The 43,142-nt window shown below is 72.3% G+C and carries 40 protein-coding genes and 2 pseudogenes; 16 read left to right on the top strand and 26 right to left on the bottom strand.

Annotated features, from left to right (window positions below):
- Window positions 1–134 precede the first annotated feature (134 nt).
- Genes ACIRF9_RS49345 through ACIRF9_RS49335 form a run of 3 tightly spaced genes read right to left on the bottom strand, consistent with a single transcriptional unit; the run spans window position 135 to window position 2,348 of the window.
- Window positions 135–458, bottom strand: coding sequence for an antibiotic biosynthesis monooxygenase family protein (locus tag ACIRF9_RS49345; RefSeq protein WP_403836931.1), 324 nt, complete (start codon window positions 456–458; stop codon window positions 135–137).
- 59 nt (window positions 459–517) lie between these two features.
- Window positions 518–1,483, bottom strand: coding sequence for a hypothetical protein (locus ACIRF9_RS49340; protein ID WP_403836929.1), 966 nt, complete (start codon window positions 1,481–1,483; stop codon window positions 518–520).
- Between the two features lie 55 nt (window positions 1,484–1,538).
- Window positions 1,539–2,348, bottom strand: coding sequence for a PaaX family transcriptional regulator C-terminal domain-containing protein (locus tag ACIRF9_RS49335; protein WP_403836927.1), 810 nt, complete (start codon window positions 2,346–2,348; stop codon window positions 1,539–1,541).
- Window positions 2,349–2,531: 183 nt separating this feature from the next.
- On the opposite strand from ACIRF9_RS49335, the gene ACIRF9_RS49330 reads away from it, so the two are divergent.
- From ACIRF9_RS49330 to ACIRF9_RS49315, 4 genes are read left to right on the top strand one after another with little or no spacing between them, the layout of a single operon-like run.
- Window positions 2,532–4,049, top strand: coding sequence for an FAD-dependent monooxygenase (locus ACIRF9_RS49330; RefSeq protein ID WP_403836925.1), 1,518 nt, complete (start codon window positions 2,532–2,534; stop codon window positions 4,047–4,049).
- Window positions 4,046–6,109 carry an acetate--CoA ligase family protein gene (locus ACIRF9_RS49325; protein ID WP_403836923.1) on the top strand — a complete coding sequence of 688 codons (2,064 nt, stop codon included), beginning with the start codon at window positions 4,046–4,048 and terminating at the stop codon, window positions 6,107–6,109. Before ACIRF9_RS49330 ends, ACIRF9_RS49325 begins: the two co-directional genes overlap by 4 nt.
- A gap of 11 nt (window positions 6,110–6,120) precedes the next feature.
- On the top strand, window positions 6,121–7,791 hold the full coding sequence (locus tag ACIRF9_RS49320; protein WP_403836921.1) for a (2,3-dihydroxybenzoyl)adenylate synthase: 1,671 nt from the start codon (window positions 6,121–6,123) through the stop codon (window positions 7,789–7,791).
- A gap of 22 nt (window positions 7,792–7,813) precedes the next feature.
- Window positions 7,814–8,542 carry an alpha/beta fold hydrolase gene (locus tag ACIRF9_RS49315; RefSeq protein ID WP_403836919.1) on the top strand — a complete coding sequence of 243 codons (729 nt, stop codon included), beginning with the start codon at window positions 7,814–7,816 and terminating at the stop codon, window positions 8,540–8,542.
- Here the strand turns inward: ACIRF9_RS49315 and ACIRF9_RS49310 are convergent.
- The 4 genes from ACIRF9_RS49310 to ACIRF9_RS49295 all read right to left on the bottom strand — a co-directional run bounded on the left by ACIRF9_RS49310 (window position 8,520) and on the right by ACIRF9_RS49295 (window position 12,179).
- The gene (locus ACIRF9_RS49310; protein WP_403836917.1) at window positions 8,520–9,179 is read right to left on the bottom strand and encodes a DUF6629 family protein; all 660 of its coding nucleotides are present in this window, start codon (window positions 9,177–9,179) and stop codon (window positions 8,520–8,522) included. The genes ACIRF9_RS49315 and ACIRF9_RS49310 overlap by 23 nt on opposite strands.
- An 83-nt stretch (window positions 9,180–9,262) precedes the next feature.
- Complete coding sequence (locus ACIRF9_RS49305; protein WP_403836915.1) at window positions 9,263–10,312, bottom strand: amidohydrolase family protein; 1,050 nt, start codon at window positions 10,310–10,312, stop codon at window positions 9,263–9,265.
- Between the two features lie 449 nt (window positions 10,313–10,761).
- Entirely contained in the window at window positions 10,762–11,550 is a 789-nt protein-coding gene (locus tag ACIRF9_RS49300) for a 2-keto-4-pentenoate hydratase (RefSeq protein ID WP_403836913.1), read from the bottom strand.
- Window positions 11,547–12,179 (bottom strand): TetR/AcrR family transcriptional regulator, encoded by a 633-nt coding sequence (locus ACIRF9_RS49295; RefSeq protein ID WP_403836912.1) that lies wholly within the window; start codon window positions 12,177–12,179, stop codon window positions 11,547–11,549. The genes ACIRF9_RS49300 and ACIRF9_RS49295 overlap by 4 nt, the downstream gene beginning before the upstream one ends.
- Window positions 12,180–12,312: 133 nt before the next feature.
- Between ACIRF9_RS49295 and ACIRF9_RS49290 the strand changes: the two genes are divergently transcribed.
- The 6 genes from ACIRF9_RS49290 (at window position 12,313) to ACIRF9_RS49265 (ending at window position 18,203) form a co-directional block, all read left to right on the top strand.
- Entirely contained in the window at window positions 12,313–13,914 is a 1,602-nt protein-coding gene (locus ACIRF9_RS49290) for a bifunctional 3-(3-hydroxy-phenyl)propionate/3-hydroxycinnamic acid hydroxylase (protein WP_403836910.1), read from the top strand.
- An 8-nt stretch (window positions 13,915–13,922) separates the two neighbouring features.
- Window positions 13,923–14,795 (top strand): alpha/beta fold hydrolase, encoded by an 873-nt coding sequence (locus ACIRF9_RS49285; protein ID WP_403836908.1) that lies wholly within the window; start codon window positions 13,923–13,925, stop codon window positions 14,793–14,795.
- Window positions 14,792–15,805, top strand: coding sequence for a VOC family protein (locus tag ACIRF9_RS49280; protein WP_403836906.1), 1,014 nt, complete (start codon window positions 14,792–14,794; stop codon window positions 15,803–15,805). Before ACIRF9_RS49285 ends, ACIRF9_RS49280 begins: the two co-directional genes overlap by 4 nt.
- A 239-nt stretch (window positions 15,806–16,044) precedes the next feature.
- Complete coding sequence (locus tag ACIRF9_RS49275) at window positions 16,045–16,254, top strand: putative quinol monooxygenase (protein ID WP_403836904.1); 210 nt, start codon at window positions 16,045–16,047, stop codon at window positions 16,252–16,254.
- Between the two features lie 187 nt (window positions 16,255–16,441).
- Window positions 16,442–17,743 (top strand): RNA-guided endonuclease InsQ/TnpB family protein, encoded by a 1,302-nt coding sequence (locus tag ACIRF9_RS49270; RefSeq protein WP_403836902.1) that lies wholly within the window; start codon window positions 16,442–16,444, stop codon window positions 17,741–17,743.
- A 37-nt stretch (window positions 17,744–17,780) separates the two neighbouring features.
- Complete coding sequence (locus ACIRF9_RS49265) at window positions 17,781–18,203, top strand: cupin domain-containing protein (protein WP_403836900.1); 423 nt, start codon at window positions 17,781–17,783, stop codon at window positions 18,201–18,203.
- 42 nt (window positions 18,204–18,245) lie between these two features.
- Here the strand turns inward: ACIRF9_RS49265 and ACIRF9_RS49260 are convergent, their stop codons facing one another.
- From ACIRF9_RS49260 to ACIRF9_RS49245, 4 genes are read right to left on the bottom strand one after another with little or no spacing between them, the layout of a single operon-like run.
- Entirely contained in the window at window positions 18,246–18,914 is a 669-nt protein-coding gene (locus ACIRF9_RS49260) for a response regulator (RefSeq protein ID WP_403836898.1), read from the bottom strand.
- A complete protein-coding gene (locus ACIRF9_RS49255) occupies window positions 18,911–20,272 on the bottom strand; it encodes a sensor histidine kinase (RefSeq protein WP_403836896.1) in 1,362 nt (453 codons plus the stop codon). The genes ACIRF9_RS49260 and ACIRF9_RS49255 overlap by 4 nt, the downstream gene beginning before the upstream one ends.
- A gap of 25 nt (window positions 20,273–20,297) precedes the next feature.
- Window positions 20,298–21,131 (bottom strand): ABC transporter permease, encoded by an 834-nt coding sequence (locus ACIRF9_RS49250; protein ID WP_403836894.1) that lies wholly within the window; start codon window positions 21,129–21,131, stop codon window positions 20,298–20,300.
- Window positions 21,131–22,060: an ABC transporter ATP-binding protein gene (locus tag ACIRF9_RS49245; RefSeq protein ID WP_403836892.1), complete on the bottom strand. Its 930-nt coding sequence runs from the start codon at window positions 22,058–22,060 to the stop codon at window positions 21,131–21,133. Before ACIRF9_RS49245 ends, ACIRF9_RS49250 begins: the two co-directional genes overlap by 1 nt.
- A 182-nt stretch (window positions 22,061–22,242) precedes the next feature.
- Between ACIRF9_RS49245 and bla the strand changes: the two genes are divergently transcribed.
- Window positions 22,243–23,184, top strand: a complete 942-nt coding sequence (gene bla / locus ACIRF9_RS49240) for a class A beta-lactamase (RefSeq protein WP_403836890.1) — start codon at window positions 22,243–22,245, stop codon at window positions 23,182–23,184.
- Window positions 23,185–23,205: 21 nt separating this feature from the next.
- Here bla and ACIRF9_RS49235 read toward each other — a convergent pair whose 3' ends face one another.
- The 3 genes from ACIRF9_RS49235 to ACIRF9_RS49225 form a co-directional block, all read right to left on the bottom strand.
- Window positions 23,206–23,793, bottom strand: coding sequence for a hypothetical protein (locus tag ACIRF9_RS49235; RefSeq protein WP_403836888.1), 588 nt, complete (start codon window positions 23,791–23,793; stop codon window positions 23,206–23,208).
- Complete coding sequence (locus ACIRF9_RS49230) at window positions 23,790–25,226, bottom strand: ATP-binding protein (protein ID WP_403836933.1); 1,437 nt, start codon at window positions 25,224–25,226, stop codon at window positions 23,790–23,792. The genes ACIRF9_RS49235 and ACIRF9_RS49230 overlap by 4 nt, the downstream gene beginning before the upstream one ends.
- A gap of 92 nt (window positions 25,227–25,318) precedes the next feature.
- Window positions 25,319–26,011, bottom strand: a complete 693-nt coding sequence (locus tag ACIRF9_RS49225; protein WP_403836886.1) for a response regulator — start codon at window positions 26,009–26,011, stop codon at window positions 25,319–25,321.
- Window positions 26,012–26,148: 137 nt separating this feature from the next.
- Here ACIRF9_RS49225 and ACIRF9_RS49220 point away from each other — a divergent pair, with 137 nt between their 5' ends.
- Complete coding sequence (locus ACIRF9_RS49220; RefSeq protein WP_403836884.1) at window positions 26,149–27,093, top strand: DUF3152 domain-containing protein; 945 nt, start codon at window positions 26,149–26,151, stop codon at window positions 27,091–27,093.
- Between the two features lie 120 nt (window positions 27,094–27,213).
- On the opposite strand, the pseudogene ACIRF9_RS49215 reads toward ACIRF9_RS49220, so the two are convergent.
- Window positions 27,214–27,339, bottom strand: a pseudogene (locus ACIRF9_RS49215) (TetR/AcrR family transcriptional regulator); the annotation flags it as partial.
- Window positions 27,340–27,701: 362 nt separating this feature from the next.
- On the opposite strand from ACIRF9_RS49215, the gene ACIRF9_RS49210 reads away from it, so the two are divergent.
- Window positions 27,702–28,703, top strand: coding sequence for a LacI family DNA-binding transcriptional regulator (locus tag ACIRF9_RS49210; protein ID WP_403836883.1), 1,002 nt, complete (start codon window positions 27,702–27,704; stop codon window positions 28,701–28,703).
- 121 nt (window positions 28,704–28,824) lie between these two features.
- Here the strand turns inward: ACIRF9_RS49210 and ACIRF9_RS49205 are convergent, their stop codons facing one another.
- The gene (locus tag ACIRF9_RS49205; RefSeq protein WP_403836881.1) at window positions 28,825–29,829 is read right to left on the bottom strand and encodes a sugar ABC transporter substrate-binding protein; all 1,005 of its coding nucleotides are present in this window, start codon (window positions 29,827–29,829) and stop codon (window positions 28,825–28,827) included.
- A 131-nt stretch (window positions 29,830–29,960) separates the two neighbouring features.
- Entirely contained in the window at window positions 29,961–30,719 is a 759-nt protein-coding gene (locus tag ACIRF9_RS49200) for an IclR family transcriptional regulator (RefSeq protein WP_403836880.1), read from the bottom strand.
- 68 nt (window positions 30,720–30,787) lie between these two features.
- Here ACIRF9_RS49200 and ACIRF9_RS49195 point away from each other — a divergent pair, with 68 nt between their 5' ends.
- Genes ACIRF9_RS49195 through ACIRF9_RS49185 form a run of 3 tightly spaced genes read left to right on the top strand, consistent with a single transcriptional unit; the run spans window position 30,788 to window position 33,506 of the window.
- Window positions 30,788–31,960 (top strand): cupin domain-containing protein, encoded by a 1,173-nt coding sequence (locus ACIRF9_RS49195; protein ID WP_403836879.1) that lies wholly within the window; start codon window positions 30,788–30,790, stop codon window positions 31,958–31,960.
- On the top strand, window positions 31,957–32,799 hold the full coding sequence (locus tag ACIRF9_RS49190) for a fumarylacetoacetate hydrolase family protein (protein WP_403836878.1): 843 nt from the start codon (window positions 31,957–31,959) through the stop codon (window positions 32,797–32,799). Before ACIRF9_RS49195 ends, ACIRF9_RS49190 begins: the two co-directional genes overlap by 4 nt.
- On the top strand, window positions 32,796–33,506 hold the full coding sequence (locus tag ACIRF9_RS49185; protein ID WP_403836876.1) for a maleylpyruvate isomerase family mycothiol-dependent enzyme: 711 nt from the start codon (window positions 32,796–32,798) through the stop codon (window positions 33,504–33,506). The genes ACIRF9_RS49190 and ACIRF9_RS49185 overlap by 4 nt, the downstream gene beginning before the upstream one ends.
- A gap of 60 nt (window positions 33,507–33,566) precedes the next feature.
- On the opposite strand, the gene ACIRF9_RS49180 is transcribed toward ACIRF9_RS49185, so the two are convergent.
- From ACIRF9_RS49180 to ACIRF9_RS49140, 9 genes and pseudogenes are all read right to left on the bottom strand, one after another.
- Window positions 33,567–34,565 carry a sugar phosphate isomerase/epimerase family protein gene (locus tag ACIRF9_RS49180; RefSeq protein WP_403836874.1) on the bottom strand — a complete coding sequence of 333 codons (999 nt, stop codon included), beginning with the start codon at window positions 34,563–34,565 and terminating at the stop codon, window positions 33,567–33,569.
- Window positions 34,566–34,614: 49 nt separating this feature from the next.
- Window positions 34,615–35,811, bottom strand: coding sequence for a Gfo/Idh/MocA family protein (locus tag ACIRF9_RS49175; protein ID WP_403836872.1), 1,197 nt, complete (start codon window positions 35,809–35,811; stop codon window positions 34,615–34,617).
- Between the two features lie 36 nt (window positions 35,812–35,847).
- Entirely contained in the window at window positions 35,848–37,338 is a 1,491-nt protein-coding gene (locus ACIRF9_RS49170; protein ID WP_403836870.1) for a CoA-acylating methylmalonate-semialdehyde dehydrogenase, read from the bottom strand.
- Window positions 37,339–37,351: 13 nt separating this feature from the next.
- Entirely contained in the window at window positions 37,352–39,229 is a 1,878-nt protein-coding gene (gene iolD, locus ACIRF9_RS49165) for a 3D-(3,5/4)-trihydroxycyclohexane-1,2-dione acylhydrolase (decyclizing) (protein ID WP_403836868.1), read from the bottom strand.
- Window positions 39,226–40,101 (bottom strand): 5-deoxy-glucuronate isomerase, encoded by an 876-nt coding sequence (gene iolB / locus ACIRF9_RS49160; RefSeq protein ID WP_403836866.1) that lies wholly within the window; start codon window positions 40,099–40,101, stop codon window positions 39,226–39,228. The genes iolD and iolB overlap by 4 nt, the downstream gene beginning before the upstream one ends.
- On the bottom strand, window positions 40,098–40,970 hold the full coding sequence (locus ACIRF9_RS49155; protein ID WP_403836864.1) for an aldolase: 873 nt from the start codon (window positions 40,968–40,970) through the stop codon (window positions 40,098–40,100). The genes iolB and ACIRF9_RS49155 overlap by 4 nt, the downstream gene beginning before the upstream one ends.
- Before the next feature lies 1 nt (window position 40,971).
- Window positions 40,972–41,955: a 5-dehydro-2-deoxygluconokinase gene (gene iolC, locus ACIRF9_RS49150; protein ID WP_403836862.1), complete on the bottom strand. Its 984-nt coding sequence runs from the start codon at window positions 41,953–41,955 to the stop codon at window positions 40,972–40,974.
- Between the two features lie 144 nt (window positions 41,956–42,099).
- Complete coding sequence (locus ACIRF9_RS49145; protein WP_403836860.1) at window positions 42,100–42,951, bottom strand: sugar phosphate isomerase/epimerase family protein; 852 nt, start codon at window positions 42,949–42,951, stop codon at window positions 42,100–42,102.
- Window positions 42,948–43,142, bottom strand: a pseudogene (locus tag ACIRF9_RS49140) (sugar ABC transporter ATP-binding protein); the annotation flags it as partial. The pseudogene ACIRF9_RS49140 and the gene ACIRF9_RS49145, both read right to left, overlap by 4 nt.

The following is a 43,142-nucleotide window of genomic DNA, read 5'->3' as shown; positions in this document are numbered from 1 at the left end:
GGGGTGCGGGGGGGCGCTCCGGGTTAATATCGCGCCGGAGATTTACACCCCGACGCGCCCCGATTGCGCCGCCCCCCACTTGGGCCGGCCCCGGGGGGGTGCACGCCCCCGGGCCCCCCCGCCACCACGGCGGACTACTCGCCCTTCGGCGCCGCCTGCTGCACCACCTCGAAGGACCAGAGGGTGGAGGCCGAGGCCGCGGGCTGGGGCCGCTCGCCCTCCGCGCCGCCCCGGTGCGCCGCCTTCATCGGGCCCTCCATCCACGCCTGGAACGACTCCTCGTCCCGCCACCGGGTGTAGACGAGGTAGGTGTCGGTGCCCTCGACCGGGCGGAGGAGCTCGAACCACTCGAACCCGTCGGAGTTCTCCACGGCGTGCGCCCGCGCGGCGAACCGCTTCTCGAGGGTCTCCCGCTGCTCCGCCGGGACGGTCAGTACGTTGATCTTGACTACGCTCATGCCTCCATCCTGCCTCCCACGGCGCCCGGGGCCGCGCACGACCCCCCTGCACCGATCGCCTACCTCCCGCGCGGCCGTTCCAGCCGCTCCACCTCCCGAGCGGCCTGCCGCGCCTCCCGCTCCGCGCGGGCCAGCGCGTCGCCGGTGCCGTGGTGCCGGTCCTCGGCCCGCCGCTCCTCCTCGGACGCGTCCCGGAGTGCCTCGCGTGCCCGCCGCAGACGCTCGCGTGCCTCCTGCGCCTGCTGCTCGGCCTCATCCACGTCCTGCTGCGCCCGGCCGCGGCCGTCCCGGGCCCGCTGCGCGGACGCCTCCGCGTCGGCGTGTTCCGCGCGACGGGCGTCGAGCTCCCGTGTGGCGGTCTCGGCCGTGCGTCGGGCCTGCGCGAGTCGTTCCCGGCGTTCCTGCCGCCGACGGGAGAGTTCGTCCTCACGGGAGGGGTGTGCGGGCGGCGAGGAAGGGGCCGGTGGGCGCCGTGGCTCGTGCCGGGTGGCGCTCACGGTCCGCGGTGGGGCGCCGGACGGGAAGCCCGACGGCGGGGTGAGGGCACCGTCCAGGCGGCCGGTGGCCCACTGCTCGGCCGCGTCCGGGTCGGCGAGCACGGCCTGCAGGGTGCCCGTCACGTCGTTCTGCACGGTGCCCGACAGCCGCTGCCCGGCGTCGCGCGCGAGCTCCGCGGCCTGGCGGGACAGCGCGGCGACGATACGGCGCCGCTGTGTGGACAGCTCCCGGACGGCGGCCGGGTCCAGGTCGTGGTGGGCCTTGCGCAGCGCCTGCCCGAGCTCCAGGAACTGCCGGCTCTCGCGGGGCCGCGACCGCAGGAGCAGGTTCGCGGCCCAGGCCGCGAGGGTGGGGCGGCGGGCGGAGTGGATCCGGCGGGCGTCCTCGGTCCGGCCCGCTGTCCTGGCCTCGGCCGCCAGTACCTCGCGGCGCGTGACGAACTCGGCCGGCGGGGTGGTGTAGAGCCCGTCGAGGACCGCCTCCACGTCGTACGTCCCCCCGCCCCCGCGCGCACCCTTACGCTGCATGGTCCACAGCTTCCACCGGACCGCGGCGCCGCGCACGCCGAGCCGGCGTGGTGCCCTACCCGGCCGGACGAGCGCCCGCCACCTCGTCGTAGTAGGACTCGGCCGACGGGCCGAGGAGCTCGTGGGCCTCCAGGAACATCTCGTGCGCCTCGTGGCCCACCCAGCCCGCCGGGAGGAGCTCGGTGGGCAGGTCCGGGTCGCGGAAGGGGAACTTGCGGTAGTCGTAGGTCAGCCGCATGCGCTCGACCAGCGCCTCCTCGGGGCTGAGATGCCCGGCCCGGTACGACGGCATCCGGCTGCGGTAGGTGCGCAGCAGCTCCCGGTAGTCCTCGTTGAGGGCGGCCAGGTCCCAGCAGCGCGCCGCCATCCCGCGGTCGACGGGCAGCCCGCCCGACTGACAGCGCAGCGTGTCCAGGCGTACGGCAGGCTCGTCCGCGAACTTCTCCCTGACCTGCTGGAGCCGGTCGTGCGGGGAGACATAGGTGGACGGGGCGAGGGGGCCGAAGCCCAGCCAGGCCAGCTCCTTGCGGATGCGGTCACGCGTCCCGCGCTCGGTCTCCGGGACCGAGTAGATGACCATGTACCAGTGCCGGTCCCAGTCGGACGGCTCCCGGTCGAAGATGCGTGCACGGCCCTCGTCGAGAAGCCGGAGGCTGCGCTTGTTGAGCGCGTAGATCGTCTCGCGGCCCTCGCGCCGGACGTCGAACCAGTCCTCCTTGCGCAGGCGCGCGAGGACCACCCGCACAGTGCTCTCGCCGACACCGAAGCAGCCCATCAGCGAGCTGAGGGTGCGCAGCCGGGCGGCGCCGCCGCGGTAGCGGACGTAGTCGCCGAACAGGTCGAAGACGATCGATCGAGGCTTCACGGAACCGACTATGTCACACGGACGACCGTCGCGAGGATGAGCCACCGGACCGGTAGGACCCCCGCTTTCACACGGTGAACGACCTCAAAGAAGCGCGACAAATTATTGACGCCCGTGTATCCATTGACACAGGATGCGTTCGGGCCCGAGTCTGGGCCTGTACTCGACGCGGAGGCGGGAGCCATGGTTTTCCGGATCGCTTGTGTGGGAGGCGGCCCCGGCGGGCTGTTCTTCGCGACGCTCGTCAAGCAGGCCGATCCGTCGGTCGAGGTGACGGTCTTCGAGCGGAACCGCCCCGAGGACACCTTCGGCTTCGGCGTGGTGTTCTCCGACGCGACGCTGGCCGCCATCCACGCGGCGGACCCCGTGCTGCGCACCGCCCTCGCGGACCACGGACGCCACTGGGACGACATCGAGGTGCGGCTGAAGGGCCGACGGATCCGCTGCGGCGGCAACGGCATGGCCGCCATCACCCGCAGGACCCTGCTCCAGCTGCTGCACGAGCGGGCCGCCGAGGTCGGCGTCGACCTCCGCTTCCGCCACGAGGTGCCCGCCGATCCGGAGCAGTTGTCCGACTACGACCTGATCGTGGCCGCCGACGGGGCCAACTCCCGGTTCCGCGACCGGCTCGCCGATGTGCTCGTGCCCGAGGTGGAGGTCGCCACCGCGAAGTTCATCTGGTTCGGCACGGACTACCTCTTCGACGGCCTGACCTTCGTCCACGAACACGGCCCGCACGGCACGTTCGCCGTGCACGGCTACCCGATCGACGACCGCGTCAGCACCTTCATCGTGGAGACGGACGAGGAGTCCTGGCGCAGGGCGGGCCTCGACGCGTTCGACACCGCGCAGCCGCCCGGACCCAGCGACGAGAAGAGCCGGCACTACCTGGAGAAGCTGTTCGCCGAGCAGCTCGACGGACACGAACTGCTGGTCAACAACTCCCGCTGGGGCAACTTCCGCACCCGGCGCACCCGGCGCTGGCACAGCGGCAACGTCGTCCTGCTCGGCGACGCCGCGCACACCGCGCACTTCTCCGTGGGCTCCGGCACGAAGATGGCCATGGAGGACGCCGTCGCCCTGGCCGACAGCCTCCTCGCCCACCGCGACGACCTGCCCGGCGCCCTGGACGCCTACGAGGCGGCGCGGCGGCCCTCGGTGGAGAGGATCCAGGGCTCCGCCCGGCCGAGCCTGTCCTGGTGGGAGCACTTCGGGCGCTACCACGAGGCGTTCGGACCGATGCAGTTCGCCTTCCACTTCATCTCCCGCAGCATCGGCAAGGACCGCATCGCGCGCCGCGACCCCGCGTTCGTCGACACCGTCGTACGGGACTGGCGGACCGCCCATGAAGGGCTCGCCCCGCTCGACACCCCCTTCCGGGAGTACGCCGGACGGCGGCTGTCCCCGGAACAGCTCGCCGGGCTGCGTGCCGGGGGATCCGGGTGCCTGTGGCTCACCGCGCCGGACACGGAGCCCCAACTGCCCGAGCTGTACGAGAGGTTGGCCGACGCGCTCGGTGCGCAGACGCCGCCGGACCTGGTCGCCGTACACGGCGGGACCCCGCTCACCCGGTCGCTGCTCGCCGAACGGGCCCGGCTGGTGCACGGAGTACCCGCGCTGATCGTGGAGGACGCGATGGACGACGACCGCGCCGAGACACTGCTGCTGTCCGGCCGCGCCGACCTGGTGGGGCGGGCATGACGGGGCAGCCGACGGCCGGGAGCCTGGCCCCGCTGTTCGCGCCCGAGGGTGTCGTGGTGATCGGTGCCTCGCGGCAGCCCGGCAAGCTCGGGGCCGCCATGGCGCGCTCCCTCGCCACCTTCCCCGGCGCCCGCGCCCTGGTCAACGCGCGCCGCCCCGACCCCGGCGCGGGCGTGTACGCGTCCGTCGCCGAAGCGGCCGCGCACACCGGCGGACGGCTCGACCTCGCCGTCCTGTGCGTGCCCGCCGCCGGCAGCGCGGACGCGCTGGCCGAGGCGGCGGCCGTCGGCTGCCGGGCCGCGCTGGTCTGCGCCGGCGGTTTCGGCGAGGCGGGCCCGCAGGGCGAGGAGCACGCCCAGGCGCTGCGCCGGGTCGCCCGGGAGACCGGGATCCGGCTGCTCGGCCCCAACACCTCCGGCTTCTTCGTCCCCCACCTCGGGCTGACGGCCAGCTTCGTGCCCGCCGCCGGCCGGCTTCCGTCCGGGGACGTCGCCGTGGTCGCGGCCAGCGGCGGCGTCAACCACGCCCTCTCCTTCGACCTGGCCGCCGCCGGGAACGGGATCAGCCTCGGCGTGGGCATCGGGGCGGGCCTCGACGTCACTGCCGCGGACGTCCTGGCGCACCTCGCCGGGGACGGCCGTACGACCGCGGTCGCCCTGCACGTGGAGACGGTTCCGGACGGACCACGGCTGGTGGAGGCGGTACGCCGGGTCGCCCCCGCGAAACCGGTCGTCGCCCTGGTCGTGGGGCGCAGCGACGTCGGTGACTTCGCCCGGTCCCACACCGGGGCGCTGGCCACCTCCTGGCGTACGACGCGGGCCGCGCTGCGACAGGCAGGGGCGGTCGTCGTGGACGACGAACGCGAACTGGTGGACGCGCTCACCGCGCTCTCCCGCATCCGGCTGCGCCCCCACCCGGACCCGGGGCTCGGCATCGTGACCGCCCAGGCGGGCCCGGGGCTGCTGCTGGCGGACCGGGCGGGCACCGACGGCATCCGCGTGCCCGAGCTGGCCGCGCCCACCCGGCACGCCCTGGGCGAGCTGCTGCCCCCGCTCACCTACCAGCGCAACCCGGTCGACACCGGCCGGCCCGCCGGCACCTTCGCCGGTGTGCTCGGGACGACGGCCGCGGATCCGGCGGTGGACCTGCTCGCCGTCTACGCGCTGACCGAGCCCGACAGCGTCGACCTCGCCTCCGCCGTCCAGGACGCCGGACTCGGCGCCGGCTACCCGGCCGTGGTGGTCGTGGGCGGCCTGCCCGAGGACGTCGCAGAGCAGCGGGCCCGGCTGCACAAGGCCGGGGTGCCCGCGCTCGGCGGACCCGCGTCCGCCGCCGACGCCGTACGGGCCCTGGTGACGGACGCCCGGCAGCGGGCCCTGCCCAAGGACGGGCCCGCTGCCCGGCCGACCGTCGCCCCCGTGCCCGCCGGCCCGCTGGACGAGGACGCCGCCAAGACGTACCTCGCGGGACTCGGCGTCCGCACTCCCCGCCGCGTCGCCTGCGCCTCCCGCGCCGACGCCCATCACGCCCTGCGGCTGCTGGGCGGACCCGTCGCCGTGAAGGTGCTCGACGCCGCCGTCCTCCACAAGACCGAGGCCGGCGGAGTCCACCTGGGCGTGCGCACCACCGGCGAACTCGACGCGGCACTGGACGCCATCGGCCCCGGCCGCCGCTGTCTGGTGGAGGCGATGGCCCCGGCCGGCGTCGACCTGGTGCTCGGCGTACGGCGGGACCCCGTGTTCGGACCGGTCGTGCTGGCGGGTCTCGGCGGTACGGCCGCCGAGGCGCTCGCCGACGTGGCGATCCGGCTCGCCCCGCTGTCCGCGGCCGAGGCCGCCGCCATGCCGGACGACCTGGCCGCCCGCGCCCTGCTCGACGGCTGGCGCGGCGGACCGGTCCTCGACCGCGCCGAGTTCGGCCGGGTCGTCTCGGCGCTCGCCGCGGCCCTCGCCGTGAGCCCCGGCACCGCCGAGATCGAGATCAACCCGCTGCGGCTCACCGCCGACGGGCTGATCGCCCTGGACGCCGTGATCGTGCCCCGTACGGCCGACCGCACCTGAGGAGAACGACCATGCCCAGACCGAGCAGCGACGGTGCTGTTCCCTGGCCCGCGGACCACGCCGAGCGCTACACCGCGAAGGGGTACTGGGAGGGCCACGCCCTCGGCGACCGGCTCCACACCGCCGCCGACGCCGCTCCCGACGCGGTCGCGCTCGTCGACGGCGACCGACGGCTGACGTACCGGCAGCTCGCCGGACGTGCGGACGCCACCGCGCTGCGCCTGGCCGCGCTGGGGCTGCGCCCGGACGACCGGATCGTGGTGCAACTGCCCAACACCGCCGAGTTCGTGATCCTGACCTACGCCTGTCTGCGCCTCGGCGTCATCCCCGTGATGGCGCTCCCCGGACACCGCAGACACGAGATCGGCCACCTGGTCGAGCACAGCGAGGCCGTGGCCGTCGCCGTGCCCGGCGTCCTCAAGGACCACGACCACCAGGCGATGGCGTTCGACATCGCCGAGGAGGCCCCGACGCTCCGGCACGTGCTGGTCCTCGGCGACAAGATCCGTGACGACGCCGTGGACCTGCGGGAGCTGTGCGCCGCACCCGGCATCCCGGCGGACCGCGCCGCCCTGGACGCCCACCGGCCCGACAGCCGCTCGATCGCCGTGTTCCTGCTGTCCGGCGGCACCACCGGACTGCCCAAACTGATCGCCCGTACGCACGACGACTACCTCTACAACGCCCGCCGCAGCGCCGAGGTCTGCGCCTTCGGCCCCGGCACGGTCTACTTCGCCGCCCTCCCGCTCGGGCACAACTTCCCGCTCGCCTGCCCCGGACTGCTCGGCACGCTGCTGCACGGCGGACGGGTCGTGCTCGGTTCCCCCAGCCCTCAGAAGGCGTTCCCGCTCCTCGCCCGCGAGGGCGTCACCGCGACCGCCCTGGTCCCGGCCGTCGCCCAGCGCTGGCTGGACCACCACCGGGAACACCCGGGAGCCGCCGACCTGAGTTCCCTGCGCCTCCTCCAGGTCGGCGGCTCCCGGCTCGCCGACCAGGTGGCCCGCCGCGTCCGCCCCGAACTGGGCTGCACCCTCCAGCAGGTGTTCGGCATGGCCGAGGGCCTGCTCAACTACACCCGCCCGGACGACCCCGAGGACGTCATCTGCACGACGCAGGGGCGCCCGATGTGCGCCGACGACGAACTCCTCGTCGTAGACGAACGGGGCACCCCGGTTCCCGAGGGCACCCCGGGCGTGCTGCTCACCCGCGGCCCGTACACCCCACGCGGCTACTACCGCGCCGACGAACAGAACGCCCGCGCGTTCACCGAGGACGGCTGGTACCGCACCGGCGACATCGTGCGGCTGCTGCCCGACGGCAACCTCGTCGTCGAGGGCCGCGACAAGGACATGATCATCCGCGGGGGCGAGAACATCTCCGCCGAGGAGATCGAGAACTTCGCCTACCAGACCCCGGGCATCGCCCGCGCCGCCGCCGTGGCCATGCCCGACGCCGCGCTCGGCGAGCGTGTCTGCCTCTACGTCGTACCGGAACCCGGGCACGAGCCGGCCCTCGCCGACGTCCACCGGGTCATGGAGCGCTCCGGAGTCGCCCGCTTCAAGTTCCCCGACCGGCTGGTGAGCGTCCCCGAACTCGCCGCCACCAAGGTCGGGAAGATCGACAAGAAGGCCCTGCGCGCCGACATCGTCCGTCGGCTCGACGCCGAGAAGACCCCCCGTTGACGTGCGATCAAAGGAGATCGGTATGAGCGAAACCTTCGTCCTGGTGACCGGAGCCTGGCACGGCGGCTGGGCCTGGCGCCCGGTCGCCCGGGAGCTGAGGGCCGCCGGACACCAGGTGCACACCCCGACCCTCGCCGGGCTCGGTGCCGACGACGACCCGCGCGGGGTGACCCTGACCGACTGCGTGAACAGCCTCGTGGAGTACGTCGAGAGCGCCGGCCTGGACGACATCACCCTGGTCGGCCACAGCTGGGGCGGCTATGTCCTGACCGGGGCGGCGCCCAAGCTCGTCGCCCGGACACGGCGCCTGGTCTTCTGGAGCGCGTTCGTGCCGAACGACGGCGAGTCGCTGATCGAGGCGTGCCCGCCGCACTACGGCGAGATGTTCCACGCCCTCGCGGCCGCCTCCGGGAACGACACGGTGGCGCTGCCGCTGGAGGTCTGGCAGCAGGCGTTCATGCAGGACGCCGGGGAGGAGGCCCAGCGGATGATCCACTCCCTCCTCGTCCCGCAGCCCCTGGGCACCTTCACCGAGAAGCCCGACACATCGGCGTTCACCGCGCTTTCCCTGCCCACCAGCTACGTCCTGTCCACCGAGGACGTCTCCCTGCCCGGCGAGTGGGCCTGGGCCGACCGGTTCCCGCAGCGTCTGAAGGATCCGCTGATCGTCGAGGTCCCGGGCAGCCACGAGGGCTGTTTCACCCGCCCCTCCGAACTGGCCGACGCGTTCATCCGGGCCTGCGCGGTGTAGCACGGCTCAGCGTCCTCGTCCCCGAGGAGGCCGGCCGTGTGCGCACCCACCCCCGCAGCACCACCGAGCACACGGCCGCGAGGGCACACCACGTCGAGACGAACTCCAGCCGCCACAACGCCCAGCAGACCAGCGCTCCCACGGCGACGAGACCTCCCAGCAGCGACAGCCGCCGGTCGCCGGACAGCAGCAGGGAGCCGACGGTGGCCAGGAGGTATCCCGTGACGAGCACCGCCGGATGGGGGAGACCGACCGCGTAGCCGACCGTACGACCGTGGATCTCGGCCGTCACCGGGCCGGTGGCCAGCCCGTACGCGAGCACCGCGGCGGTCGCGGCGCCCACGGCGAGCAGGAGGGTGAGCCGACCGCGGGCGGGCGGCGGGGCGGCACACCACACTCCCGCCGGCACCCACACCGCCAGCAGCGGCAGCGCGATGACGGCCCATACGACGGTGGCGGCCCCGCCACCCCCGCCCGCGTCCCAGACCATCGACTCGACGATCTGGTGGGCTCCGAGCAGCAGCGGCAGCGCGGCCAGCGGCAGGTCCCGCACCTCGCGCACCCGTGCCACACAGGCCACCCCGACGGCCGTGATGCCCGCGCCCGCCACCAGATCGGCCGTCGCACTCCAGCACATCACGCCACCACCGGGTCGGGCCTCGGGTACGTCCGAGCAGTCACGCGGACCACGCTACGGGTCGTCCCGGGGCGGTGGCCTCCTCAGTCGGTACCGGGCTGGATGAGCTTGTAGAAGAGGCGGGCGCCGGCGCGCCGCGCGGAGTGGCGCAGGCGCACCGGGAGCGGACGGACCGGCGTCGGTGCGGGCGGTTTCGTGGCCAGGCGGGGGAAGAGGGCTTCGGCGTTGGCGCGGTTGACGGCCGCGAGCGTGCCCGGGTCCAGGCCGTCGTCGAGGCCGCCTGCGAAGTACTGCCCGGCGGGGGCGGGTGCGAAGGGCCAGTCGCTGCCGAACAGGACGTGCCCGGGGCGGGCGAAGGCGAGCAGGGTGGGCAGCGCGGCGGGGCTGGAGGAGAGGGCGGTGTCGTAGTAGAAGCCGCGGAGGTCGTCCAGGGTGTCGAGCGGGCTGCGTCCGGTGTCGGCCGCGATGGCGACGGCCATGCGGTGGGAGGCGTAGGGGACGAAGCCGCCGGCGTGGCTGAGGATGAACCGGATGTTCGGGAAGCGGCGCGGGACGCCGTTGCGGACGAGGAGGTAGGCGGCGCGGGTGGTGTCGAGGAGGAAGTCGGCGGCGAACGGCGGGATGCCCTCGACGGCGGGCGCGGGGAGGTCGGCGGGGTGGACCAGCACCACGGCGCCGTGGGCGTCCAGGACCCGCCACAGGGCCTCCTGGCCCTCGGTGCCCAGATAGGTGCCCCGGTTGTTGGCGAGCAGGGTGACCCCGTCGGCGCCCAGTTCGGTCAGGGCCCGCTCGGCCTCCTTGGCCGACGCGTCGACGTCGGGCAGCGGCAGGGTGGCGAACCAGCCGAGGCGGTCGGGGTGTTCGGCGGTGACGGACGCGGAGTGGTCGTTGAGGCGGCGGGCCAGTTCGGCGGCCTCGCCCGGGTCGGTGAGGAAGCCCGTGCCGGGGGTGGACACGGACAGGATCGCCGTCTCGGTCCGCAGCAGGTCCATCAGGTCCAGGGCCGCCTCGGGGCTCCAGTCGGGCAGGGCACGGCCGCCCGCCTCGGTGATGCCGGCCCGGGCGAGGGCGTCGCGGTAGAGGGCCGGCACGAGGTGCTGGTGGACGTCGATCCGGCGGGGTGCGGTGGTCATGGGGCGGCTCTCGGCTTTCTCGGGGAGCGGGGCGAGGTGACGGCGATCCCGTGTCTCCCCGGGCCCGGGCGCACCGGCGACGACGGGCCCGACGGGTGGGCGCGGACGCAGGTGGCGGGGCGGTGGCGGGGCGGCCGGGGAGCGGCGGCGGGGGCGGCGTGCCCGGCTCGCGGTGGTTGTCCGTGCTCAGGTCGGGCGGCGGGCGGTCGGGAAGTCGGTGCCGGTGGCCGATAACGACGCTGGGGCGGGAAGCACGTGCGCTCTCCTCGGTGGGGCGGACGACTCGGTGGGGCGGATGACTCGGTGGGGCGGACGACTCGGAGGAGGTGGATGAATCGGGGCGTCAGGCGAGTCGGAGTGTTCGAGGGCGACTCGGAATGGCCGGCGAATCGGAGGGCGGGGTGCGTCAGAGGGCCGGGTGCATCGGAGGGCCAGGTGAATCGGTGCCGTCAGACGAAGATCACCGACACGGCCCCGAGGCCGCTGAAGCGGGCCTCGGCCTTGTGACCGGAGCTGACGAAGGGGGCGGTGGTCAGGGCGCCGGGCAGTACCACCTGGCCGGGCCTCAGGGTCGTACCGAAGGCGGCGAGGGTGTTGGCGAGCCAGGCGACGGCGGCGGCCGGATGGCCCAGCACCTCGCGCCCGGCGCCGGTCGCGACCCGCTCGCCGTTGACCATCAGGTCGGCCGTGACGGCGGCGAGGTCGGGGGCCTGGGCCAGGGGTGTCCAGGAGCCGCAGACCAGGCCGGCTGAGCTGGCGTTGTCGGCGACGGTGTCCGCCAGGGTGATCTTCCAGTCGCGGATGCGGCTGTCGACGATCTCCAGGGCGGGCGCGACCGCCTCGGTGGCGTCGAGGACGTCCTCGACGCCGACGCCGGGGCCGCGCAGGGGCCGGGCCAGGCGGAAGCAGATCTCCGGTTCGACGCGCGGCGCGCAGTAGCGTGCGGCGAGGACGGGGGCACCGTCGCGGTGGACCATGTCGTCCAGCAGATGCCCGTGGTCGGGCTCGTCGACGCCGAGCAGCTCGCGCATCGCGGCCGAGGTGAGGCCGACCTTGTGGCCGACGACGGTGGCGCCGTCGGCGAGGCGGCGGGCGATGTTGGACTGCTGGACGGCGTAGGCGTCGGCCGGGTCCAGGCCGGGCATCAGGGCCGACAGCGGGTCGATCGGTTGCACATGGTGCTCGGCCATGCGCAGCAGCCACGCGGCCTCGGCGCGCTGCTCGGCGGTCAGTGTCATCCCTTGGCCTCCGGCGCCAGGCGCAGCGCCGCGTCGTAGACCAGACGCGCGTGCAGTTCGAGCATCGCCACCAGGTCGACCGCATCGGCGTTGATCTCACGCTGGATGAACAGCCCGTCGGCGCCGGCGACGGCGTAGGTGGTCAGGGTGTGCACGGCGGTCGCGTCCAGCTCGGGGAACAGTTCCTCGACCACCTCGGTGATCTTCTGGCTCGCGATCCCCCGGACCTGGAGGAAGACCGTCCGGCCGCGGGGCTCGGTCGGGCGCCGCTCCAGGGCGAGCATCAGACCGAGGCGCAGGAAGTCCGGGGCGTCGACCAGGGACCTCGCCACGTTCGCCGCCATCGTGGTGCACCGCTCCAGCGGGGTGCCGGCCTCTGTGCCGGGCAGCTCGACGGCCGCGAGCCAGGTCTCGAAGCTGCGCTCGATGACCGCGGCGATCAGGTCGTCCTTGTCCTTGAAGTGCCAGTAGATCGAGCTCGCGGGCAGTCCGCACTTGGCGCTGACCGCGGCGATCGACGTGCCCTCGTAGCCACGCTCGCCGGCGATCTCGATGGTGGCGTCCAGGATGCGCTGCCGCGACTCCACCCCGTTCGCGCGCTTCCTGCGTGTCGACTCCGCCCTGGTCATCGCCGTGCCCTTCCCGTCGTCCCCCGCACTTGACCCCTTGCCGCACCCATCTTACCGTAGCGGCTACTCCAATTGGAATGAGTACTACAGCAAGAGCCGATGCAGTGCACAGGGACGACAGTGAGGTGGCCTGGTGAGTGGGATCAGTGCCGAGGAAAGAGCCGAGGACCTTCCGTACGACGTGGCGGTGATCGGCTACGGGCCCACCGGCGTGACCGCCGCGAACCTGCTGGGTCAGCTGGGTCTGAGAGTGGTCGTGCTGGAGCGTGACGCCGAGGTCTACTCCCGGGCGCGGGCCATCTCCACCGACGAGGAGGTCATCCGGATCTGGCAGCGCGTGGGCCTGGCCGACCGGCTGAAGCAGGACATGCTGGCCGAGCGGCCGCTCGACTTCGTCGACGCGCGCGGCCGCACCTTCCTCAGCGCCTGCCCGACCTCGCGCGGGCACGGTCATCCGCCGCAGATGTTCATCTACCAGCCGGCGCTGGAGCAGGTCCTGCGCGACGGCGTCGACCGCTGGTCGAACGTGGAGATCCTGCTGCGCCACGAGTGCGTGCGACTGCGCCAGGATGCGGACGGGGTGGAGCTGACGCTGGTCGGGACCGCCGACGACTCCGTACGACGCCTGCACGCGAAGTACGTGATCGCGGCCGACGGCGGTTCCAGCCTCACCCGCGCCCAGCTCAACGTGGGCTACGAGGGACGGACGTACGAGGACCGCTGGGTCGTCATCGACACGAAGATGCTCAAACCCTGGCCGGACCACGACCGGCTGCGCTTCCGCTGCGACCCGGCCCGCCCGGCGGTGGACTGCCCGACCCCGCTCGGCCACCACCGCTGGGAGTTCCCGATCCTGCCCGGCGACGACGAGAAGCACCTGACCACCGACGACGCGATCCACGCGATGGTGTCCAAGTACGGCATCGGCCGGGACCAGATCGAGATCCTGCGGGCCACCGTCTACAGCCACCACGTCCGCTTCGCCGCCCGCTTCCGCGTCGGCAGGGTGTTCCTCGCGGGCGACGCCGCGCACGCCATGCCGCCGTGGATCGGCCAGGGCATGGCGGCCGGCGTACGGGACGCCGCCAACCTGTGCTGGAAGCTCGCCGCCGTCCTGCGCGGCGAACTGCCCGAGACCCTCCTCGACTCCTACGAGGCGGAGCGCAAACCGCACGTCAGGGAGGTCACCCGGCGGGCCGTGTTCACCGGGAAGATCATCACCGAGCGGCGGCTGCCCGTCGCCAGGGTCAGGGACACCACGCTGCACGCCGTCCGCCGGATGTCCGCGCTCAGCGGCCGGCTGGTGGACGCGCACTGGATACCCGTCGCCCGTTACGCCAAGGGGTTCCTGGCCCACCCGCGCACCAAGGCCTCCGGCCACCAGATCCCCCAGCCCTGGGTGACCGGCACCGACGGAGGCCGGATCCGTCTCGACGACGTACTCGGCGGCCGTTGGCTGCTCCTGCACGGCGGGCGGATCGCGCCGCAGCCCGCGTGGGACCGCTCCGAAGTCCCCTCGCTGACCGTCCTGCCGGCGGGCTCGCGCCCGGCCGAGGGCGCGGTCGTCGACAGCGACGGCGTGCTGCTCGCCTGGATGGCACAGCACCGCGTGGCCACCCTCGCCCTGCGCCCGGACGCCTATGTCTACGCCGCCGCCCCCCGGGGCGCCCAGCTCCCGCCGCCCCCCGCCGGTTTCGCACCGGCACCGCACGCGCCCGCCACGACCGTCAGCTGAGGAACGCCATGACCACACACACCGCACCGCCGCCCATGCGGGAGTCCCTGCTCGACGTCCGCGGCAAGAAGATCTTCGTCGCGGAGACCGGAGACGGCCCGCCCGTCCTGCTGCTGCACGGCGGCGGCCCAGGAGCCTCCGGCGTCTCCAACTACGCCCGCAACATCGCCGAACTGGCCAAGGACCACCGGGTCGTCGTGCCCGACCTGCCCGGCTACGGCCGCAGCACCAAGGGCGTGGACAGGGCGGACCCCTTCGGCCACCTCGCCGACGCCATCCGCGGCCTGCTCGACGTACTCCGCCTTGACAGGGCCCACCTGGTCGGCAACTCCTACGGCGGCGCCTGCGCCCTGCGCCTCGCCCTCGACACCCCCGACCGGGTCGACCGGATGGTCCTCATGGGCCCCGGCGGCATCGGCACCACCCGCGCACTGCCCACGCCCGGCCTCAACAGCCTGCTCACCTACTACTCCGGGGACGGGCCCTCGCGCCTGAAGCTGGAGAGGTTCATCCGCGACCACCTCGTCTTCAACGCGGCCGACGTCCCCGACGCCGTCATCGACGCGCGCTACGAGGCCAGCATCGACCCCGAGGTGATCGCCGCCCCGCCGCTGCGCCGCCCCTCCGGCCCGAACGCGCTGCGCACCCTGTGGAAGATGGACTTCACCCGAGACCCGCGGCTGGCCCGGCTGCCCGTGCCGACCCTGGTGCTGTGGGGCGCGGCCGACAGGGTCAACCGGCCCTCCGGCGGCCGGATGCTGGCCGACCGCATGCCCAACTGCGATCTGTACGAGGTCGCCAACACCGGGCACTGGGTGCAGTTCGAGCGGGCCGAGCTGTTCAACCGTGTCTGCGCCGACTTCCTGGCCGGCCGCCGATGAACACCCCTCCCGCACCGTCCGTCTTCGGCTCGGTCCACCTCGGCTACATCGTCGTCGAGACCGACCGCTTCGCCGACTGGCGCCGCTTCGGCACCGACGCCATCGGCATGCACCACGACGACCTCGACACCGGCGTGATGCGCTTCCGCCTTGACGACCAGGAGTGCCGCTTCCTGCTGTGCCGCGGACCGGCCGAGGACGTCGTCGCCACCGGCTGGCACATCGACGACCACTCCGCCTTCGAGCGGATCGAGGCCCGGGTCCGCGCCCATGGCGTGCCCGTCGTCGAGGGCAGTGCCGAGGAGGCGGGGATGCGCGGCGTCGAACGACTCCTGCGCTTCCCCGGTCCCAAGGGCATCACCCAGGAGATCTACACCACCCCGGTCATCTCGGCCGAACCCCTGAAGATGCTCGTGTCCGGCTGGGTCACCGGTGACTCGGGCATGGGTCATGTCGCCATCACCTCGGCCAGACCCACCCTGATGCGCGGCTACTTCCACACCGTCTTCGACGCCCGCCTCACCGACTACATCGACGAGACGATCAGCGGAGTCAAGCTCAAGATCCGCTTCCTGCGCGTCAACGAGCGCCACCACTCCATCGCCATCGCCGCGGTCCGGGGCCTGCCCATCGATCCGGTCCGCACCCGCGTCCAGCACCTCAACATCCAGGCGGCCTCGCTCGACGACCTGGCCCGCAGCTACGAGCGCGTGCACGAGCTCGGCTTCGACATGGCCCTGTCGGTCGGTCAACACACCAACGACAAGGAACTCTCCTACTACGCCCGCACCCCGTCGGGTTTCGAGTGGGAGGTCGGCTGGAACCCCCTCGTCGTCGACGAGAGCACCTGGCAGCCCAGCACCCACCAGGGCATCAGCATCTGGGGCCACAAGCCCGTCGGCCGGACCATCGTCGACAAGCTCGACCAGTTCCGCCTCGGGGCCCGCTCCCTCGCCCACCCGGAGAAGACCGTGCCCGCCCTCAGCGGCGCCGGCATCCCCGACGAGTGACGGCCCGCGCCGGTTCCCGGCCTGTGTCGGTTCCACCCCGACCGCCCCCGGCACCGCCGAGATCCTCGTCCCCGGCGAGCCGGAGACCCGCACCGCCGAACGCCTGCGCACCGAGGGCATCACGCTCGCCGACGACACCTGGGCCTCCCTCGTCCGCATCGCCGACGCCACCGCCGTACCCCTGCCCACCCCCATCCCCATCTCCCTTCCGAGGAGCGCTCCGCACGATCGCCCTGACCGTGTCCCTCCAGGTCGTCCCCGGCCGCCGCGACGACTTCCTGAAGGCCATCGAGGAGAACGCCGAGCGCTCCTTCACCGACGAGCCCGGCTGCCGCTTCTTCGATGTCGTCTGCGACCTGGCCGACGACCACCACCTGGCTTTCGGGCAGGGTGCCCGGTCCTTCAGGGCCGGGGTGAATGCCCGCTCCCGCGGAGCGGGGCAGGGGTAGCCGGATCGCCGTCAGGGCGGTCCGGCGTCCTCGTCCAGAATGCCGAGGGCAGCCGCGGACGGGTGATGGTGACGGGGAGCTGATGACTGTGAGGCCGGTGGCCGGTGGTTGATGTGTGGTCACTCGGACGGGTGATGGTGATCGATGAGGTGCGCGGTCAGGGAACGTGTGGTCTAAGTTCGCGGGTATGGCACGGTTTCGGATGTACCCGACGGGTGAGCAGGAGCGGCAGATGCTGCTGCACTGCGCGCACGCCCGCTACGTCTGGAACCTCGCCGTCGAGCAGCACGCGCACTGGCGCAAGGGCCGCAAACCCGCGCCGTCCTTCGCGGAGCAGTGCCGTCAGCTCACCGAGGCCCGGCGCGACAACGAGTGGCTGGGCGCCGGGAACGCGGACGTGCAACAGCAGGCGCTCAAGGACTTCGCCGCAGCCAGGCAGGCACGTTTCACGTCCGGGTTCGGTGAGCCGACCTGGCGCAGGAAGTACCGGCATGAGGGGTTCCGTGTCATCGGCACCGACCGCATTCCCGAGCACCACGCAGACGGCTCGCCGAAGCTGAACGCGAAGACCGGCCAGCAGGTCATGGGCCGGTCCGTCGTGGTACGGAAGCTGAACCGGCGGTGGGGGCAGGTGAAGGTGCCCGGCTGCGGCTGGGTCCGCTTCCGCCTCAGCACCAGCGGCAAGGGCGCGAAGCTGCCGGATGCGAAGACCTTCCGCGTCACCTTCCGGAACGGGCAGTGGCACGCAGCGTTCGCCGTCGTCCCCGAGCCGACACCCGCACCCGGCACCGGCGAGGTCATCGGCATCGACCGCGGCATCACCGTCACCGCCGCCTTCTCCGACGGGCGGAAACTGAACTGCCCGCAGCTCACCGCCAGGGAACGCGCCCAGATCCGCAAACACCAGCGCCGCGCCGCCCGCGCCCCCAAGGGCAGCGAGCGCAAGGCGGCCGGGTACGCGAGGGTCGCGAAACTCAAGGCCCGGGAGGTGAACCGGCGCAAGGACTGGTGCGAGAAGACCAGCACCCTGCTCGCCCGCACCTATGACCTGATCCGCTTCGAGAAGCTGAACATCAGGAACATGACCCGCTCCGCGAAGGGCACCGCGGAGCAGCCCGGCAGGAACGTGGCACAGAAGACGGGGCTGAACCGGGGCATCCTCGCCCAGGGCTGGGGCCTGCTGCGCCGACGCACCGGGCACAAGGCCCCGGGCCGGGTCGAGGACATCCCCGCCCCGTACACATCTCTGCGGTGCAGTGCCTGTGGTTGGATCGACAAGAACTCGCGCAAGAGCCAAGCCGAGTTCGAGTGCGTATCCTGCGGCTTCACCTGCAACGCGGACACCAACGCAAGCCACAACGTCGCGGCAGGACAGGGCGGGATCCCCCGCCCCCGGCGGACAGCCGGTGCCGGAGGGACAACACCGCCCACACAGCGGTCGAGTGTCCGTGAACCTCAGCCCAAATGGGCTGGAATCCCACTCTTTTAAGAGGGGGAGGATGTCAATCCTGAACGGAGCCGTCCCGATGCGCACCCCTTCTCTCCTCATCCACCCCGACGACGTCGAACCCTTCGACCGGGGCGGGGGAGTGGCCACCCTCCCCTACGTCGGGAAGTGGAACTCCGAGCAGGCCGTCATCACCACCGGCCAGACCGTCTTCCAGCCCGGCACCGGCCTGCCCCTGCACAGCCACAACGTCGAGGAGTCGGTCCTGATCCTCGAAGGCGAGGCGACCGCGGAGATCGACGGCGAGTTCTTCGACCTGGAGGCCGGCCAGGCCACCTGGGTCCCGGCCGGCGTCCCGCACCGGTTCCTCAACCGCGGCGAGGGCGTCCTGCGGATCTACTGGGTCTACGGCGGCCGTGACGTCACCCGCACCGTCACCGCCACCGGCGAGACCTTCGAGCACCTCTCCGCGCACGACAAGGGAGGGGCACCCGTCGCATGACCGGCAGCACCTCGGGACCGTGACCCGTGACCTTCCCGGAGGCTACGACTTGGCCCTGACCAGTCCGGCGTCGTAGGCCGTGATCACGGCCTGGATGCGGTCGCGGGCGCCGATCTTGGCGAGGACGCGGCCGACGTGCTTCTTGACGGTGGACTCGGTGAGGAAGAGGCGTTCGGCGATCTCGGTGTTGGTCCAGCCCTGACCGATGGCGATCAGGACCTCGCGTTCGCGATCGGTGAGGGTCCGCAGCCGGGGGTCCTGGGACGTGGGGGTGTCGGCGGGGGCGAGGACCTGATGGGCGTAGGCGTCCAGGAGGCGTCGGGTCAGCCGGGGTGCCACGACGGCGTCGCCGGTGGCGACGGCATGGATGCCGGCGACGAGTTCCTCGGGGCGGGCGTCCTTGAGCAGGAAGCCGCTGGCGCCGGCGCGCAGGCCGTCGTAGGCGTACTCGTCGAGGTCGAAGGTGGTGACGATGAGGACGCGGGTGCGGCCGCCGCCGGCGATGATCCGGCGGGTGGCCTCGATGCCGTCCATGCCGGGCATGCGGATGTCCATGAGGACGACGTCGGGGCGCAGTTCGGCGGCCAGACGGACGGCCTCGGCGCCGTGCGCGGCCTCGCCGACGGGCTCCAGGCCGGGGGTGCCCTCGAGGAGCATGCGGAAGCCCATGCGCTGCAGGGGCTGGTCGTCGGCGATCAGCACGGTGGTCATGGCAGCTGCTCTCCTGGTGCCGGCGGGGCGGGCGGGGAGGGTACGTCGAGCACGACGTCCACGAGCCACCCGTGTCCGGTGTCGCGGGGGCCGAGGACGGCGGTGCCGCCGTACATGGCGGCGCGCTGGCGGATGCCGACCAGGCCGTGCCCGGGGCCGTCGCCGTCCGTGCCCGGCCGCGCCCGCGGGGCCGCGCCGGGCGGTACACCGGTGTCGGTCACCCTGATCCGCACCTCCCCCGCGTCCACGGTCACGGCGACCTCGGCGGAGGAGCCGCTGCCCGCGTGCTTGAGGGTGTTGGTGAGGGCTTCCTGGACGACGCGGTAGACGGTGAGCTGGACGCCGCTGCCCAGGGAGTCGAGGTCGCCCACGGTCCGGTAGGTCACCCCCACGCCCGCCGCGCGGACCCGGGACAGCAGGGGGTCCAGGTCCCCGATGCCGGGCTGCGGGCCGAGCATCCGTACGTCGTCCCGTTCCTCGCGCAGGACGCCCAGGACACGGCGGAGTTCGCTCATGGCCTGGCGGCCGGTGTCGCCGAGGATGCGCAGGGCCTCGGCGGACTGCTCGCCCCGGTTGGCGGCGAGGATCGCGGCGCCGTCGGCGACGCCGACCATGACGGAGAGGTTGTGGCCGACGATGTCGTGCATCTCGCGTGCGACGCGGGAGCGCTCGGCCGCGGCGGTGAGCCGTACGCGCTGCTCCTGCTCGATCTCCAGACGTCTGGCCCGGTCCTCCAGGGCCTCCAGGTACATCCGGCGGATCCGCAGGGTCAGGCCCACGGCGACGGCCGCGGTCGCCGTGCCCAGCAGGAAGAAGAGGCCGCGCAGCGGATTCCCGACGTCCACCAGGACGCAGACCGCCACCGTCGTCTCGGCCACGGTCACCGCGGCGGCCCAGCCCAGCGCCCGCAACGAACCGTGCAGAGCCAGGGAGTACAGGGCGACGAGCGTGCTGATGCCGGCCTGCTGCCACACGCCGAACGACCACTGGACGAGGGACACCAGCGCGATCACGAAGAACGTCACGGCCGGGGCCCTGCGCCGCCACCACAGCGGCACGACGAGTCCCGCGGCGAAGAGGACCATCACGCCGGACGGCACCCGACCCTGGTGGACCGCTTCCCCGAAGGGACCGTGGCTGCTGCCGGCGAGCAGGTCGGGCAGGCTGATGAGGACGACGACCAGCACCACCGCGGTGTCGAGCAGCCACGGATGCCGGCGGTCCAGCCGCTGCCGGTCCTGCTTGCCCCGCCACATGCGGCCCAGGACGGGGTGCGTCCAGTCGGTGTCGAACCCAGGGGGCGTCAGCGCCGCCCCCTGGGCTGTGTCCGCGGCGGCCGCCGCGCGTTCCGCGCCCATGGACACCATTGTGCTCATGCCCTGGTCAGGCGTCGGTCCGGACCAGCCGGTACGCCGCACCGGCGAGCGCCAGGGCCACCCAGCCGGCGAAGACCGCGAGCCCCGCCCCGGGGGAGAGGGCGTCGGAGGACTGGTGCAGGGCGTAGACGGCGGAGCCCGCGTTGCTGGGGAAGTAGGGGCTGAGGGTGTCGTACCAGGAGTCGGGCAGCAGTGAGGCCAGGCCGGGCAGGATGAGCAGGATACCGACCAGGGCGGCGATGGCGCCGGCGGAGGAGCGCAGCAGGATGCCCAGGGCGACACCGAAGACGCCGACCAGGCCGAGGTAGACACCGGCGCCGGCCAGGCTGCGCAGGACGCCGTCGTCGCCCAGGGTCAGGGCGATCTTCTCGCCGTCCAGGCCAGGGGTTCCGAGCTGGAACGCGGCGAGCGCGCCGACGGTGGTGAGGACCAGGGCGATGGGCCCGATCACGGCGGCCTTCGACCACAGCACGGGCAGCCGGCGCGGCACGGCGGCGAGGGTGGAGCGGATCATGCCGGTGCTGTACTCGCCCGCGGCCAACAGCACCCCGAGCACGCCCACCGCGAGTTGGGCGAAGGACACACCGGTCAGGGCCAGGCTGACCGCGTCGCTGTCACCGGAGCCGGATCCCGGGCCGGGCGGGCCGCCCGTCGCCACCGCGTCGGGGCTGTAGGTGTAGCTGGCGATCGCCCCGAACAGGACCAGCAGGAACACGGCCACCCCCAGGGTGATCCAACTGGAGCGCAGCGACCAGAACTTGGCCCATTCCGAGCGCAGCACCCGCAGGCCGGTCACCTTGTAGGTCGTCGTGCGGGCGGGGGCGATGTCGGTGACGGTCATCAGGCGGCCTTTCGTCCGGTGTCGGCCGGAGCACTCTGGTACTCGACGACGTCGCGGGTGAGTTCCATGAACGCCGCCTCCAAGGAGACGGCCTGCGGGGTGAGTTCGTACAGCGCCACCCCGTGCCGGGCGGCGATCGCGCCGATCTCCCGGGCGTCGCGGCCGGTGACCAGGAGTTCCTCGGCGGAGGCGGAGGTGATGGTGACGTCCGGCCCGGCGAGCAGCGAGCGCAGCTTCACGGCCTCGGTGGTGGCGACCTTGACCCCGCCGCCACTGGCCTCCCGGGTGAAGTCGTCGACGGTGGTGTCCGCGAGGAGCCGGCCCCGGCCGATGATCACGAGGTGGTCGGCGATCAGCGCGGTCTCGCTCATCAGGTGCGAGGAGAGCATCACGGCCCGGCCCTCGTCGGCCAGCGTCCGCAGCAGGTTGCGCACCCACAGCACGCCCTCGGGGTCGAGGCCGTTGACCGGTTCGTCGAGCATGACGATCGCGGGGTCGCCGAGGAGGGCGGCGGCGATGCCGAGCCGCTGGCCCATGCCCAGCGAGAAGGCCCCGACGCGCTTGCCGGCCACGCTGGTCAGCCCGGCAAGCTCGATGACCTCGTCCACCCGGCGGCGCGGAATGCCGTGGGTGTGGGCGAGCGCCGTCAGGTGGTTGACCGCGCTGCGGCCCGGGTGGACGGACTTGGCCTCCAGCAGGGTGCCGATCTCGTGCAGCGGGGCCGCGTGCCGGGCGTAGGAGCGGCCGTTGACCGTGACCGAGCCCTTGGTGGGGGAGTCCAGGCCGATGATCATGCGCATGGTGGTGGACTTGCCCGCCCCGTTGGGGCCGAGGAAGCCGGTGACCTCCCCGGGCTTCACCGTGAAGCTCAGGTTGTCGACCACCGTCTTGTCCCCGTACCGCTTCGTCAGCTCACGCGCTTCGATCATGGGAGTGGGCCTTTCCTGCCTCGAACCCGGCCGCGACAGCGGCGCAGTGTCTGCGTGGGTGTCTGCGTTCGAAGCTAGGGCCGGGACGGGCCCGGTCCCTGGGCCCCGGGGGGACTCTTCGGAGGTCCGGTGGTACCGGGGTACCACCGGAGCCTCACTCCCAGGTCTGACAGGGTGAGGACATGGACCAGACGAACACAGCTGTCTCACCCGTCACACGACACCGCCCTCGCCGCCGCGCCGTGCTGGCCCTCGGCGCCGGAGCGGGACTGGCGGCGGCCGTCGCCACCGCTCCGGCACACGCCACGCCTCGCGCCGCGGCAGGCGTCTCCCGCGAGCTGAGCGCCCTGGAGCGGGAGTACTCCGCCCGTCTCGGCGTCTACGCCCACGACACGGCCACGGGGCGGACCGTGACGTACCGCGCGGACGAGCGCTTCCCCCTCTGCTCGGTGTTCAAGACGCTCGCCGCCGCGAAGGTCTTACGCGACCTCGACCGCGACGGCGAGTACCTCGCCCGGCGGATCCACTACACCAAGGAGTACGTCACGGCCTCCGGCTACGCACCGGTCACGGGCACGGACGCGAACGTCGCGGGCGGCATGACCGTCGAGGAACTGTGCGCCGCCGCCGTCTCCCACAGCGACAACGGGGCGGCGAACCTCCTGCTGCGCGAGCTGGGCGGACCGACCGCCGTCACCCGGCTCTGCCGCTCGCTCGGGGACGGGAGGACCCGGCTCGACCGGTGGGAACCCGAGCTCAACTCGGCGGAACCGTGGCGCAGGACCGACACCACCAGCCCGCGGGCCGTCGGCCGGACCTACGCACGGCTCGTGCTCGGCCGGGTCCTGCCCGACGCGGACCGGGAACGGCTCACCGGATGGCTGATCGCCAACACCACGAACATCCAGCGCTTCCGCGCGGGCCTGCCCGGCGACTGGATCCTCGCCGACAAGACCGGGGGCGGGGCGGCCTACGGCGTCGCCAACGACGTGGGCATCGTCTGGCCCCCGGAACGGCCGCCCCTGATCCTGTCCGTCCTGTCGACCAAGTACGCCCCCGAAGGCCCCACGGACAACCCGCTGGTCGCCAGGGCCGCCGCCCTGCTGGCAGCCGAACTCACCTGAGGCCCGCCCCCCTCGGACGCGCTACGCGTCGGGGCAGCGCTGCTCGGAGCCCTCGGCGCGCCGGCCGTCGGAGCTCGTCACGGTGACCGTCGCCGACTCCACGTCCCGGGGGGCGAGGAGAAACGCCCGGGCGGCGGTGCAGATCACCTGCTCCGCCGCCCGGTCGAACACCTTCGCCATGCCCGCGGGCAGCTCGACCGTCACACCGTCGCGCTCCGTCGTGACCCGCACGGCCCGCGACGGGGACTCCGTGGGGTCGACGCTCGGGGAGCCGGCCGTGCCGTCCTGCGCCGGCGAGGCGGTGACGGTCGGAAAGAGGGTCGTCGGCTCCGACACCTGGGCCAGCAGCGTGGTCAGCCCCTGGAGCCGTTCCTGCTCGTCGGGGCCCTGGAGCAGCGCCTCGACGGCCGCCCTGACATCCCCGGCCTCGGGCACCGAGCGGTGCACCGCGACCAGCCCGCCGTCCCTGACGAAGTAGAGCGGAGTGGTCGCCGGGATCCCGCTCGCGGGTCCCCCCGCCTCCACCACGCCGGTCGCGGGGATGCCGCAGGCGGAGAGCGCGAGTGCCGCCGGGACGACCAGCAGCGCGGCACGCCGTACGGTGCTCATGAGAGGTTCTCCCGCGGCGACTCGTCCCGCCGCAGCGGGAGTTCCACGACGAAGACGGCGCCGCCCGTGGGACGGTTGGCCGCGCGGACGGTGCCGCCGTGCATCCGGACGTTCTCCTCGGTGATCGCCAGACCCAGCCCGCTGCCCTCGGTACGGGTGCGCGCGCTGTCGGACTTGTAGAACCGCTCGAAGACGTACGGCAGCACGTCGTCCGGGATGCCGGGCCCGCTGTCCTCGACCTCGACGACCGCCAGCGGCCGCGCACCGTGCCGGCCGCGCTCCGACAGGGTGACGCGCACCGGCCGGGCGCCGTGCCGCAGGGCGTTGCCGACCAGGTTGGCCACGACCACGTCCAGCCGGCGCGGGTCGACGCGCCCGCGGAGTGCGTCGGGCCCCGGCAGCGTGGTCTCCACCAGCTCCGTCCAGCCACGGGAGGAGAGCGTGCGCCGGATCGACTCGGCGAGGTCGATCTCGTCCAGGTGCAGGACCGCCGCCCCGGCGTCGAAACGGGAGATCTCCATCAGGTCCTCCACCAGCCGGGCCAGTTTCACGGTCTCCTCACTGATCAGCCGTACGGCGGTGGCCGTGTCCGGATCGAGGCGGGCGGCCTCCTCGTCGAGGACGTCGGTGACCGCCGACATGGCGGCCAGCGGGGTGCGCAGCTCGTGGGAGACGTCCGCGGCGAAGCGGCGGGCCCGTGCCTCCATGCCGCGCAGTTCGGCGACGGAGTGTTCCAGGGCGGCGGCGGTCTCGTTGAACGTGTGGGACAGATCGGCGAGCTCGTCGGAGCCGTTGACGTCGAGCCGGGTGTCGAGATGCCCCTCGGCGATGCTGCGGGTCGCGCGACGCAGCGCGCGGACCGGCCGCAGCACCCCCCGGGCGGCGAACAGGGCGAGCAGCACGGCGACGCCGAGGGCCGCCACGGTCGTCCGTTCGACGGCCGTGACCAGCGCGTCGACGGAGGCCTGCTCCTCGATCTGGGGCACGGTCAGGAAGACCCGGACCCCGGAGACCGTGGGAACGCCCTCGGCGGAGGCGAAGGTGACCGACATGCCGACGACCAGCGAGGTGCGTCCACCGCTGCGCACCCGCTGGAACACGGTCGCCATACGGGCACCGACGGCCTCGCGCACGTCGGGCGTCAGCTCCTCGAAGGGGTCGTCCGGCATCGAGGTCGCGCGGAGTTCCCCGTAGGTGACCAGCACGCGCCAGGTCCCCGACGGATCGGCGCGTGCCACGTCCGCCGCGAACCGTCCCAGCTGCTCCTGGCCCGGGGGGTAGCCGAGTCCGGGGGCGAGTCGGCTGACCTGGGCGCGCAGCTGTCTGATCACGCTGTCCTGGCTCTGCTGGAGCATGCTGTTGCGGGCCTCGCGGAAGGTCAGGGCGCCGGTCGTCGTGGTGGCCAGGGCGGCGACGAGCCCGAACGCCACCACGAGCCGCACCCGCAGCCCGCGCAGCGGAACCCGCGCCGGAACCCTCGCTCGCCGGGCCGGCGTCGTCCGGGCCCTTGCCTCGGCGGGTCGTCTCACCGGGACGCGAACCGGTAGCCGAAGCCGCGCACGGTCTGGATGTAACGCGGTTCGCGCGGCGGCTCGCCCATCTTGGCGCGCAGCCGTTTGACACAGGCGTCCACCAGGCGGGCGTCGCCGTGGTAGTTGTGTTCCCAGACCGCCTCCAGCAGCTGCTGCCGGCTGAACACCTGCCCCGGTGAGGCGGAGAGGGTCAGCAGGAGCCGGAGTTCGGACGGGGCGAGCCCGACCGGCGTGCCCCGCACGGTGACGGTCAGCCCGGCCCGGTCGATGGTCAGCTCCCCGTGCGTGTCGATCTTCGGCAGCCCGCCGTCGCCCGCAGCCGCGCCCGAGCGGCGCAGCACGGCGCGTATCCGGGCCTCCAGCACCCTCGCCTGCACCGGCTTGACGACGTAGTCGTCGGCGCCCGCCTCCAGACCGACAACGATGTCCACGTCATCGCCGCGCGCGGTCGCCATGATGATGGGCAGGGTCTGGTCGACGGAGCGGATCCCGCGGCACACGTCCAGGCCGGTCATCCCGGGCAGCATCAGGTCGAGCACCACGACATCGGGCCGGAAGGACCGCAGTTGCACCATGCCGTCCTCACCGGTCGCCGCGGCGGCGACCTCATGGCTCTGGCGGCGCAGCGCCAGCGCGACCCCTTCCCGGACGGCGCGGTCGTCTTCGATCAGCAGAACACGTGGCATGGGCTCAGTATCGGGACCAACCGGCCCCGGCTGAGGCGCTGTTACCGGATGATCACATAGTCACGGCGATCATTCGTTATGGTTCTGTTATCGTTCGAGCCCGATCCGATCACATGGCGATCACACTCTGACTGAACATGACCGACCACAAAGCAACGCCCTCCCCCGCCCCCCGCCGTCGGCGGGGCCCCGCGCACGCCTCCGCACGGCGGCGCGGGAAGGGGCCCCTGTGGGGAGGGCTGGCCGCGATGACCGTCCTCGGCGTCGCCGGGTTCGCGGCCGTGGGATGGACGCCGCCGGCCAAGAAGGACGTACGGGCCGGGTCCGGCTCGACCGAACAGGCCGCGCCCGCCCCCGACAAGACCGGCGAAGAGGCGGAGCCCAGTCCCGACCGGAGCACGCGCCGCCCCGGCAGTTCCGCGAAGCCCTCGTCGGGCTCGTCGGGGTCGCCCGGCTCGTCCGGCTCGTCGAGCCCGTCCGCCTCGTCCTCCGGCTCCTCCCGCGCCGGCATCACCATCCCCGCGACCGGTCCGGGCACCTTCGTCACGGCGTCCGGTGGCAGCGACACGGTGGGCACGGGCAAGAAGTGGCGCTACCGGGTCGAGGTCGAGACGGGGCTCGCGCTGTCCGTCCCGGACGTGGCCGAGGAGGTGGAGAGCATCCTGGCCGACCCCCGGGGCTGGACGGCGAACGGCACCTCCGCCTTCCAGCGGGTCTCGAGCGGGGCCACCGACTTCGTCGTGAAGGTGGCGACCCCCGGCACCGTGGACAAGATCTGCGCGCAGGGCGGGCTGGACACCCACGGCGACTACAACTGCAACGTGAACAGCAACGTCATGGTCAACCTCGAACGCTGGGAACTGGCCACCCCCGTCTACGCCAAGGACGTCCCGTCCTACCGGGCGCTGATCATCAACCACGAGGTCGGCCACTTCCTCGGCCACAACCACGTCGGCTGCCCCGGCGCCGGAAAGCCCGCCCCCGCGATGATGCAGCAGATCAAGGGCATGAACGGCTGCGTCCCCAACGTCTGGCCCTACGACGCCGACGGCAACGTGATCACCGGACCCGCCGTCCCCTGAGACGGGGCGGGGCCTCCTCAGTCCCCGTGGGGGAAGAGGCGCTCGACCGCGGTCACCCGGTGCCGCGCGCCGGGCGGCCAGGGAGGGATCCGCCGCCCGGTCCTCGGCGGCGGCGGCGATCTCGGGCCGGCCCGCCCAGGTGCTCGCGATCTGGTTGATCAGCGCGAGGACGTCCACCGGGTCCCAGGCCGGATCGAGCAGTCCGGCGCGCTGGGCGTCCCGGAGCCGGTCGAGCTTGCGGACGATGGTGGCCCGCAGCGGCTCGGGGGCGCCGGTGGCGGGGTCGGCCGGCTCCCGCTCGGCGACATGGCCGTAGAGGCCTCCTTGCCGCGGAAGTGGGCGTACACCCGCTCCTTGCTGGTCCTGGCCTCCTTGGCGATCCGGTCCACCCGGACGCCGGCGATGCCGTAGGCGACCGAACTGTTCGGTCTTGCGGCTGCCGCCGCGTCCGATCGCCGCGTTCCCCTGGCGCGATGCGGCCCGAGTACGATGATCCCTGTCCAAATGACCTGTCAATGGCCTGGTGTCGGGAGCGTGTGAGCCCCGCCCGGGCGGGCGCGTCGGAGGGGTGGGTTCAGGTGGAGGCATCGGGCAGGCAGCGGCCCACGATGGCGGACGTCGCCGCGAAGGCGGGCGTCTCCCGGGCGCTCGTCTCGATCGTGTTCCGCAACCAGCCGGGGGCGAGCGAGGAGACCCGGGAGCGGGTGCTGCGGGTCGCCGACGAGATCGGCTACCGGCCCGACAGCGCGGCCCGGCTGCTGGCGCGCGGCCGCAGTCGCACGATCGGTGTGATGTTCACCGTGCACCAGACCTTCCACACCAACCTCATCGAGGGCATCTACCCCGAGGCCGAACGCCTCGGCTACGAGGTCCTGCTGTCGGGCGCCACGCGGGGCCGCAGCGAGGAGAAGGCCGTCGAGGCACTGCTCAGCCACCGCTGCGAGGCGCTGGTCCTGCTCGGCTCCTTCGCGGAGCCCGCGTTCCTCCACGACCTCGGGCGCCGCACGGTCGCCGTCTCCGTCAGCCGCCGGGTCCCGCACGCCCACGTCGACTTCGTGCACTCCGCCGAGGGCAAGGGCATACGGCAGGCCATGGACCACCTCGTCGAACTGGGGCACCGCCGGATCGTGCACATCGACGGCGGCAGCGGTCCCGGCTCGGCCGAGCGCCGGCGCGCCTACCGGGCGGCGATGCGCCGCCACGGGCTGGAGGCCGAGGCCCGGGTCGTCCCCGGTGACCACACGGAGGAATCGGGCATCGAGACCGGCCGCACGCTCCTCGCCGAACGCGACCGGGGAGAGCCGCTGCCGACGGCGGTCCTCGCCGGCAACGACCGCTGCGCCATGGGCCTGTTGATGTCCCTGACCCGGTCCGGCGTCGAGGTGCCGCGTGATCTGTCGGTCGTCGGATACGACGACAGCCACCTCTCCCACCTGATGCCGATCGGTCTGACCACCGTCCGTCAGGACGCCGTCCTCATGGCCGAGCACGCCGTGCGGTTCGCCGTGGAGCGGCTGGAGAACCCCGAACTCCAGCCACGGGAAGCGGTGTTGGAGCCGAAGCTGGTCGTGCGCGGCACCAGCGGGCCACCGCCCGAGGGCACGGCCTGAGGGGTGCGGCGCGCACCGGGCACGGCGGCGGGGGCGGGCGGCGTGGGGACGCGCGAGCGGCCGGCACCGCGCTCGCGATGCCGGCCGCTCGTCGGGATCCCGTCGGCGTGAGCCGTCGTGGTCAGCGGGTTCCGTTGGCCGCGAACCCGGCCACGCTGTCGACGTTGTCCTTGGTGATGAAGGCCGGTCCGGTCAGGACGGGCGCGGTGCCGCCGCCGCTGACGTTGCCGTTGGTCTTGTACAGCCACAGGGCGTCGACGGCGAGGTAGCCCTGCAGATAGGGCTGCTGGTCGACGGCGAACTCGACCGTGCCGTCCTGCACGGCCTTCACCAGCTCCTTGTTGAGGTCGAAGGTGGCGACCTCGGCCTTGGTGCCCGCGTCGGCCAGCGACTGCACGGCGGTCAGCGCGATGGGGGCGCCGAGCGTGACGACCTGGTCGATGGAGGAGTCCGCCTTGAGCTTCGCGGTGATCGTCGACTTGACCGACGGCATGTCGGTCCCGTTGACGTAGAGGACGTCGGTCTTGCCGCTGAACCCCTTCTTCAGACCGGCGCAGCGGGCCTCCAGGGCGACCTGCCCCTGCTCCTGGATGACACACAGGGCGTGCTGGGCGCCGAGCTGGTCGAGACGCTCGCCGAACGCCTGACCCGCGATGTTCTCGTCCTGGCCGAAGTACTCGAGCATGCCCAGCGACTTCCAGTCGTCGACGCCGGAGTTGAAGCCGACCACCGGTATGCCGGCCGCCGTGGCCTTGGCGACGACGTCCTTCATGGCCTCCGGCTTGGCGGCGGTGAGCGCGATGCCGTCGACCTTCTGGTCGATCGCGTTCTGCACCAGGTTGGCCTGGTTGCCGGCGCTGGGGTCGCTGGAGTAGACGAGCTTGATGTTGTCCTTGGCGGCCGCGGCCTGGGCGCCCTTGCGGATCAGGTCCCAGAAGGTGTCGCCGGGGGAGGCGTGGGTGACCATGGCGACGGTCATGCGGGGCGTGTCGGCCTTGCCCGCTCCGGCGGCGGCTCCGCTCTCCTCGGCCTTCTTCCCTCCGGAGCCGCTGGAGCAGCCCGCGGCGAACAGGGCACCCGCCAGCACGGTGGCGGTCAGAGCGGCGGCTCGGTGGTGTCTGCGCATGTCCCTTGCACCTCGCTGTGCTGATCAGGGTGGGGGTGGATATCAGGGGGCGGCCCCGTGCTAGCGCGCGTCATTAGCGCGCTCTAGTTGCATGACTATGGAGCCGCCCGCCGGTGATGTCAATGACATTGTCAGGACGTTTTGACAAGGTGATCAGGCGGCAGCGTCGCGACCAGCGACTGCAGCCGGCCCGGTGCGTAACGCACCCCGGGCATCGACACCGACACCCCCGCCAGCGCGACCCCGTCGGCGCCGCGCACCGGCACCCCGACGGCGACGAGCCCCCGCTCGGAACGGTCCTGGTTCACCGCGAACCCACCGCGGCGCGCCCGCGCCAGATCCGCCCGCAGCGCCGCGAGGTCGGGCCGCTCGCCCGGCCGGTCGCGATACCGCTCGACGGCGTACACCTCCTCCAGCTCGGCATCGGCCGGCTCCGCGAGCAGCAGCAGCCCCGCGGTCGTACCGTGCGCCGGGAACACCATGCCCTTCCGGGAGCTCACCCGCAGCGCCCGCGCACACTCGACGCCGGCGATGAACCGGGCCGTGTCCCCGGTGCGGATCGTCAGGTTGGCGGTCTCCTCCAGCAGGGCGACCAGCCGGTGCAGATGCGGCAGCGCCACGGTCCGCAGCCGGGACACCTGCGACTGCGAGTGCACGGCGAGCTCCAGGACGGGACCCGCACGGTAGACGTGCCGCTCGTCCTGCACGGCGACGTCCCGGTACACGAGCATCGCCAGCAGCCGGTGCGCCGTCGACCGGGCCACCCCGAGCCGCTCGGCGACCTGCGACACGGTCAGCCCGCCCTCCATCTGGAGCATGGTCGCCGCCCGCAGGGCATGATCGACGCTCGCGATCGCGTACGGCGGAGGATTCTTCAGCGGCTTGTCCACACGCCCTCGCGATTCTGCTCTCCAGAATCTACAGGTCCTCCTGGCGGACCGGGCGCACCCTGAACCCCGTGACCGACACCTCCCTCGCGTCCGACGACACGGCGAGCTCCCCCGTCCGCCTCCAGGCCGTCCCGGGGCCGGGCCGGCCCGAGGTCACCCCAGCTCTCGAAGAGCTGTACCGGGGCTTCGAACAGGAACTCCTCGTCCCGCTGTGGACCGAGATCGGCGACCTGATGCCTGATCGTCCCCGCTCCCGGGCCGTGCCCCACCTGTGGCGCTGGGAGCAGCTGCGGCAGCTCGCGGCCCGCGCCGGCGAACTGGTCCCGGTGGGCCGGGGCGGAGAGCGCCGCGCCATCGCCCTGGCCAATCCGTCCCTCGGCGGCAGACCCTTCGCCACCCCCACCCTCTGGGCCGCCATCCAGTACCTCATGCCCGGCGAGGACGCCCCCGAGCACCGCCACACCCAGCACGCCTTCCGCTTCGTCGTCGAGGGCGAGGGCGTCTGGACGGTCGTCGACGGCGACCCGGTGGCGATGCGGCGCGGCGACTTCCTGCCCCAGGCGGGCTGGCACTGGCACGCCCACCACAACGCCACCGCCGAACCCATGGCCTGGATCGACGGCCTCGACATCCCCTTCCAGTACGTCACCGAGTCGCAGTTCTTCGAGTTCGGACGGGACGAGATCAGCGCCGCCGAGCGCACCACCCCCGACCGCTCCCGCGCCGAGCGACTGTGGGGCCACCCGGGCCTGCGGCCCCTCTCGACCGGCCGTACGACGGCGCCCGGATCGCCCCTGCTCGCCTACCGTTGGGAGCACACCGACCGGGCCCTGGCCGACCAGCTCGCCCTGGAGGCCGAGGGCTTCGGCGGCACCGTCGAACCCGGCCACGCCGCCGTCCGCTTCACCGACCCGGCGACCGGCGCCGACGTGCTGCCCACCGTCCGCGCCGAGATGCACCGCGTGGCACGCGGCGCCGAGACCGCGCCCGTGCGGGAGACCGGGTCCTCGGTCTACCAGGTCTTCGACGGCTCCGGCACGGTCACCGTCGGCGACCGCACCTGGTCCGTGACCCGCGGCGACCTGTTCGTCGTACCGTCCTGGCAGCCGCTGTCCGTGCGCTCCGAGTCCGGCACCACCGACTCCGACTCCGGCGCTCTGGACCTGTTCCGCTTCAGTGACACCCCCGTCTTCGAGGCCCTCCGGCTCGACCGCGCCCATGTGGAAGGAACCACCCGATGAAGCTCGCGACCCTCCGCCTCGACGGCGCCACCCGCGCCGTCAAGCTGGACGGCGACGTCCTGGTCGACCTCGGCGCGGCGGACGTCGGCGCCCTGCTGCGCGAGGACGACTGGGCCGAGCGGGCCGCCACGGCGACCGGAACGACGTACCCGGCGGCCGGCGCCGACCTCGCGCCCATGGTCCCCACCCCTTCCAAGGTGGTGTGCGTCGGCCTCAACTACCGCAACCACATCCAGGAGATGGGCCGCGACCTGCCCGAACACCCCACCCTCTTCGCCAAGTTCGCCGACTGCCTGATCGGCGCGGGCGACGACATCGTCCGGCCCGACGAGACCGGGCAGTTCGACTGGGAGGTCGAACTGGCCGTCGTCGTGGGCAGGCCGGTACGCCGGGCCCGGGGCACCGAGGCGGAGGCCGCGATCGCCGGCTTCACCGCCCTGAACGACATCACCTGCCGCGACTGGCAGTTCCGCACCCGCGAGTGGCTGCAGGGCAAGGCGTGGGACTCCAGCACACCCGTCGGCCCCTACCTCGTCACCCCCGACGAGCTGCCGGGCGGCGTCCGCCCCGTCCTCGACGTACGTCTGTCCGTCGACGGCGAGCTGATGCAGTCCGACTCCACCGGCGACCTGCTCTTCGACCCGGTCGCGCTGGTCGAGTACGTCTCCACCGTCGTCCGGCTCAACCCCGGCGACCTCATCGCCACCGGCACCCCCGGCGGCGTCGGCCACGCCCGCACCCCCCAGCGCTTCCTGCTGGGAGGCGAGACCGTCGTCACCGAGATCGAGGGCATCGGCCGCCTGGAGAACCGCGTGGTCAAGGAGACACCCGCCCGATGACCCGCACCTTCGACGACGCCCGCCGCTGGACGCGGCTCGGCACCGACCTGTTCCTCGAGGCGGCCGACGCCGCGCTCACCGGTCCGGGCGAGCCCAGCGCGCTGCCCGGCTGGAGCCGGGGGCACGTGGTGGCCCATGTGGCGGCCAACGCCGACGCGTTGGGCCATCTCGTCCACTGGGCCGCCACCGGCGAGCCGACCCCGATGTACTCCTCGCCCGGGGAGCGGGCCGCCGGGATCGAGCGGGGCGCCCGGCTGCCGGCGGTCGAACTCACCGCCTGGCTGCGCCGGTCCGCCGACGCGCTCGCCACGGCGATGGACGCGCTCGACGACCGGCAGTGGCGGCGCGAGGTCGTGACCGCACAGGGCCGTACCGTCCCCGCCACCGAACTGCCCTGGCTGCGCAGCCGCGAGGTCTGCGTCCACGCGATCGACCTGGCCACGGGCCCGACCTTCGCCGACCTCCCGCCCGACTTCCTCACCGCGCTGTGCGAGGACGTCGTACTCAAGCGCGCCACCGCCGCCACCACCGGGCCGGCCCTCCTCCTGCGCACTCCCGACGGCCACCGCTGGGACCTGCCCGGCGAGGGCGAGCCCGTCGAGGTCGCCGCGGAACTCCCGGACCTCACGGCCTTCCTCACGGGCCGCTCCGACGGCCCCCTCACCACGGACGGCGTCGTGGCACCCGCGCTCGGCCCCTGGCTCTGACACGACCCCGCGCCCGCCCGCCGACCGGCGGACGGGCGCGGAGCCACCCGTACGGGCTGGTCAGAGGGCTGCCGCGGCGCTGTGCAGGTTCTTCGCGGCCAGGGCCAGGCCCTCGGTCTGGGAGTAGGCGGCGTCCTCGTGCTCGATGTTCACGGCCATGTCCGGGTCGATCTCGGCGAGGGCCCGCAGGAACTCCGTCCAGAAGGGGACCTCGTTGCCGAGGCCGACGGCGACGAACTTCCAGGCCGGGTTCTCGGGCCAGGCGTTGCACCAGAAGCCGTAGCCGGTGGGCACCTTGCCGGGCGCGTCGGCGGGCACACGGGTGAACGAGGTGTCGAGCACCCCCCGGATGTCGGCGCCGGGGCACAGCGTGGCGTCCTTCGCGGCCGCGTGGAACACCAGCGGACCCAGCCACTTGATGGAGGCGATCACGTCCATGCCCTGCCACATCAGATGGGAGGGGTCCATCTCCGCGCCGACGTTGGTCAGACCCCCCTCGTCGACGAGCCGCTTGAGGGTGACGGGGGAGAACACCAGGTTGTGCGGGTGCATCTCGATGGCGACCCGGACGTCGTTCTCCCGGGCCAGCGCGTCGATCTCCTTCCAGAACTCGACCGCCACGCCCCACTGGTAGTCCAGCACGTCCATGTAGACGCCGTCCCAGGGGTTGACGACCCAGGACGGGTACTTGGCGTCCGGGTCGGAACCGGGGGTGCCGGACATGGTGACGACGTGCCTGACGCCCAGCAGGCCGGCGAGGCGGATGGTGCGCCGCAGGTCGTCGGCGTGCTTCGGGCCGACCCCCGGCAGCGGGTTGAGCGGGTTGCCGTTGCAGTTGAGGCCGGTCAGTTCCATGCCGCGCTCGGTGAAGGTCGCGAGGTACTCCTCGCGGGCGGTGGCCGAGGACAGCAGCAGGTCGACCGGGCAGTGCGGGGAGGGGATGAAGCCGCCGGTATTGACCTCCACGGAGGTCAGCCCGTTCTCCTTCAGGATGTCGAGGGCCTCGGCCAGCGGGCGGTCGTGCAGACAGGCGGTGTAGGCGCCGAGCTTGAGGGCCATGGGAACGCTCCTTGGAAATGTACGGGTATGTACAGGTATGTACGGGTGATCAGGCGACGGGCGGAACCGGAACGGCCGCCCCACCGGCCCGGGAGGACTCGACGACGGCCCGGATGATCTCCATGGTCCGGAGCGCGTCGGCGAAGGTGGCGCAGGCCGGCAGCGGCTCGGCCACGCCCGCGACCTGGTCGAGGAACGCTCGCGCCTGGTAGGTGAAGTTGTCGCCGTTGCTGGCGCCCACACCCGGCGCCTCCATCGGCACCCCGCCCGCGAAGTACGGCAGCTGCGGGCCGGCGATGATCTGCCGGGCACCGCGCGTACGGGCCTCGGGCTGGGCGTCGTCGAAGAGGTACTCGGCGGGCCGGTGCTGGTCGAACGCGGCCCGGCCGCCGACGCCCAGCACATCGAAGGCGAGCCCGTTGGGCAGGCCGAAGCCGGTGCGCGTCACCGAGAAGGTGCCGACGAGACCGGACTCGAAGCGGGCGGTGAAGGACGCGGTGTCCTCGTTCTCGACCTCGCCGAACTCGTCCGAGACGGGGGCCGCGTTGTGCCCGACGACCGCGCCCAGCGGCAGCGGCCGCTTGGTGATCTGCGTCGACAGGGAAGCGCCGGAGACCGAGGCGATGGGCCCGGCGACGTACTCGGCGGCGTCGATGACGTGCGAGCCGATGTCCCCGAGCGCACCCGAACCGGCGCCGCCCTTGAACCGCCAGCTCAGCGGCCCGTTCGGGTCGGTGGCGTAGTCGCACCAGTACCGCCCGCTGAACAGGGTCGGGTCACCCAGCTCGCCCCGCTGGACGTGGTCGCGGATCGCGGCGATGCCGGGAGCACGCCGGAAGGTGTACCCCACGGCCGTCACGACCTCGGCGCCCCGCTCCAGCTCGGCCATCGCCCGGGCGTCCTCCAGCGACCCGGCCAACGGCTTCTCGCACAGCACATGCTTCCCGGCGGCGACCAGCGCCTCCGCGATCGGCCGGTGCAGAGCGTTCCCTACGACGATGCTGACTGCGTCGATCGTCGGGTCCTCTACGACGGCCTCCCAGCTCGGCAGCGCCTTCTCGAAGCCGTAGCGGCGCGCGGCGTCCTCACCGAGCGCGACATTGGCGTCGGCGATCGCGGCCAGCCGCACCGGGGGCAGACCGGCCCCGAAGACCGTGTTGACGTTGCGGTAACCGGCGGCGTGACTGCGGCCGGCCATACCGGCTCCGATCACCGCGACGGAAAGGGGCTTGGCGGACGTGGTCATGGGGGTGCCCTTCGAAAAAGTCCCTCTGGGGGAGTGTCAGTTGGAGGTGGGGAAGTTGAAGCCGGCGGTGGTCTGCTGGGTGGGTTGGGGCCAGCGGGTGGTGACGACCTTGGGGCGGGTGTAGAAGCGGACGCCTTCGGGGCCGTGGATGGGGTGGTCGCCGATGAGGGAGTCCTTCCAGCCGCCGAAGCTGTAGTAGGACATGGGGACGGGGACGGGGACGTTGATGCCGATCATGCCGACGTGGATGTTGCGCTGGAATCGGCGTGCGGCTTCGCCGCTGGCGGTGAAGAGGGCGGTGCCGTTGCCGTAGGGGTTGGCGTTGATGAGGGCTATGGCGTCGTCGAGGGTGTCGGTGCGGACGATCGCGAGGACCGGGCCGAAGAGTTCTTCCTTGTAGGCGTCCATGTCGGTGGTGACGTGGTCGAGGAGGGAGGGGCCGGTGAAGAAGCCGTTCTCGTGGCCGTCGATCTTCAGGCCGCGGCCGTCGACGACGAGGGTGGCGCCCTGGGTGGCGGCGGTGCCGACGGCGTTTTCGACGCGTTCCTGGGCGGCCTTGGTGACGAGGGGGCCCATGTCGGTGCCGGGTTGGTCGCCGGGGCCGACTGTCACTTCGTTGGCCTTGCGGGTGAGGATTTCGACGAGCTTGTCTGCGGCGTCGCCGACGGCGACGGTGACGGAGACGGCCATGCAGCGTTCGCCTGCGGAGCCGTAGGCGCCGGCGGTGATGTGGTTGGCGGCGAATTCGAGGTCGGCGTCGGGGAGGACGACGGCGTGGTTCTTGGCGCCGCCGAGGGCTTGGACGCGCTTGCCGTGGGCGGTGGCGCTTTCGTGGACGTACTTGGCGATCGGTGTCGAGCCGACGAAGGAGACGGCCTCGATGCCGGGGTGGGTGAGGATGGCGTCGACGGCGGGCTTGCCGCCGTGGATGACGTTGAAGACGCCGTCGGGCAGGCCGGCCTTCTTGTAGAGGTCGGCGACGTAGTTGGCGGCGGAGGGGTCGCGTTCGGAGGGCTTGAGGATGAAGGTGTTGCCGGTGGCGATGGCGATGGGGTGCATCCACAGGGGCACCATGGCCGGGAAGTTGAAGGGGGTGATGCCGGCGACGACGCCGAGGGGCTGGCGGAAGTTGTGGACGTCGATGCCGCGGGAGACCTGGTCGGAGAAGGAGCCCTTGAGTACGTCGCCGAGGCCGCAGGCGTATTCGACGACTTCGCGGCCGCGGACGATTTCGCCGCGGGCGTCGTCGATGGTCTTGCCGTGTTCGGCGGAGATGATCCGGCCGAGTTCTTCCTCGTGGTCGAGGAGGAGCTGGCGGAAGTTGAACATGACCTGGGTGCGCTGGGTGAGGGAGGACTCCGACCAGGTCTCGAACGCCTTCGCGGCGGCGGTGACGGCGGCGTCGACCTCGGGGGAGCCGCCGAGGACGACCTGGGCCTGCTCGGCGCCGGTGGCCGGGTTGAACACCGGGGCGGTCTCCGTGCCGGTGACCGGCGAACCGTTGATCCAATGCTGAATGACTGTCACGGAAGGGGTGTCCTTACAGGTAGTGGCGCTGGGCTTGCTTGGCGGCTGCGTAGGTGGTGTGGGCGGCCTGGGTGGTGTCGAGTGCGGAGACTTCGCTGACGGGGACGTCCCACCAGCCGTGGCCGGGTGGGTTGGGGCCGTAGAGGTCGGTCTCGACGTGTACGACGGTGGTGCGGGTGGCGGCCTTGGCCTTCTCCATCGCGGAGCGGAATTCGTCCACCGACGTGGCGTGCAGAACGTCCGCGCCCAGGGAAGAGGCGTTGGCCGCGAGGTCGACGGGGAGGACTTCGCCGTCGAGGAGTCCTGAATCGTCGCTGCGGTAGCGGTATTTGGTGCCGAACCTCTGCGAGCCGAGGGATTCGGAGAGGGCGCCGATGGAGGCGAAGCCGTGGTTCTGGACCAGGACGATGATGACCTTGAGTCCTTCGGAGACCATGGTGACGATCTCCTGGGCCATCATCAGGTAGGAGCCGTCTCCGACGAGGACGACGACCTCGCGGGTGGGGTCGGCCATTTTGGCGCCGGCGCCGGCGGCGACTTCGTAGCCCATGCAGGAGTAGGCGTACTCGACGTGGTAGGCCTTCGGGTCGCGGGCCCGCCAGAGTTGCTGGAGGTCGCCGGGCATGGAGCCGGCGGCGTTGATGACCACGGCGCGGTCGTCCAGGACGTCGTTCAGCGCGCCGAGGATCTCGGTCTGCGCGGGCAACGGGCCATGACCGGCGTTGAAGCAGGATTCCTCGATCTCCCTTGTGTGGGCGATGAGTTCACGGGTGACGGCCCGGTATTCCGGAGCGACTTCCCAGTCGGTGAGGGCTGCGGCGAGTGCCTGGATGCCGAGGCGGGCGTCGGCGACGAGGGGTTCGGCGGAGTGCTTGACGGCGTCGAGACGGGTGACGTTGAGGTTGACGAAGGTGACGTCGGGGTTGCCGAAGACGGTGTGGGAGGCGGTGGTGAAGTCGGAGTAGCGGGTGCCGATCCCGAGGACGACGTCGGCCTCGCGGGCCAGTTCGTTGGCGGCGTAGGAACCCGTCGAGCCGATGCCGCCGACGGCGCAGGGGTGGTCCCAGGGGACGGCGCCCTTGCCGGCGTGGGTGTCGGCGACCGGGATGCCGGTGCCCTCGGCGAAGGCCCGCAGCACGGTCTCGGCACCCGAGTACACCGCCCCGCCACCGGCCACGATCAGAGGCTTCTTGGCGCCCCGCAGCAGCCGCACCGCCCGTTCGACGGCGGCCGGTTCCGGTACCGGGCGGCCCACGTGCCAGATTCGGCGGCGGAAGAAGGAGGGGGGCCAGTCGTAGGCCTCGGCCTGCACGTCCTGCGGCAGCGCCAGCGTCACGGCACCGGTCTCGACCGGGTCGGTGAGCACCCGCATCGCGGCGAGGGCCGCGGGGATGAGCTGCTCGGGCCGGGAGATGCGGTCGAAGTACTTCGACACGGCGCGGAAGGTGTCGTTGACGGTGACGTCTCCGCCGCGGGTGTCCTCCAGCTGCTGGAGGACGGGGTCGGCGGCGCGGGTGGCGAACATGTCGGACGGCAGGAGCAGGACGGGGAGCCGGTTCGTGGTGGCGAGCGCCGCACCGGTGATCATGTTGGTGGAGCCGGGCCCGGTGGAGGCCGTGCAGGCGAAGGTGGCCAGCCGGTCGCGCATCTTGGCGTAGGCGACCGAGGCGTGGACCATGCCCTGCTCGTTGCGTGCCAGGTAGTAGGGGAGGTCGGCCTCGCCGGTCGTTGCGGCCTGCAGCAGTGCCTGCCCGATGCCGGCGACGTTGCCGTGGCCGAAGATGCCCCATACGCCGGGGATGAGGCGCTGTTCCTGGCCGTCGCGTTCGCTGTACTGGTTGGCGAGGAAGCGCACCAGGGCCTGGGCGGTGGTCAGTCGTACGGTGTTCATCGGTCTTCTCCGAAGGGCAGCCGGTCGTCGACGTCCTGGGACTGCCAGGTGGTGCGGACCCAGCCGTGGGCGGGGTCGTCGCAGATCAGCCAGGCACGGTCCTGACCGGGACCGGCCATGACGTTGAGGTAGTACAGGGCGTAGCCGGGCGCGGCGATGGAGGGCCCGTGCCAGCCGTGCGGGATGAGAACGGTGTCGCCCGAGCGGATTTCGGCGAGCACCTCGATGGGCCGCTCGGGGGTGCCGTAGACCCGCTGGTAGCCGAAACCCTGCTCGCCGCCGGAGATCTCGAAGTAGTAGATCTCCTCCAGCTGCGATTCCTCGCCCGGCCGGGCCTCGTCGTGCTTGTGCGGGGGATACGAGGACCAGTTCCCGCCCGGGGTGAGGACCTCGCACACCAGCAACTGCTCGGCGTCGAACGTCCCCGGCAGGCAGTAGTTGTTGACCTGCCGAGAGCACGCTCCCGCGCCCCGCAGTTCGACGGGTACGTCCTCCTTGCGCCCGTACCGAGGGGTGAGCCGGTCCCGCTCGGTACGGGCGGAGGGCAGCGCGAATCGGCCTCCGTGCGCGCTGCTGATGAGGGCCTCCGACTCGCTGGGCAGATGGGCGAAGTCGGTGACCGAGGCGAACACGCCTGTCCTGCCTTCGAGTTCGAAGGTCCTGCCCTCCGTGGTGACGGTGCAGGAGCCCGTCAGCGGCAGGACCAGGAACTCGCAGTCATGAGTGGACAGGGAGTGCGCCTCGCCCGGCCCCAGGGTCAGGATCCTGAGGCCGGAGTATCCCCAGCCCGCCGACTCGGGCGTGACCAGGACGTCGTAGGGACCGTCCGCCGAAGCGCCCTTCGTCAGGTGGTACTTGCTGGTGTCGCTCACAGCAGGCTCACCGCCTTGTCCACCGCACCGGCGACATCACCGTTGGACGGATAGAGCAGTGACCGGCCCACGACCAGCCCTTGAGCCGTCGGCTGCTTGAGCGCCTTCCCCCAGGACGTGAATGCCGCCTCCGGGTCGGTGACCTCGCCGCCCAGCAGCAGCGCCGGCAGGGTCGAGGACGCCAGCACCCGCTCCATGCCGTCCACCACCGGCAGCTTCAGCCAGGTGTAGGCGGTACGGCGGCCCAGCCCCGAGGCGATCGTGACCGACTTGACCACCGCGTCCGTCGACAGGTCGTTGCGGATCTTCCCGTCCTGCCACACCGAGATGAACGGCTCGACCATGGCCACCAGCTGACGGTCGTTGAGCTCGTTCACGGCCCGTGCCGTCTCCACCAGGGCCGACGGGGTCGCCGGGTCGCCGAGCGCGATCCGGGTGAGCATCTTGCCGCCGTCGAAGCCCATCGCGGCGATGGTGTTGGCGTCGTAGCCGGTGAACCGGTCGTCGATCTCGAACACCGACCCGGCCAGCCCGGCCCGGTTCATGGAGCCGAAGACGCTCTTGCCGTCCAGGACGCCGAGCAGGAGCAGGTCCTCCAGGATGTCGGCGGTGCCCAGGACCCCCGTCACGCCGGGCCGCTCCAGCGCGAGGCACAGCCGGTCCAGCAGTTCGAAGCGGTCGGCCATGGCGTTGGGATCGGCACCGACACCATTCGCCCCCCGTGCCGGATGGTCGGCGGCGATGATCATCGCCTTGCCGTGCTCGCCCAGCAGCGAGGTGGCCTTCACCCGGCGGGCGGCGGCGGCCGCGATGGCGCCGGGGTCGCCCACCCGGGCGCCCACGATCCGGCTCACGTTCTCGGACAGCACGTCAACGCGCCTTTCGTTCATTGGAAGAGGGGCTGGAGGACGAGGCCGCCTCGCGGAGCTTCGTCTCCACCTCGGCCTCGGTCGGCATGGCCTCGGAGCAGGCCAGCCGGCCCGCGACGATCGCGCCGGCCGCGTTCGCGAAGGACACCGTGCGGCGCGTGTCCCAGCCGGACAGCAGCCCGTGGCACAGCGCCCCGCCGAACGCGTCACCCGCCCCCAGGCCGTTGACGACGTCCACGGGAACCGGTGGGATCTCCACCGCCGAGCCGTCCTTGTCCATCGCCAGCACACCCTTGGGACCCTGCTTGACCACCGCCAGCTCCACACCCGCCGCCAGCAGCGTCTGCGCCGCCGCGTACGGCTCCCGCTCACCGGTGGCCACCTCGCACTCGTCGAGGTTGCCGACGGCGACCGTCGTATGCCGCAACGCCTCCGCGTAGAACGCACGCGCCTCGGCCGGGTCGGCCCAGAACATCGGCCGCCAGTCCAGGTCGAACACCGTCGCGCCTGCCTTCGCCCGATGCGCCAGCGCCGCGAGGGTCGCCGACCGGCTCGGCTCCTCGCTCAGCCCGGTCCCGGTGATCCAGAAGACCGCCGCTTCCCGCACCACCGCCAGGTCCAGCTCACCTGCCCTGATGTCCAGGTCGGGAGCCTTCGGCAGGCGGTAGAAGTAGAGCGGGAAGTCGTCCGGCGGGAAGATCTCGCAGAACGTCACCGGAGTCGGCGCGATGTCGGACGTACCGACGAACCGGGCGTCGACGCCGTAACCCTCCAGCGCCGTACGGACGTAATCGCCGAACGGGTCACGGCCCGTCTTCGTGATCACGGCCGCCGAACGCCCATAGCGGGCGGCCGCGACGGCCACGTTCGTCGGACTCCCGCCCAGGTACTTGCTGAACGACGTGACCTCGGCCAGCCCCACCCCTGTCTGGAGCGGATACACATCCACTCCCACGCGGCCCATGGTCAGCACTTCGAACGGCATCGCAGTTTTCCTTTCGGGTTTGAAGCGCTTTAAAGAGAGGCTCGCGAAGCCATGCGCTCACAGGTCATGTCAGGGGGTGGGGCGACCGTCGGCCAGACGGACGGACTGACTGAGTGACGGCCGGTCGGCCGGCCGGTCGGTCGGTCAGGCGGAGAGGTACTCGGCGATCTTCTCGCGCATGAACACCGAGGATTCCCGGGCCCGTTCCTCCCACGCGAAGACGCAGGCGGTGAGTGTGCCGTCGAAGCCGCCCGCGCGCAGTTCGCGGAAGAGCTCGTCGAAGTCGACCTCGCCCTGGCCGATGTCGAGGTGCTGGTGGATGCGGGCGGTGGTGCCGGGCGGGTTGAGGATGTAGCGGTTGCCGGAGGACGCCGTGTGGTCGAAGGCGTCGGCGAGGTGGACGTGGGTGAGCAGGTCGCCGGCGTACTTGATGATGCCGGGGGCGTCGTTGCCGATGTGGAAGGTGTGCGGGGCGCAGTAGAGGAAGGTGACGTTGGGGTGGTTGATGCCCCGGATCAGGTTGATCGCGTCGTAGCCGTTCTCGATGAAGTCGTCCGGGTGCGGCTCCAGGGTCAGCTTGATGCCCTCGCGCTCGAAGACCGGCAGCAGCTCGTCCAGTGACTTCCAGAACTGCGCCTCGCTGCGGTCGGCGTCCTCCGGCCGACCGTTGAACTCCGAGATCATGCTGTCGACACCGAGGTCGGCGGCGATCTGGATGGAGCGCTTCCAGTAGCGTACGGCGGCCTGGCGGGCGTCCTCGTCCGGGCCGGACCAGCGGAACAGGGGGAGCAGCGAGGAGATCCCGACGCCCGCCGAGTCCAGCGCCTTGCGGAACTTACGGACCGTGGCGTCGTCGACGCGCGGGTGCCGGAAGAAGGGGATGAAGTCCTCGCGGGGGGAGAGCTCGATCCACTCGTAGCCCAACTCGGCTACCAAGGAGGGCAGTTCGAGCAGCGGGACGTCGCGGATCATATAGGGATCGAGGGCGATCTTCATGACGGGGTGCCTTCCGTTGCGGTGGCCGACGCGGGGGCGGTGAGGTCTTCCTCTTCGGGGAGTTTTTCGACGTCGACGCCGCGGACCGCGCTCAACTCGTGTTTGAGGGCCGCGAGTTCGGCGCCGCCCGCCATGTGGTTGGTGAGTTCCTCGAGGCTGACCTGGCTGCGGTCGGCCGACAGCTCCATGGT

The organism is Streptomyces sp. NPDC096132, assembly GCF_044763345.1.
In the GTDB taxonomy this organism is placed as follows: Bacteria; Actinomycetota; Actinomycetes; order Streptomycetales; family Streptomycetaceae; genus Streptomyces.
Note: the sequence above shows the minus strand (reverse complement) of the source record. Positions and strands in the feature narration are given on the sequence as shown.

Bases quoted from the DNA above. Each gene is read 5' to 3' on its own strand.
- ACIRF9_RS49345 (WP_403836931.1), bottom strand. From the start codon at position 458: ATGAGCGTAGTCAAGATCAACGTACTGACCGTCCCGGCGGAGCAGCGG.
- ACIRF9_RS49340 (WP_403836929.1), bottom strand. From the start codon at position 1,483: ATGCAGCGTAAGGGTGCGCGCGGGGGCGGGGGGACGTACGACGTGGAG.
- ACIRF9_RS49330 (WP_403836925.1), top strand. From the start codon at position 2,532: ATGGTTTTCCGGATCGCTTGTGTGGGAGGCGGCCCCGGCGGGCTGTTC.
- ACIRF9_RS49325 (WP_403836923.1), top strand. From the start codon at position 4,046: ATGACGGGGCAGCCGACGGCCGGGAGCCTGGCCCCGCTGTTCGCGCCC.
- ACIRF9_RS49320 (WP_403836921.1), top strand. From the start codon at position 6,121: ATGCCCAGACCGAGCAGCGACGGTGCTGTTCCCTGGCCCGCGGACCAC.
- ACIRF9_RS49315 (WP_403836919.1), top strand. From the start codon at position 7,814: ATGAGCGAAACCTTCGTCCTGGTGACCGGAGCCTGGCACGGCGGCTGG.
- ACIRF9_RS49310 (WP_403836917.1), bottom strand. From the start codon at position 9,179: ATGTGCTGGAGTGCGACGGCCGATCTGGTGGCGGGCGCGGGCATCACG.
- ACIRF9_RS49305 (WP_403836915.1), bottom strand. From the start codon at position 10,312: ATGACCACCGCACCCCGCCGGATCGACGTCCACCAGCACCTCGTGCCG.
- ACIRF9_RS49300 (WP_403836913.1), bottom strand. From the start codon at position 11,550: ATGACACTGACCGCCGAGCAGCGCGCCGAGGCCGCGTGGCTGCTGCGC.
- ACIRF9_RS49295 (WP_403836912.1), bottom strand. From the start codon at position 12,179: ATGACCAGGGCGGAGTCGACACGCAGGAAGCGCGCGAACGGGGTGGAG.
- ACIRF9_RS49285 (WP_403836908.1), top strand. From the start codon at position 13,923: ATGACCACACACACCGCACCGCCGCCCATGCGGGAGTCCCTGCTCGAC.
- ACIRF9_RS49280 (WP_403836906.1), top strand. From the start codon at position 14,792: ATGAACACCCCTCCCGCACCGTCCGTCTTCGGCTCGGTCCACCTCGGC.
- ACIRF9_RS49270 (WP_403836902.1), top strand. From the start codon at position 16,442: ATGGCACGGTTTCGGATGTACCCGACGGGTGAGCAGGAGCGGCAGATG.
- ACIRF9_RS49265 (WP_403836900.1), top strand. From the start codon at position 17,781: ATGCGCACCCCTTCTCTCCTCATCCACCCCGACGACGTCGAACCCTTC.
- ACIRF9_RS49260 (WP_403836898.1), bottom strand. From the start codon at position 18,914: ATGACCACCGTGCTGATCGCCGACGACCAGCCCCTGCAGCGCATGGGC.
- ACIRF9_RS49255 (WP_403836896.1), bottom strand. From the start codon at position 20,272: ATGGGCGCGGAACGCGCGGCGGCCGCCGCGGACACAGCCCAGGGGGCG.
- ACIRF9_RS49250 (WP_403836894.1), bottom strand. From the start codon at position 21,131: ATGACCGTCACCGACATCGCCCCCGCCCGCACGACGACCTACAAGGTG.
- ACIRF9_RS49245 (WP_403836892.1), bottom strand. From the start codon at position 22,060: ATGATCGAAGCGCGTGAGCTGACGAAGCGGTACGGGGACAAGACGGTG.
- bla (WP_403836890.1), top strand. From the start codon at position 22,243: ATGGACCAGACGAACACAGCTGTCTCACCCGTCACACGACACCGCCCT.
- ACIRF9_RS49235 (WP_403836888.1), bottom strand. From the start codon at position 23,793: ATGAGCACCGTACGGCGTGCCGCGCTGCTGGTCGTCCCGGCGGCACTC.
- ACIRF9_RS49225 (WP_403836886.1), bottom strand. From the start codon at position 26,011: ATGCCACGTGTTCTGCTGATCGAAGACGACCGCGCCGTCCGGGAAGGG.
- ACIRF9_RS49220 (WP_403836884.1), top strand. From the start codon at position 26,149: ATGACCGACCACAAAGCAACGCCCTCCCCCGCCCCCCGCCGTCGGCGG.
- ACIRF9_RS49210 (WP_403836883.1), top strand. From the start codon at position 27,702: ATGGCGGACGTCGCCGCGAAGGCGGGCGTCTCCCGGGCGCTCGTCTCG.
- ACIRF9_RS49205 (WP_403836881.1), bottom strand. From the start codon at position 29,829: ATGCGCAGACACCACCGAGCCGCCGCTCTGACCGCCACCGTGCTGGCG.
- ACIRF9_RS49190 (WP_403836878.1), top strand. From the start codon at position 31,957: ATGAAGCTCGCGACCCTCCGCCTCGACGGCGCCACCCGCGCCGTCAAG.
- ACIRF9_RS49185 (WP_403836876.1), top strand. From the start codon at position 32,796: ATGACCCGCACCTTCGACGACGCCCGCCGCTGGACGCGGCTCGGCACC.
- ACIRF9_RS49180 (WP_403836874.1), bottom strand. From the start codon at position 34,565: ATGGCCCTCAAGCTCGGCGCCTACACCGCCTGTCTGCACGACCGCCCG.
- ACIRF9_RS49175 (WP_403836872.1), bottom strand. From the start codon at position 35,811: ATGACCACGTCCGCCAAGCCCCTTTCCGTCGCGGTGATCGGAGCCGGT.
- iolD (WP_403836868.1), bottom strand. From the start codon at position 39,229: ATGAACACCGTACGACTGACCACCGCCCAGGCCCTGGTGCGCTTCCTC.
- iolC (WP_403836862.1), bottom strand. From the start codon at position 41,955: ATGCCGTTCGAAGTGCTGACCATGGGCCGCGTGGGAGTGGATGTGTAT.
- ACIRF9_RS49145 (WP_403836860.1), bottom strand. From the start codon at position 42,951: ATGAAGATCGCCCTCGATCCCTATATGATCCGCGACGTCCCGCTGCTC.